Annotated in this window: 42 protein-coding genes and 1 pseudogene; 38 read left to right on the forward strand and 5 right to left on the reverse strand. The window is 72.6% G+C overall.

Annotation, left to right across the window (positions count from 1 at the left end; genetic code table 11):
- The 19 genes and pseudogenes from thrS to ACYC1Z_RS02125 all read left to right on the forward strand — a co-directional run.
- Positions 1–1,585 (forward strand): threonine--tRNA ligase (gene thrS / locus ACYC1Z_RS02035; RefSeq protein ID WP_461407891.1); only part of this gene is annotated, 1,585 nt, incomplete at its 5' end.
- Positions 1,582–2,184: an HIT family protein gene (locus ACYC1Z_RS02040; protein WP_461407892.1), complete on the forward strand. Its 603-nt coding sequence runs from the start codon at positions 1,582–1,584 to the stop codon at positions 2,182–2,184. The genes thrS and ACYC1Z_RS02040, both read left to right, overlap by 4 nt.
- Positions 2,184–2,813 carry a phosphatidylinositol phosphate synthase gene (gene pgsA / locus ACYC1Z_RS02045; protein ID WP_461407893.1) on the forward strand — a complete coding sequence of 210 codons (630 nt, stop codon included), beginning with the start codon at positions 2,184–2,186 and terminating at the stop codon, positions 2,811–2,813. Before ACYC1Z_RS02040 ends, pgsA begins: the two co-directional genes overlap by 1 nt.
- Entirely contained in the window at positions 2,810–3,814 is a 1,005-nt protein-coding gene (locus ACYC1Z_RS02050; RefSeq protein ID WP_461407894.1) for a phosphatidylinositol mannoside acyltransferase, read from the forward strand. The genes pgsA and ACYC1Z_RS02050 overlap by 4 nt, the downstream gene beginning before the upstream one ends.
- Positions 3,814–5,010, forward strand: a complete 1,197-nt coding sequence (locus tag ACYC1Z_RS02055; RefSeq protein WP_461407895.1) for a glycosyltransferase family 4 protein — start codon at positions 3,814–3,816, stop codon at positions 5,008–5,010. Before ACYC1Z_RS02050 ends, ACYC1Z_RS02055 begins: the two co-directional genes overlap by 1 nt.
- Entirely contained in the window at positions 5,010–5,609 is a 600-nt protein-coding gene (locus tag ACYC1Z_RS02060) for a hypothetical protein (RefSeq protein WP_461407896.1), read from the forward strand. Before ACYC1Z_RS02055 ends, ACYC1Z_RS02060 begins: the two co-directional genes overlap by 1 nt.
- 64 nt (positions 5,610–5,673) lie before the next feature.
- A complete protein-coding gene (locus ACYC1Z_RS02065; protein ID WP_461407897.1) occupies positions 5,674–6,762 on the forward strand; it encodes a PrsW family intramembrane metalloprotease in 1,089 nt (362 codons plus the stop codon).
- Between the two features lie 175 nt (positions 6,763–6,937).
- A complete protein-coding gene (gene pdxS / locus ACYC1Z_RS02070; RefSeq protein WP_461407898.1) occupies positions 6,938–7,843 on the forward strand; it encodes a pyridoxal 5'-phosphate synthase lyase subunit PdxS in 906 nt (301 codons plus the stop codon).
- Positions 7,844–7,887: 44 nt separating this feature from the next.
- Positions 7,888–8,313, forward strand: a pseudogene (locus ACYC1Z_RS02075) (NUDIX hydrolase); the annotation flags it as partial.
- Between the two features lie 252 nt (positions 8,314–8,565).
- Positions 8,566–9,219 carry a pyridoxal 5'-phosphate synthase glutaminase subunit PdxT gene (gene pdxT / locus ACYC1Z_RS02080; RefSeq protein WP_461407933.1) on the forward strand — a complete coding sequence of 218 codons (654 nt, stop codon included), beginning with the start codon at positions 8,566–8,568 and terminating at the stop codon, positions 9,217–9,219.
- Positions 9,220–9,229: 10 nt separating this feature from the next.
- The gene (locus ACYC1Z_RS02085; protein ID WP_461407899.1) at positions 9,230–9,991 is read left to right on the forward strand and encodes a YebC/PmpR family DNA-binding transcriptional regulator; all 762 of its coding nucleotides are present in this window, start codon (positions 9,230–9,232) and stop codon (positions 9,989–9,991) included.
- 68 nt (positions 9,992–10,059) lie between these two features.
- Positions 10,060–10,677, forward strand: a complete 618-nt coding sequence (ruvC, locus tag ACYC1Z_RS02090) for a crossover junction endodeoxyribonuclease RuvC (RefSeq protein WP_461407900.1) — start codon at positions 10,060–10,062, stop codon at positions 10,675–10,677.
- A 49-nt stretch (positions 10,678–10,726) separates the two neighbouring features.
- Positions 10,727–11,335, forward strand: coding sequence for a Holliday junction branch migration protein RuvA (ruvA, locus tag ACYC1Z_RS02095; protein WP_461407901.1), 609 nt, complete (start codon positions 10,727–10,729; stop codon positions 11,333–11,335).
- Positions 11,322–12,350: a Holliday junction branch migration DNA helicase RuvB gene (gene ruvB / locus ACYC1Z_RS02100; protein ID WP_461407902.1), complete on the forward strand. Its 1,029-nt coding sequence runs from the start codon at positions 11,322–11,324 to the stop codon at positions 12,348–12,350. The genes ruvA and ruvB overlap by 14 nt, the downstream gene beginning before the upstream one ends.
- Positions 12,351–12,527: 177 nt before the next feature.
- A complete protein-coding gene (gene yajC / locus ACYC1Z_RS02105) occupies positions 12,528–12,953 on the forward strand; it encodes a preprotein translocase subunit YajC (protein ID WP_461407903.1) in 426 nt (141 codons plus the stop codon).
- 56 nt (positions 12,954–13,009) lie between these two features.
- Positions 13,010–15,184 carry a protein translocase subunit SecD gene (secD, locus tag ACYC1Z_RS02110; RefSeq protein ID WP_461407905.1) on the forward strand — a complete coding sequence of 725 codons (2,175 nt, stop codon included), beginning with the start codon at positions 13,010–13,012 and terminating at the stop codon, positions 15,182–15,184.
- Positions 15,184–16,281, forward strand: coding sequence for a protein translocase subunit SecF (gene secF / locus ACYC1Z_RS02115; protein ID WP_461407906.1), 1,098 nt, complete (start codon positions 15,184–15,186; stop codon positions 16,279–16,281). Before secD ends, secF begins: the two co-directional genes overlap by 1 nt.
- Positions 16,278–16,829, forward strand: a complete 552-nt coding sequence (locus ACYC1Z_RS02120) for an adenine phosphoribosyltransferase (RefSeq protein ID WP_461407907.1) — start codon at positions 16,278–16,280, stop codon at positions 16,827–16,829. The genes secF and ACYC1Z_RS02120 overlap by 4 nt, the downstream gene beginning before the upstream one ends.
- Positions 16,830–16,872: 43 nt before the next feature.
- Positions 16,873–19,212 carry a RelA/SpoT family protein gene (locus ACYC1Z_RS02125; protein ID WP_461407908.1) on the forward strand — a complete coding sequence of 780 codons (2,340 nt, stop codon included), beginning with the start codon at positions 16,873–16,875 and terminating at the stop codon, positions 19,210–19,212.
- Between the two features lie 108 nt (positions 19,213–19,320).
- On the opposite strand, the gene ACYC1Z_RS02130 is transcribed toward ACYC1Z_RS02125, so the two are convergent.
- Positions 19,321–21,087: a DUF349 domain-containing protein gene (locus ACYC1Z_RS02130; protein WP_461407909.1), complete on the reverse strand. Its 1,767-nt coding sequence runs from the start codon at positions 21,085–21,087 to the stop codon at positions 19,321–19,323.
- 252 nt (positions 21,088–21,339) lie between these two features.
- Here ACYC1Z_RS02130 and ACYC1Z_RS02135 point away from each other — a divergent pair, with 252 nt between their 5' ends.
- The 7 genes from ACYC1Z_RS02135 (at position 21,340) to ACYC1Z_RS02165 (ending at position 30,368) form a co-directional block, all read left to right on the forward strand.
- A complete protein-coding gene (locus ACYC1Z_RS02135; protein ID WP_461407910.1) occupies positions 21,340–22,098 on the forward strand; it encodes an MBL fold metallo-hydrolase in 759 nt (252 codons plus the stop codon).
- A 105-nt stretch (positions 22,099–22,203) separates the two neighbouring features.
- The gene (gene hisS / locus ACYC1Z_RS02140) at positions 22,204–23,556 is read left to right on the forward strand and encodes a histidine--tRNA ligase (RefSeq protein ID WP_461407911.1); all 1,353 of its coding nucleotides are present in this window, start codon (positions 22,204–22,206) and stop codon (positions 23,554–23,556) included.
- Positions 23,556–25,313 (forward strand): dynamin family protein, encoded by a 1,758-nt coding sequence (locus tag ACYC1Z_RS02145; RefSeq protein WP_461407912.1) that lies wholly within the window; start codon positions 23,556–23,558, stop codon positions 25,311–25,313. Before hisS ends, ACYC1Z_RS02145 begins: the two co-directional genes overlap by 1 nt.
- Complete coding sequence (locus tag ACYC1Z_RS02150; RefSeq protein WP_461407913.1) at positions 25,310–27,028, forward strand: GTPase; 1,719 nt, start codon at positions 25,310–25,312, stop codon at positions 27,026–27,028. Before ACYC1Z_RS02145 ends, ACYC1Z_RS02150 begins: the two co-directional genes overlap by 4 nt.
- A gap of 146 nt (positions 27,029–27,174) precedes the next feature.
- Entirely contained in the window at positions 27,175–27,771 is a 597-nt protein-coding gene (locus ACYC1Z_RS02155; protein WP_461407914.1) for a hypothetical protein, read from the forward strand.
- Between the two features lie 246 nt (positions 27,772–28,017).
- Positions 28,018–28,770, forward strand: coding sequence for a ZIP family metal transporter (locus ACYC1Z_RS02160; protein WP_461407915.1), 753 nt, complete (start codon positions 28,018–28,020; stop codon positions 28,768–28,770).
- A 209-nt stretch (positions 28,771–28,979) separates the two neighbouring features.
- Positions 28,980–30,368: a bifunctional DedA family/phosphatase PAP2 family protein gene (locus tag ACYC1Z_RS02165; protein ID WP_461407916.1), complete on the forward strand. Its 1,389-nt coding sequence runs from the start codon at positions 28,980–28,982 to the stop codon at positions 30,366–30,368.
- Between the two features lie 165 nt (positions 30,369–30,533).
- Here ACYC1Z_RS02165 and ACYC1Z_RS02170 read toward each other — a convergent pair whose 3' ends face one another.
- On the reverse strand, positions 30,534–32,606 hold the full coding sequence (locus ACYC1Z_RS02170; protein WP_461407917.1) for a DEAD/DEAH box helicase: 2,073 nt from the start codon (positions 32,604–32,606) through the stop codon (positions 30,534–30,536).
- Between the two features lie 251 nt (positions 32,607–32,857).
- A complete protein-coding gene (locus ACYC1Z_RS02175) occupies positions 32,858–34,246 on the reverse strand; it encodes an MFS transporter (protein WP_461407918.1) in 1,389 nt (462 codons plus the stop codon).
- 166 nt (positions 34,247–34,412) lie between these two features.
- On the opposite strand from ACYC1Z_RS02175, the gene aspS reads away from it, so the two are divergent.
- Together aspS and ACYC1Z_RS02185 are read left to right on the forward strand one after the other, a co-directional pair.
- Positions 34,413–36,197: an aspartate--tRNA ligase gene (gene aspS, locus ACYC1Z_RS02180; protein WP_461407919.1), complete on the forward strand. Its 1,785-nt coding sequence runs from the start codon at positions 34,413–34,415 to the stop codon at positions 36,195–36,197.
- 368 nt (positions 36,198–36,565) lie between these two features.
- Entirely contained in the window at positions 36,566–38,605 is a 2,040-nt protein-coding gene (locus tag ACYC1Z_RS02185) for an HNH endonuclease signature motif containing protein (RefSeq protein WP_461407920.1), read from the forward strand.
- 18 nt (positions 38,606–38,623) lie between these two features.
- Here ACYC1Z_RS02185 and ACYC1Z_RS02190 read toward each other — a convergent pair whose 3' ends face one another.
- The gene (locus tag ACYC1Z_RS02190) at positions 38,624–39,244 is read right to left on the reverse strand and encodes an L-threonylcarbamoyladenylate synthase (RefSeq protein WP_461407921.1); all 621 of its coding nucleotides are present in this window, start codon (positions 39,242–39,244) and stop codon (positions 38,624–38,626) included.
- Between the two features lie 122 nt (positions 39,245–39,366).
- Entirely contained in the window at positions 39,367–41,652 is a 2,286-nt protein-coding gene (locus ACYC1Z_RS02195) for an MMPL family transporter (RefSeq protein WP_461407922.1), read from the reverse strand.
- 334 nt (positions 41,653–41,986) lie between these two features.
- On the opposite strand from ACYC1Z_RS02195, the gene ACYC1Z_RS02200 reads away from it, so the two are divergent.
- The 10 genes from ACYC1Z_RS02200 to aroC all read left to right on the forward strand — a co-directional run.
- The gene (locus ACYC1Z_RS02200) at positions 41,987–43,447 is read left to right on the forward strand and encodes a replication-associated recombination protein A (protein WP_461407923.1); all 1,461 of its coding nucleotides are present in this window, start codon (positions 41,987–41,989) and stop codon (positions 43,445–43,447) included.
- A 218-nt stretch (positions 43,448–43,665) separates the two neighbouring features.
- On the forward strand, positions 43,666–44,289 hold the full coding sequence (rpsD, locus tag ACYC1Z_RS02205) for a 30S ribosomal protein S4 (RefSeq protein ID WP_461407924.1): 624 nt from the start codon (positions 43,666–43,668) through the stop codon (positions 44,287–44,289).
- Between the two features lie 153 nt (positions 44,290–44,442).
- Complete coding sequence (locus tag ACYC1Z_RS02210) at positions 44,443–44,793, forward strand: DUF948 domain-containing protein (RefSeq protein ID WP_461407925.1); 351 nt, start codon at positions 44,443–44,445, stop codon at positions 44,791–44,793.
- A gap of 1 nt (position 44,794) precedes the next feature.
- The gene (locus tag ACYC1Z_RS02215; protein ID WP_461407926.1) at positions 44,795–45,085 is read left to right on the forward strand and encodes a hypothetical protein; all 291 of its coding nucleotides are present in this window, start codon (positions 44,795–44,797) and stop codon (positions 45,083–45,085) included.
- Between the two features lie 192 nt (positions 45,086–45,277).
- On the forward strand, positions 45,278–47,971 hold the full coding sequence (gene alaS / locus ACYC1Z_RS02220) for an alanine--tRNA ligase (RefSeq protein ID WP_461407927.1): 2,694 nt from the start codon (positions 45,278–45,280) through the stop codon (positions 47,969–47,971).
- Positions 47,968–48,468, forward strand: coding sequence for a Holliday junction resolvase RuvX (ruvX, locus tag ACYC1Z_RS02225; RefSeq protein WP_461407928.1), 501 nt, complete (start codon positions 47,968–47,970; stop codon positions 48,466–48,468). Before alaS ends, ruvX begins: the two co-directional genes overlap by 4 nt.
- The gene (gene mltG / locus ACYC1Z_RS02230; protein WP_461407929.1) at positions 48,465–49,628 is read left to right on the forward strand and encodes an endolytic transglycosylase MltG; all 1,164 of its coding nucleotides are present in this window, start codon (positions 48,465–48,467) and stop codon (positions 49,626–49,628) included. The genes ruvX and mltG overlap by 4 nt, the downstream gene beginning before the upstream one ends.
- Positions 49,625–50,701: a shikimate dehydrogenase gene (locus ACYC1Z_RS02235; RefSeq protein WP_461407930.1), complete on the forward strand. Its 1,077-nt coding sequence runs from the start codon at positions 49,625–49,627 to the stop codon at positions 50,699–50,701. Before mltG ends, ACYC1Z_RS02235 begins: the two co-directional genes overlap by 4 nt.
- Before the next feature lie 173 nt (positions 50,702–50,874).
- A complete protein-coding gene (locus ACYC1Z_RS02240; RefSeq protein ID WP_461407931.1) occupies positions 50,875–51,435 on the forward strand; it encodes a prepilin peptidase in 561 nt (186 codons plus the stop codon).
- Positions 51,436–51,712: 277 nt separating this feature from the next.
- Positions 51,713–52,537 (forward strand): chorismate synthase (gene aroC / locus ACYC1Z_RS02245; RefSeq protein WP_461407932.1); only part of this gene is annotated, 825 nt, incomplete at its 3' end.

The raw sequence follows: 52,537 nt of genomic DNA on the forward strand, positions 1-52,537 counted from the left end.
GCTGGCCGACCAGCCGTACAAGCTCGAGCTCCTGGGGCTCAAGGGCCCCGGCGGGTCGGCCGACGGTGAGGTGGCCGAGGGTGCGTCGGTCGAGGTCGGTGGCGTCGAGCTGACGATCTACGACAACGTGCGCCGCGGTGGCGAGGTGGCCTGGAAGGACCTGTGCCGCGGCCCGCACGTGCCCTCGACGAAACTTCTCGGCAACGGCTTCGCCCTCATGCGCTCCGCCGCGGCCTACTGGCGCGGCAGCGAGAAGAACCCCCAGCTCCAGCGTATCTACGGCACCGCGTGGCCCACCAAGGCCGAGCTCAAGGCCTACGCCGAGCGTCTGGCCGAGGCCGAGCGACGCGACCACCGCCGCCTCGGCGCCGAGCTGGACCTGTTCTCCTTCCCGGACGAGATCGGTTCCGGCCTGCCCGTGTTCCACCCCAAGGGCGCGATGATCCGGATGGAGATGGAGGACTACTCCCGCCGTCGCCACGTCGAGGCCGGCTACTCCTTCGTCACCACCCCGCACATCACCAAGGCCAATCTCTTCGAGACCTCCAAGCATCTGGAGTGGTACGCCGAGGGCATGTATCCCCCGATGCACCTGGACGAGGTGCGCGACGCCGCGGGCAACATCACCAAGCAGGGCCAGGACTACTACCTCAAGCCCATGAACTGCCCCATGCACAACCTCGTCTACCGCTCGCGCGGGCGCTCCTACCGCGAGCTCCCGCTGCGGCTGTTCGAGTTCGGCAACGTCTACCGGTACGAGAAGTCCGGCGTCGTCCACGGCCTCACCCGCGCCCGCGGGTTCACCCAGGACGACGCGCACATCTACACCACGCGTGAGCAGATGAAGGACGAGCTGACGAGCCTGCTCACCTTCGTCCTCGACCTCCTCAAGGATTACGGCCTGACCGACTTCTACCTCGAGCTGTCCACTCGCGACCCGGAGAAGTCCGTGGGCGACGACGCCACCTGGGAGGAGGCGACCCGGACCCTGGCGGAGGTCGCCACCGCCTCCGGCCTCGATCTCGTCCCCGACCCGGGCGGTGCCGCGTTCTACGGCCCGAAGATCTCCGTCCAGGTCAAGGACGCCATCGGCCGCACGTGGCAGCTCTCGACCATCCAGCTCGACTTCTTCGAGCCGGAGCTCTTCGAGCTCGAGTACACCGCACCGGACGCCAGCCGCCGGCGCCCCGTCATGATCCACCGCGCCCTGTTCGGCTCCATCGAGCGCTTCTTCGGCGTGCTGCTGGAGCACTACGCCGGTGCGTTCCCGGCCTGGCTCGCCCCGGTGCAGGTGGTCGGCGTGCCCGTGGCCGACGTCTTCGACGAATACCTCCGCGACGTCCTCGACCAGCTGCGCGCCAAGGGCGTCCGGGTCGAGCTCGACACCTCCGACGACCGGTTCGGCAAGAAGATCCGCAACGCCTCGAAGGCGAAGGTGCCCTTCGTCCTCATCGCCGGCGGCGAGGACGCCGAGGCCGGGGCCGTGTCCTTCCGGTACCGCGACGGGTCCCAGCGCAACGGGGTGCCCGTGGCCGACGCCGTCGCCGAGATCCTGGAGAAGATCGCGAGCAAGGAGCAGGTGTGACCGAGGCGTCCGGAAACCATCCGGTGGTGACGGAGGCCGCCGGGACCCACGCCGGGGTACCCGACGCCTTCGAACGTCTGTGGACCCCCCACCGGATGGTCTACATCGACGGCGACGAGCGGCCCGCCGACGGCGGTACCACGGACTGCCCGTTCTGCCGCACCGCCCAGGCGGAGGCGGAGGAGGGTCTGGTGGTCCGGCGCGGCACGACCTCCTACGTGGTGCTCAACCTCTACCCGTACAATCCCGGGCACCTGCTCGTCTGCCCCTACCGGCACGTCGCCGACTTCACGGACCTGACGCCCGCTGAGCGCGTGGAGATCGGTGAGCTGACCGCCACCGCCATGACCGTTCTGCGGGAGGTCTCCGCACCCCACGGGTTCAACCTCGGCATGAACCAGGGCGCGGTCGCGGGCGCCGGCATCGCGGCACACCTGCACCAGCATGTCGTCCCGAGGTGGGGAGGGGATGCGAACTTCTTCCCGATCATCGCGCAGACCAAGGCTCTGCCACAGGTGCTGGGAGACACGCGCGAGCTGCTCGCGGCCGGGTGGGAGCGCCACCTCGAGACCGCACCCGACCGGACGGAGAACCACTGATGCTGAGCAGGAGCGGCCGCGGGCTCGCGACCGTCGTCTTCGCGCCGGCCGCGCGCCTGCTCGTGCGGCTGGGGCTGAGCCCCGACGTCGTGACGGTGACCGGCACGTTCCTCGTGATGGCCGTCGCCCTGACCCTGCTGCCGCTGGGGTACCTGGCCGGTGGGGCGCTGCTGCTCGGCGCCCTCGTCATCGCCGACAGCCTCGACGGCCAGATGGCGCGGCTCCTCGACCGGGCCTCCCGCTGGGGCGCGTTCCTGGACTCCACCATGGACCGCCTCGCCGACGCCGCGATCTTCGCGGGCGTGCTGCTCTGGTCGCTGCGCCACCTCGAGGGCGACCTCCAGGTGGCGACGACGGCGGCCGCCCTCACCTGCCTCGTGCTCGGCGGCGTCGTCTCCTACGCCAAGGCGCGCGCCGAGGGCCTGGGGATGACCGCGAACGTGGGCCTGGCGGAACGGGCGGACCGCCTCGTCGTGGTGCTCGTCGCGACGCTGCTGGTCGGCCTCGGGCTCCCGCCCGTCCTGATGACCGTCGCCCTCGGCCTGCTCGCCCTCGCCAGCGCCGTCACCATCGTCCAGCGCATGCGCACCGTCTACCTCCAGGCCGCCGGCGGGGGAACGGCCCCGTGAGGCTCGACGTGGTCCGCGTGTTCCGCGCCGCCCAGTGGGGCGTCACCCACCTGCCGGAGCCCCTGGTGCGCGCGGTCTTCACCGCCGCCGCCGACGGCGCGTGGCTGGCGCACGGCGCTGGGGTCCGCCAGCTCGAGTCCAACCTCGCGCGGCTGCGGCCCGATCTCGACGGGCGTGCGCTGCGCCGGGTCTCGCGCCAGAACCTGCGCGGCTACCTGCGCTACTACCGCGAGACGTTCCAGCTCGGCACGGCCACCGTCGACCAGCTCGGCGCCCGCGTCCGGGCTGTCGGGGACACGCCGCTGCGGGCCGAGTTCGCGCAGGGGCGGGCCGTCGTCATCGCACTCGGGCACACGGGCAACTGGGACCTCGCCGGCGCCTGGGCCGAGAAGCACCTGGCCCACCTCGTCACCGTGGTCGAGCACCTCCAGCCCGAGGAGCTGTTCCAGGGCTTCCTCGACGTCCGTACCGGGCTGGGGATGACGATCATCCCGGTCGAGAAGGGCACGTCGGTGTTCCGCCAGCTCATCCGGCACACCCGCGGTGGCGCGAGCATCGTGCCCCTCCTCGCGGACCGCGACCTCTCCAGCACCGGCGTGGACGTGTCGATCACCGGCCAGCCGGCCCGCGTGGCCCGGGGGCCGGCCGCCCTCAGCCTCGTCACCGGCCGGGCCCTGCACGGCGCGATGATCCGCCACGAGCGCCTCACCGGGGCCCGGCGCCGCGCGGCCGGCACGCCGTGGGGCACCGTCATCGAGTTCTCCGAGCGTATCGACTCCGGCACCAAGGAGGAGAGCGTGGCGGAGCTCAGCACCCGCTGGGTCGACTGGGTCGCCGGGCAGCTGCGCCGCCACCCCGAGCAGTGGCACATGATGCAGAAGGTCTTCGTCGCCGACCTCGACCAGGAGCGCCTGGCCCGGGCCCGCGAGGCCGCGGGAGAGTCGGCCGCGCCGTCGGGCGGGTCCGGGGAGTCGGCCGCGCCGTCGGGCGGGGAGCGTTGATGCGCATCGGCATCGTCTGCCCGTACTCCTACGACGTGCCCGGCGGGGTGCAGTTCCACGTGCGCGACCTCGCCGAGGAGCTGATCCGCCACGGGCACACCGTCAGCGTCCTCGCCCCGGCGGAGGACTCCACCCCGGTGCCCGACTACGTCGTCACCACCGGCCGCACCGTGGCCATCCCGTACAACGGGTCGGTCGCCCGGCTGAACTTCGGTCCCGTCGTCGCGGGCCGGGTGCGGCGTTGGGTGGAGCAGGGCGACTTCGACCTGCTGCACATCCACGAGCCGATGGTCCCCTCGCTGAGCATGCTCGCCCTGTGGGTGGCGGACGGGCCCGTCGTCGCCACCTTCCATACCTCGATGGAACGCTCGCGCGGGCTGCAGGCCATCTCACCGGTCGTGATCCCCATGCTGGAGAAGATCACCGCCCGGATCGCCGTCTCCGAGGAAGCGCGCCGAACCCTCGTCCAGCACGTCGGCGGCGACGCCGTCGTCGTCCCGAACGGCGTCTTCGTGGACCGCTTCGCCGGGGTGGCGCACCGGCCGGGCTGGGCCGGCACCGACGCCCACCCCACGGTCGCGTTCCTCGGCCGCCTCGATGAGCCCCGCAAGGGCCTGCCCGTCCTCGCAGCGGCCGTCCCCGCCGTGCTCGAGCAGCTCCCGGGGGCGCGCTTCTTCATCGCCGGCCGCGGCGACGCCACCGAGGAGCGTGCCGCGCTGGCCCCCTACGGCGACGCCGTCACGTTCCTCGGCGGGATCAGCGACGAGGAGAAGGCCGCCCTGCTGGCGTCCGTGGACGCCTATGTCGCACCGCAGACGGGCGGCGAGAGCTTCGGCATCGTCCTCGTCGAGGCCATGAGTGCCGGCTCCCTCGTGGTGGCCTCGGACATCCCTGCCTTCCAGGCGGTCCTGGACGGCGGCGAGCTCGGCCGCCTGTTCCGTCAGGGCGATGCCACTGACCTCGCGCGGACACTGGTGGAGGTGCTGAGCCGCCGCGCGGCGTCGGAGCCCACCCGGGATCGGGCCCGCCGGACCGTGGTGCGCTACGACTGGTCGACCGTGACGAGCCAGATCCTCGCCGTCTACGAGTACGCGCTGGCCACCTCGGGCAGGCGGGTCACGGAGGATCCTCGCTCGCGCACGATGTTCGGTCGGCTGCGTGCAGCGACGAAGAGCGTCACCGGGGGCGGGGCGTAGTGGGCGTCACGGAGTGGGTGCTGGTCGCCGTCGCCGTCGCCGCGGTGGCGCTCGTGGTGCTCTGGCGGCTGGCCACGCGCGTGGACCGGCTCCACCGCACGGTGCTGCGCTCACGTGCGACGCTCGAGACCCAGCTCCTCCGACGGGCCGCCGCCGCCGCCGAGCTCGCCGCCTCGGGAGTGCTCGACCCGGCGGAGGCGCTCGTGGTCAGCGACGTCGCGTTGCGTGCCATGGACGCGGCCCGCGACGAGCTGGTGGTCCACGACGGGCTGGAGGGCACCCCTGTGGCGCCGGGCGCGGACGCCGACGCCTCCGCCACCGCCGTCGACCGCGGCCTGCTGGAGAGCGAGCTCAGCCGCACCCTGCGCACCGTCCTCGGCTGGCCCGAGGACCGCCGCGAGCTCACCGAGGACCCGGGGGCCACCGCCGTGCTCGACCAGGCCTGGTACCGGCTCCAGCTCGCGCGGCGGTTCCACAACGCCCGCGTGGTCCAGGTGCGCCACCTGCGTGCCAACCCCGTGGTCCGAATCTTCCACCTCGCCGGCCGCGCCCCGCTGCCCGACCCCTTCGACATGGACGACGCGCGACCGGAGGACTGACATGGGTCTCGGACCAGCAATGCCACCGGGGCCCGGCCGGCGAAGTGCGCCGCGGTGGCGGCCGGTGCGGCCCCGGCGGCTCGCGACGCTCGTGGTCGAGATCATCGCCGTCGGGCTCGGGCTCACCGGGCTCCTGTGGGTGCTCACGCTGATCCTCAGCCTCGGCGGCGCCCGGACGACGGTCCTCGCCGGTGGGCTCGCCGTCCTGCCGCTGCTCGGCGTGCTGGTGACGGTGGCGTGGGTGGACCGGTGGGAGCCCGAGCCGCGGTGGCTGCTGCTCGTCGCCCTGGTCTGGGGGGCCGGGCTCGCGACCGCCGTCTCGCTGTTCGTCAACGACCTGTTCGCGCTCTCGGTCCTGGCGATCGCCGGCAGCGCCGACCGGGCCGAGGCGCTCACCGCGGTGCTGTCCGCGCCGCTCGTCGAGGAGAGCGCGAAGGGCCTGGGCGTGCTGGTGATCTTCCTGCTCCGACGGCGCTCGTTCGACGGCCCCGTCGACGGCATCGTCTATGCCGCGGTCGTGGCCGCCGGCTTCGCCTTCACCGAGAACGTTCTCTACTTCGTCCGGTACACCGACATCCTCGGCGACATCTTCCTCGCCCGGGCGGTGCAGGGCCCGTTCGCGCACGTGACCTTCACGGTCTGCACCGGGATCGTGCTCGGCCTCGCCTCGCGCTCCCGCAACGGACGCGCCTGGCTGTGGGCCTTCCCGCTGGGGCTCGGCGCAGCGATCGTGCTGCATGGGGCCTGGAACCTCGCCACCGTCTTCTCGGTGGGCGGTGCCCTCTCCTGGCTCGTCCAGATGCCGGTGTTCACCGCGGGGATCGTCGTCGTGGTGTGGTTGCGCAACCAGGAACGCATGACGATCCGGCTGCGGCTGGGGGAGTACGCGGCGGCGGGCTGGTTCGAGCCGTACGAGGTCCGGATGCTCTCCTCGCTCGGCGAGCGGCGCGCCGCCCGACGCTGGGCGGCAGCCGCCGGCCCGCGTGCCCGGCGGGCGATGAAGGAGTTCCAGGCGGCCGCGACGTCGCTGGCGTTCGCGCGGCAGCGGGCACTCACCGGGCGTGGCGACCTGCGCTCGCGCGAGGACGAGCGGGATCTCCTGGACCGCGCGGTCCGCAACCGCGCGGCGCTGGCCACGCTCGGCACTCGCTGAGCACGCAGCGGCCCCGGGCGGTCCGGGCTCGACTCCGCAGCGGCCACGAGACGGCCCGGGCGCACCGGCGGAGGATGCTGGACGGCGTCTTCGATGGAGCCGCCCGGAAGACTAGACTCACAAGGTCAGTCCACCCGTCGTCGCAGAGGTCACCGTGTCAGAGAACGAGTTCGCCATGTCCCCGGATTCCGCCCCCATCGCCCTGCACGGCACGGCACGGGTCAAGCGCGGGATGGCCGAGATGCTCAAGGGCGGCGTGATCATGGACGTCGTCACCGCCGAGCAGGCGAAGATCGCCGAGGACGCCGGTGCGGTCGCCGTCATGGCGCTCGAGCGGGTCCCGGCCGACATCCGCGCCCAGGGCGGGGTCTCGCGCATGAGCGACCCCGACATGATCGACTCCATCATCTCCGCCGTGTCGATCCCGGTGATGGCCAAGGCCCGCATCGGGCACTTCGTGGAGGCACAGGTGTTGCAGTCCCTCGGCGTCGACTACGTCGACGAGTCCGAGGTGCTCACCCCGGCGGACTACGCCCACCACATCGACAAGTGGAAGTTCACCGTGCCGTTCGTGTGCGGCGCGACGAACCTCGGCGAGGCCTTGCGCCGCATCTCCGAGGGCGCCGCGATGATCCGCTCCAAGGGCGAGGCCGGCACCGGTGACGTCTCCAACGCCACGACGCACATGCGCCAGATCCGCGACGAGATCCGCCGCCTGCAGAACCTCCCGGAGGACGAGCTCTACCTCGCCGCCAAGGACCTCCAGGCGCCGTACGACCTCGTCAAGGAGATCGCCGAGCACGGCAAGCTGCCCGTGGTGCTGTTCACCGCCGGCGGTATCGCCACCCCGGCCGACGCCGCGATGATGATGCAGCTCGGGGCCGAGGGCGTCTTCGTCGGCTCCGGCATCTTCAAGTCGGGCAACCCTGCCGAGCGGGCCGCCGCCATCGTCAAGGCCACCACCTTCTTCGACGACGCCGACGTCATCGCGCAGGTCTCTCGCGGGCTGGGCGAGGCGATGGTCGGTATCAATGTCGACGACATCCCGGCGCCGCACCGCCTCGCCGAGCGAGGCTGGTGACCTCGGCAACGGCAGCACGCGATGGGCTCGACGGCGGATCGTCCGTGACCGCACCGGAACCGTACGGGCTCGGCCCGGAGTGGCAGCCCGGCCCCGACGGGCTGCCCTACCGGCGGGCCACCCGGGTCATCCTCCTCGACGAGGAGGACCGCGTGCTGCTCGTGCGCGGCCACGACTCCGGCGAGCCCACCCGCTCGTGGTGGTTCACCGTCGGCGGCGGGCTCGAGCCGGGGGAGGCCCTGCACGACGGCGCCGCGCGGGAGGTCTTCGAGGAGACCGGGCTCGTGGTCGGTGCGGATGCGCTTCTCGGCCCGGTCCTGACCCGCAGCGCGGTCTTCGACTTCGCCCGGATCACCTGCCGGCAGGACGAGTCCTTCTTCGTGACCAGGGTCTCGGCCGCGAACCACTTCACCGACACCGGCTGGACCGACCTCGAGCGCGAGGTCCTCGACGAGCTGCGCTGGTGGGCCGTCGACGATCTCGACGCCGCCGTGGCCGGGGGCGTCGTCGTGTACCCCACGACCCTGCCGTCGCTGGTGCGCGGCCTCCTCACGGGCTGGGACGGCACCACGCGGCACCTCGACGAGTCGTCCGTCCCGGGTGTCGCGGCAGCGGCCCGCACGCCCACCCCGGTGACCCGCACGCCCACCCCGGCGACCCCCCGGGTGCCCCAGGCCGCACCGACCCCCGCCCCGGGGCACGCCGCCCTGGCGACCGCGGTGGTGGTCGAGCCCGGGCCCGCCGTCGGCGTCCTCGCCCTCCAGGGCGACGTGCGCGAGCACCTCGCCGCACTCACGGCGACCGGCGCGCGCGCCGTACCGGTACGCCGGCCGGGGGAGCTCACCGCCGTCGACGGTCTCGTGCTGCCCGGCGGTGAGTCCACCACCATCGAGAAGCTGCTGCGTGCCTTCGACCTCTTCGACCCCCTGCGCGAACGCATCCGGGGCGGCCTGCCCGTCTACGGCTCGTGCGCCGGGATGATCCTCCTGGCCGACCGGGTCGAGGGCGCCACCGCGGACCAGCGCACCCTCGGCGGCATCGACATGACCGTGCGGCGTAACGCGTTCGGGCGTCAGGTCGACTCCTTCGAGGTCGCGCTGACCGCCCCGGCCCTGACCGTGGTCGGCGGGGGCCCGCTGCGCGCCGTCTTCATCCGCGCGCCCTGGGTCGAGCGCGTCGGCCCGGGCGTCGAGGTGCTGGCCCGCACCCCCGCCGACGGGAACGGCGGCGACGACGGTAAGATCGTCGCAGTTCGCCACGGCCGGCTGCTCGCCACCGCCTTCCATCCCGAGATCGGCGGTGAGTCGCGGGTGCATCGACTCTTCGTCGAGATGGTGCGCGATGCCACCGTGCGAGGTTCGCAACCGACCAGCTGAGGAGCCACACATGTCCGGTCACTCCAAGTGGGCGACGACGAAGCACAAGAAGGCCGCGATCGACGCCAAGCGCGGCAAGCTGTTCGCCCGCATGATCAAGAACATCGAGGTCGCCGCGCGGACCGGCGGCGGCGATCTGGCCGGCAACCCGACGCTGTTCGACGCCGTCCAGAAGGCGAAGAAGTCCTCCGTACCGGCCGACAACATCGACCGCGCCGTCAAGCGCGGCTCCGGCCTCGAGACCGGCGGCGCCGACTACGAGACCATCATGTACGAGGGCTACGCCCCCGGCGGCGTCGCCGTCCTCGTGGAGTGCCTCACCGACAACCGCAACCGCGCCGCCTCCGACGTCCGCGTCGCCTTCACGCGCAACGGCGGCAACCTCGCGGACCCGGGATCGGTCTCCTACCTGTTCACCCGCCGCGGCGTCGTCATCGTGCCCAAGGCCGACGGCCTGACCGAGGACGACGTGCTGGGTGCCGTGCTCGACGCCGGCGCCGAGGAGGTCAACGACCTCGGCGAGTCCTTCGAGATCCTCAGCGAGGCGGGCGACGTCGTCGCCGTCCGCACCGCCGTGCAGGAGGCCGGGCTGGACTACGACTCCGCGGAGGCGCAGTTCGTCCCGTCGATGGAGGTCGAGGTCGACGTCGAGGGGGCCCGCAAGGTCCTGCGCCTGATCGACGCCCTCGAGGAGAGCGACGACGTCCAGAACGTCTTCGCCAACTTCGACGCCTCCGACGACGTCCTGGCCGCCCTCGACGCCGAGGACTGACGGCGTGAGCCGGTCCGTCCCGCGCGTGGTGCTCCGGGATCGGCCCGGCCCGGTGCGAGAGTAGGTCCGTGCGCATCCTCGGAGTCGACCCAGGCATGACCCGGTGCGGTCTCGGCGTGGTCGACGCCGGTGCCGGCCGGTCCGTCACGCTCGTGGACGTGGGCGTGATCCGCACCCCCGCGGACCAGTCGCCTCACCTGCGCCTGCTCACCATCGCCGACGCCATCGACGAGTGGATCGACCGGCTGCGGCCCGGCGCGGTCGCCGTCGAGCGCGTGTTCGCGCAGTCGAACGTCCGCAGCGTCACCGGGACCTCGCAGGTGGCCGGGGTGGCGATGCTCGGCGCCGCCCGAGCAGACGTGCCGCTGGCGCTGCACACGCCCAGCGAGGTCAAGGCAGCGGTCACCGGCAACGGCCGCGCGGCGAAGGCGCAGGTCCAGGAGATGGTCCGGCGCATCCTGCACCTGGACGCGGCCCCGACGCCGGCCGACGCCGCCGACGCACTGGCCCTCGCGATCTGTCACGCGTGGCGCGGCGGCGGCGTCGGCAGTGCGGTCCGTGCCCAGTACGGCGGTGCGGACACGTTGCCGCGGGCCACCGGGGCCGGGCTCACGGCCGCCCAGCGCCGGTGGGCAGAGGCCGAGCGCTCGGCGCGCCGAGCCGGGGCTGTCGCACCCAAGAGGTAGGTTGGATCCCGGTCGTACACCTGTTCGCGTATGAGTCGGAGGTTCGTTCGTGATCGCGTCAATCGCGGGCCCGGTGGAGGCACTCGGCCTCGACCGGGTCGTGGTCACCGTCGGCGGCATGGGCATGCGTGCCTTCACCACCCCGACGACGCTGACGGGTCTCGCCGTCGGGCGGCAGGCCCGCCTGGCGACCTCGCTGGTGGTGCGAGAGGACTCGCTGACGTTGTACGGCTTCGCCGACGACGACGAGCGGGACCTGTTCGAGACCCTGCAGACCGTCTCCGGCGTGGGTCCGCGGCTCGCGCTCGCGATGCTTGCCGTGCACACCCCGGACGGCCTGCGCCGCGCCGTGGCCGAGGAGGACCTCGCCGCGCTCCAGCGTGTGCCGGGAGTCGGCCGCAAGGGGGCCCAGCGCATCGTGCTCGAGATCGGCGAGAAGCTCGGGCCGCCGGGCGGCGGCACCGACGCGCCCGCACCGGCCCGGGCGTCGGACGGGCCCGCGCCGACCGTGGTCGAGGCGCTCGTCCAGCTCGGCTGGTCGGAGAAGGTCGCCGAGGCTGCCGTGACGGCGGTCCTGACCGCGCCGGACGCGCCCACCGATGTGCCGGTGATCCTGCGCGCTGCCCTCCAGCACCTGGGCGGACATGGCCGTGGCTGAGGACCGGGAGGTCGTCGACCCCGCGGCCGACGACCTCGAGCGTGCGGCCGAGGCCGCCCTGCGCCCGCGCCGCCTCGCGGACTTCGTCGGTCAGGAGGTGGTCCGGGACCAGCTCTCCCTCGTCCTCGACGCCGCCAATGCCCGTCAGACCACGCCGGACCACGTCCTCCTCTCCGGGCCGCCCGGGCTCGGCAAGACCACGCTCGCCATGATCATCGCCAACGAGGTGGACGGGGCGCTGCGCCTGACATCGGGCCCGGCGATCCAGCATGCGGGCGACCTCGCCGCCATCCTCTCCTCGCTGCAGGAGAAGGACGTGCTCTTCATCGACGAGATCCATCGCCTGGCCCGGCCGGCGGAGGAGCTGCTCTACCTCGCGATGGAGGACTACCGGATCGACGTCATCGTCGGCAAGGGGCCGGGTGCGACGTCCATCCCGCTGAGCCTGCCACCGTTCACCGTGGTCGGCGCCACCACCCGCGCCGGGTTGCTGCCCGCCCCGCTGCGCGACCGGTTCGGCTTCACGGGCCACCTGGAGTTCTACAGCCCGGAGGAGCTCGAGCGGGTGCTGCGGCGCAGCGCCGGTCTCCTCGGCGCCAAGCTGCCCGACGACGCCGCCCGCGAGCTCGCGTCACGCTCGCGCGGCACCCCCCGGATCGCCAACCGCCTGCTCCGGCGCGTCCAGGACTTCGCCCAGGTGCGCGGCACGGGTGCGCTCGACCTCGCGGCCACGCACGGCGCGCTCGACGTCTTCGAGGTGGACGAGCTCGGCCTCGACCGCCTGGACCGAGCCGTCCTCCAGGCTCTCTGCCACCGTTTCGGCGGTGGCCCGGTGGGCCTGACCACGCTCGCCGTCACGGTCGGGGAAGAGCCCGAGACCGTCGAGACGGTCGCCGAGCCGTTCCTCGTCCGTGAGGGGCTCATCGTGCGGACCCCGCGCGGCCGCATGGCGACACCGCAGGCCTACGCGCACCTGGGGCTCACGCCGCCCCCGGACGGGATGCTGTTCACCTGACCCCAGCCGCCGCACGGACCCGGGTTCTCGTCCGTGCCGCGCAGGTGCTCGGACGCGCGGCGGCGGTCCTGCCCGGCACCACGTCTCGACGTACCGGGCCGCGAATGTTGGGACCACCCCGCGCTCTCGCCTAGACTCGTGTGGCCATTGCCCTCTCGCGGACCGGAGCCTGCCCTCATGGGACCTGAAATCATCATCTTCCTCGCCCTGATGCTCGGGATGATGTGGTTCGTCACGAACCGCGGGAAGAAGCAGCAGGCCGCGGCGCGTGACCGTCTCGAGCACACGCTGATCCCGGGTGTCTGGGTGGTGACCATCGGGGGGTTCCTCGGCAAGGTCGTCGAGATCGACGGCGACGTGGTCACGCTCGAGACGCCCGCCGGTGACGAGACGATCTGGCTGAAGACCGCGATCCGTGAGGCCAAGGAGCCGCCGTTCGCCGTGCCCGACGAGGACGGCGAGGCGGACGCCGTCGTCGTTCCCGACGACGCCTCCGCGCTCCTGTCCGACGGCGCCGCCGAGCCCGGGCAGCCCGGCCCGGCGGGCGCGGACGAGAAGCGTGGTGACAGCGAGGAGCCCGGCCCGGCGACCCCGCGAGCCTGAGCAGCCCGATCACCGGTCGCCCCGGCGACCCAGCACCGCACGAGAGAAGACAATCCGTGGCGCAACGCCCGAAGCATGCACGCCCTGGACGGGTCCTGGGCTTCCTGGCCGTCCTCATCGTCGCCCTTGCCGGCACGCTGATTGCCGGTGTCCAGGCGACCGGTGACCAGGAGAACGGCGCGAGCTACGCGCCCAGGCTGGCACTGGACCTCGAGGGAGGCACCCAGCTCATCCTCACGCCGAAGGCGACCGACGACTCCCAGGTGACTCAGGCCGACGTCGACCAGGCGATCGACATCATCCGCAAGCGGGTGGACGCCTCCGGCGTCGCCGAGGCGGAGATCACCAGCCAGGGCGGTTCCAACATCGTCGTCGCGCTCCCCGGAAACCCCTCCGACGAGACGTTGAACCTGGTCCGCCAGTCCGCGCTGCTGCGGTTCCGGCCGGTGCTGACGTTGGGCGGGCCGGGCACCATCGACCCAGCCGCCCTCGAGCAGCCGACCGACGCCCCCACGGACGGGGCGACGCCGGCGCCGACCGCGGCCGCGACGCCCCCGACGCAGCAGGAGATCGACGCTGCCGCCATGGCGGTCTCCGACCAGGACGGCGACGGCGTGCTCTCCGACCAGCCCGCCACCGAGCCGGCCAACAGCTCGGACCTGGCCTGGATCACCGAGCAGGTCAGCTACGACTACTACACCTTCGACTGCACGGACCCGGCGAACCTGGCCGGCGGCGTGGTGGACGACCCGGCGGCGCCGCTCGTGGCGTGCACGCCGGACGGCTCGGCGAAGTTCATCCTCGGACCGACCGCCCTGGAGGGTACGCACGTCGACTCCGCCAGCTCGGGAGTGGGCACGAACTCGCAGGGCGTCTCCACCGGCGAGTGGATCGTCAACCTGGAGATGGACGGCGAGGGCACCGATGTCTTCGCCGAGTTCAGCCAGCGCCTGCTCACGCTGCCCGCCCCGCAGAACCAGTTCGCGGTGGTGCTCGACGGGCTCGTGATCTCCAACGCGACGATGAACGATTACATCCCGAACGGGAAGGCGCAGATCAGCGGCAGCTTCACCCAGGAGACCGCGGCCGCACTGGCGAACCAGCTCAACTTCGGCTCGCTGCCGCTGAACTTCGAGGTCCAGTCGCAGGACGAGATCTCCGCGACGCTGGGCAGTGAGCAACTCGCACGCGGCGTGCTCGCCGGCATCGTCGGCGCCGCCCTCGTGGTGCTGTACATGATCTGGCAGTACCGCGGCCTCGGTCTCGTCTCCGTGGCGAGCCTCATGGTCGCCGCGGCCCTCAACTACCTCGTCATCGCCCTGCTGTCCTGGGGCATCGGCTACCGGCTATCCCTGCCGGGCGTCGTCGGCCTCATCATCGCCGTCGGCATCACGGCGGACTCGTTCATCGTCTACTTCGAGCGCATCCGCGACGAGGTCCGCGAGGGCCGCATCCTCGTGGCCGCCGTCGAGCACGGCTGGGCCCGCGCCCGCCGGACCATCCTTGCCTCCGACGCGGTGAACTTCCTCGCTGCCGGCGTGCTCTACTTCCTGGCCGTGGGCGGTGTGCAGGGCTTCGCCTTCACCCTGGGCCTCACGACGGTCATCGACCTCGTCGTGGTGATCCTGTTCACCCACCCACTCATGCGGCTGCTCGTCCGCACGGAATTCTTCGGCCAGGGCCACCGGCTCTCCGGGCTCGCGGCCGCGAGCCTGGGCGCCACCAGTGCCACCTACCGGGGCCGCGGCACGTTCCGCCCGCGCGCCGGGGCCCAGGAACCCGTCGACGAGGAGGACGAGAACGCCCTCGTGCCGGTGGGCGCCGGGGCCAGGGCCGGCAGTCGGCCCGACGGCGGGGCGCAGGCCTCGACGTCACGCGCCGGTGTCGGCGCGGCAGGTGGCGCCCCGCCCGCAGACGAGGGGACGGGCGACGCGTCGTCGCGGTCGCCCGCCGCCGAGGACACTGCGCGGCGGCGCGCGCCGTCGGTTCTCGCCGTGGACGAGAACGGTCGCCGCCTGACGATCGCGGAGCGCCGCGCGGCCGAGCGTGCCGCACAGCGTGCGGCCCAGGCGCAGGCCGAACCCGCCCCGGACCGGCCCGATCCCGAGAAGCCGGACCCGGACCGGCCCGGCAGCGACGAGGCCGACGGCGATCAGCCGGCCCCCGCTGAGACCGATACCGACCAGCCGGCCGGGAACGATGACCACGACGCGACCGGAGGTGAGCGGTGATGGCGGGGCTCTCCACGCTCGGCAACGAGCTCTACACCGGCCGCCGTTCCTTCGACTTCGTCGGGAACCGCCGCCGCTGGTTCATGGTCGCGGGCGCGCTCATGCTCGCCTCGGTGCTGCTGCTCCTCTTCAAGCCGATCAACGCCGGCATCGAGTTCCGCGGCGGTTCGCAGTTCACCGTCTCCGGGGCCGCGACGCTCGACCAGGGCCTCGCCTCCGACGTGATCGCCAAGCTCGGCGACGGTGAGCCGCCGCGTGTGTCCTCCGTCGGCGCCGACTCCCTGCGGGTCCAGACGGCGGAGCTGACCGACGAGCAGACCCAGGAGGTCCAGGCCGCCCTCGCCGACGCGTACGGCGTACCGGTGGCGGACGTCGCCGCGACCTTCGTCGGACCATCGTGGGGGGCCAGCGTCACCCAGCAGGCCGTGCGGGGCCTGGTGATCTTCCTGGCCCTCGTCTCGGTGGTCATGGCGGCGTACTTCCGCACCTGGACGATGTCGCTCGCAGCGATCACGGCGCTCATCCACGACCTCGTCGTCAGCGTCGGTATCTACGTGCTCGTCGGCTTCGAGGTGACGCCCGCTACCGTCATCGGCTTCCTGACGATCCTCGGCTACTCCCTGTACGACACCGTGGTGGTCTTCGACAAGGTCCGCGAGAACACCGCCAACCTGGTCAACCAGAAGAAGCGGACGTACGCGGAGAAGACCAACCTCGCGATCAACCAGACCCTGGTGCGGTCGATCAACACCTCCATCACCGGTCTGCTGCCGGTGGCGGCGATCCTGTTCGTCGGGGCGTTCCTGCTCGGGGCCGGCACCCTGCGCGACATCTCGCTCGCCCTGTTCGTCGGCATGCTGCTCTCCACCTGGTCCTCGGTGTTCATCGCGGCACCGCTGGAGGTCTCGTTCCGCGAGCGGCAGGACGTCGTGGCCAAGCACACCAAGCAGGTGCTCGCCCACCGGGAGAAGCTCCGCGCCGAACGCGGCGCGGACGGCGGTGAGGGGGACCTCGCCGGGACCGGCCTGGGCATTGTCGCGGGCCACCACCTGGGCCCGGCGGCGCAGCCGAGGCGACGCACGAGAGGGCGACGATGACCGCTGAACCGACCACGGGGTTTCCCTCGGAACTGACCGACCTCGTCCGTTCCTACGTCCGGGAGATCCCGGACTTCCCGGCGCCCGGTGTCCTGTTCCGGGACATCACCCCGTTGCTCGCCGACGGCGACGCGTTCGGTGCGCTGGTACGCGGACTGGCCGCGAAGTACCGGGGCACGGTGGACGCCGTCGCCGGTCTCGAGTCCCGAGGGTTCATCCTGGCGGCCCCGCTGGCCGTCGAGCTCGGCGTCGGCATGATCACGGTGCGCAAGGCGGGCCGGCTCCCCGGCCCGGTGATCGGCGTGGACTACGCGCTCGAGTACGGCACCGCACGCATGGAGGTGCGCCCGGAGACCGTTGTCGAGGGCCAGCGCGTCCTGATCCTCGACGACGTGCTCGCTACCGGCGGGACCGGCGCGGCCGCCGTCGACCTGGTCGAGCGCAGCGGCGGCGAGGTCGTCGCCCTGGCCATGCTGCTCGAGCTCGCGGCCCTGGGCGGGCGGGCCAAGCTGGACGGACACCGGGTGGACTCCGTGCTGGTCTACTGAGCCGCGTTCGCTGGGGGGATTCGTCGCGCCGTAGACTTTACGGATGACCGGCGAGCGCGTCCCGACAGCGGGGGAGAGCAGCGGTACCGACACCGTGGTGCCGGGCTCGCGCGTGCGTTCGCGCCTGGTGTGGCTCGGCTCGCGCGGGCACACCAGCCCGCCGGCCATCGAGCCGTTGTTGCGCGCGGTGCGCGCGAGTCATCCCAAGGCAGACACCCACCTCATCGTGCGTGCCTACGAGGTGGCCGAGGAGGCGCACCGGGGGCAGCAGCGCAAGAGTGGCGACCCGTACATCACGCACCCCGTCGCCGTCGCCACCATCCTCGCCGAGCTCGGCATGACGTCGACGACGCTCGTGGCCGCGCTGCTGCACGACACGGTCGAGGACACCGGCTACCCGCTCGAGAAGATCCGGTCCGAGTTCGGCGACGAGGTGGCACTGCTGGTCGACGGCGTCACCAAGCTCGACAAGGTCACCTACGGCGACGCGGCACAGGCCGAGACGGTGCGCAAGATGGTCGTCGCGATGGCGAAGGACATCCGCGTCCTCGTCATCAAGCTCGCCGACCGGCTGCACAACGCCCGCACATGGAAGTACGTCCCGGCCGAGAAGGCAGCGAAGAAGGCGCGCGAGACCCTCGAGATCTACGCCCCGCTCGCGCACCGCCTGGGGATGAACACGATCAAGTGGGAGCTGGAGGACCTCGCCTTCGCAACGCTGTACCAGAAGGTCTACGAGGAGATCGAGCACCTCGTCGCGGAGCGTGCCCCCGCACGGGACGAGTACCTGGCTCTGGTGGTCGAGACGATCGAGGACGACCTGCGCACGGCGAAGCTGCGTGGGGTGGTGACGGGCCGGCCCAAGCACTACTACTCCATCTACCAGAAGATGATCGTGCGCGGTCGCGACTTCGACGACATCTACGATCTCGTCGGCGTGCGGGTGCTCGTCGACAGCGTCCGGGACTGCTATGCCGCGCTGGGTGCGATGCACGCGCGGTGGACGCCCCTGCCGGGGCGCTTCAAGGACTACATCGCGATGCCGAAGTTCAACCTCTACCAGTCGCTGCACACCACGGTGGTGGGCCCGGGCGGCAAACCGGTGGAGATCCAGATCCGCACGTTCGACATGCACCGCCGCGCGGAGTACGGCGTCGCCGCACACTGGAAGTACAAGGAGAACCCGAACGTCAAGGGCGGCAAGCCGGGCGCCGGCGGCGACGCACCGCAGGAGATGGGCTGGCTGCGCCAGCTCATGGACTGGCAGCGCGAGACGGCGGACCCGGGTGAGTTCCTCGACTCGCTGCGTTACGAGATGTCCGGGTCGCAGGTCTACGTGTTCACCCCGAAGGGCGACGTGATGGCCCTGCCGGGTGGATCGACCCCGGTGGACTTCGCCTACGCCGTGCACACCGAGGTGGGGCACCGCACCGTCGGGGCACGGGTCAACGGCCGGCTCGTGCCGCTGGACTCGGTGCTCGAGAACGGCGACAACGTCGAGGTCTTCACCTCCAAGGCCGAAGGTGCGGGGCCGAGCCAGGACTGGCTCTCGTTCGTCAAGAGCCAGCGTGCGCGGAACAAGATCAAGTCCTGGTTCACCAAGGAGCGCCGCGAGGAGGCGATCGAGGCCGGCAAGACGCTCCTGACCAAGGCCATGCGCAAGCAGAACCTGCCGATCCAGCGCCTCATGAACCACGAGTCGCTCAGTGCGCTGGCCACCGAACTGCGCTATGCCGACGTCTCCGCCCTCTATGCCGCCGTGGGGGAGAACCACGTCTCGGCGAGCAACGTCGTGCAGAAGCTCGTGCAGTCCATGGGTGGCGAGCCGGGTGCCGAGGAGACGCTCTCCGAGGCCGTCATGCCCGGGGAGCACCGGCCCCGGCCCCGCTCGGGCGACTCCGGGGTGATCGTCGAGGGGATGGACGACACCGACATCTGGGTCAAGCTCGCCCGCTGCTGCACCCCCGTGCCCGGGGACCCGATCGTCGGCTTCGTCACGCGCGGCTCGGGGGTCTCGGTGCACCGCGCGGATTGCGGCAACGTCGACGGTCTGCGTGCCCAGCCGGAGCGCATGGTCGGCGTCACGTGGGCCGAACGGGCGCAGAGCAGCTTCCTCGTCCAGATCCAGGTGGAGGCCCTCGACCGCGCCGCCCTGCTCTCCGACGTCACGCGGGTCCTGTCGGACAACCACGTGAACATCCTCTCGGCGTCCGTCACGACTTCGCGCGACCGCGTGGCGATCAGCAAGTTCGTGTTCGAGACGGCCGAGCCCTCGCACCTCGGGCACGTGCTGAGCGCGGTCCGCCGCATCGACGGCGTCTTCGACGCCTACCGGGTCACCGGGACGAAGAACGCCCGGACAGCGGCTCCTGAGCCGTCGTAACGGCACCAGCGACCGAGGCGCGCCACCGGCGCACCGGGGCCGAAGTCGTGGCACCGGTACACCGGGGCCGAAGTCGTGCGCCGCCGCAGGCGGCGACGCACGACCTGCTCAGCCGTTGGCGGTGCGCTCGACCTGCTCCAGCCACGACCGGCGCGCCTCGAGCGCGGCCTCGGCGTCGGCGATCTGCTGGACGTCGCCGGTCGCCCGGGCCGTCGCGAGGTCCTCCTCGAGCGACGTGATCGCGGCCGCCAGCTGGGCGGCCGCACCCTCGGCCCGGGCCTTGTGTTCGGGGTTGGTGCGGTTCCAGGCGGCGTCCTCCGCCGCTCGCACCGCCTGCTCGACGTCGCGCATGCGCCCATCGACCCGCTGGACGTCCGCCCGCGGGACCTTGCCGGCCTCGTCCCACCGATCCTGGATGGGGCGCAGCGCGGCCCGCGCGGCGCGCGGATCGGTCACGGGCAGCAGTGCCTCGGCCTGCTCGAGGAGCGCCAGCTTGACCTTGAGGTTCTCGCCGTACTCGACGTCGATCTCGGCGTTCTGCGCGCTGCGGGCGTCGAAGAAGGACTGCTGGGCGGCGCGGAAGCGGGCCCAGAGGGCGTCGTCCTCCTTGCGGGACGCCCGGCCGGCGGCCTTCCATTCCTCCATCAGCTCGCGGTACGCGGCGGCGGTGCGGCCCCAGTCGGTCGAGGTGGACAGCTCGGTCGCGCGGCCGATGAGCTTCTCCTTGGCGGCCTTGACCTGGGACTGGGCAGCGTCGAGCTCCGAGAAGTACTGTCGACGGTGCCGGTCGAACGCGGTGCGCGCATGAGAGAAGCGCTTCCACAGGGAGTCCTCGCTCGTCCGGTCCAGGCGCGGGCCGGACCGTTGCGCGGTCTTCCACTCGTCGAGCAGCTCACGCAGACGTTCCCCGGACTGTTTCCACTGGGTGCGCTCCGGGTCCTGCGCAGCGATCTTCTCGGCCTTCTCGACGATGACGGTGCGCTCGGCGGTGGCCTGGGCACGGGCGGCCTCACGCTCGGCCGTGACCTCCTTGCGCCGCTCCTCGGCGACGCCGCGGAGAACCTCGACCCGGCGGCGCAGGCCGTCGATGTCGCCGACGGCGGTGGGTTCCTTGAGCGACTCGTCCAGGCTCGTGAGCGTCTGGTCGATCTCCTTCGGGGTGATGTTCGCGAGGCGCATCTCGAAGAGCGCAACCTGCGCCTGGATGTCGAGGAACCGTCGGACGTAGAACGCGAGGGCCTCCTCGCGGTCGGCGCCGGGATACTGACCGACGCTGCGTTCACCCGCTTCCTCGCGCACCCACACGGTGCCGTCGTCCTCGTCGACGCGGCCCCACGCGGCAGCCTCGGCGGCGTCGTGGGCGTCGACGGGGGGAGCGACCGGGACGACTGCGGCCGGGGTCGTCCCGGTCGCGGGGACGCGGGCGGCGGGGCGGGGCACCGGACGGGGCCGGACGGCGGACGGGACGGGGACGGGCTTCTTCTGCTCGGTGGGCGCTGCCGGATCGGGCTGCGGCGTGGCCTCGGGGGTCGGCTTCGGCTCCTCGGGGGCCGGTGCGACCTCAGGCCCCGGAGCGGGTGCGCGCTCGGTCACCGGGCTGGGCTCGGAACCGACCTCCACGGTGGCCACCGGGCTGGGCTCGGAACCGACCTCCACGGTGGCCACCGGGCTGGGCTCGGACCCGACCTCCGGCTCGGGCCGAGGTTCAGCGGGCGGTGTGGGCTCGCGCTGCGGCTCGGCGGAGGCCGGCTCCGCGTCGACGGCGCCGGGCGCGGCGACCTCGTCCGCAGTGGTGCCTGACGTGGGAATCGACTCCGGCTCGACCGTGGCACCGGTCACGTCGTGGGCTTCGGTCGATGTCGGCTGCTCGGTCACTTCGAGGTCACTCCTTGTTCGATGACGGGGTAGGCAGGCGCCACACCGTTCTCGGTCGTCCCCCCGGCGAACCGGGTCTCGATCCGCGCACGCGGTGCCGCTTCGCTGGCACCAGGCGTGACGAGGCCCTCAGTCTACGGACTGCGACGCCCCGGATGACACCTTGATGCCCCCCGAGGACGCGATCGGACCGGGTGCCGCACCGGATCGGGGCGACCCGGGGTGGTCGCCACAGCCGGATACCCTTGCCACATGCTGCTCCTCCGCACGTCGGCGACCGCGCTCGACACCCACTGCTACGTCGTCGCCGCCCAGGCGGGAGCCGAGGCGCTGGTGATCGACCCCGGTGCCGGTGCCGGGGCCGCGCTCGGGGAACTCCTCGCACGTCACCGGCTCTCGGTCGGCGCCGTGTTCCTCACGCACGGCCACGCCGACCACGTATGGGACGCCGCCGTCGTCGCGGGCGATGCTCCCGTCTACCTCGGGGCCCCGGACGCCTACCGCCTGGAAGACCCCGCCGAGGTGCTCAGCGCACCGCTCGCCACCGGGTTCCGCGCCATCGCCGGCTCCCCGTGGCAACGCCCGGCGCAGGTGGCCGGGCTTCCCCGGGCCACCCTCGAAGGTGGCGGCGCCCTCCTGGTCGAGGGCGTCGTCGGCCGCGTGGTGCCGGCGCCCGGGCACACGGAGGGCTCCGCGGTGCTCCTGGTCCGTGGCGAGGTCCAGGCTCCGGCAGACGGTGACGACGAGGTGCTGCCCCAGGGCGAGGACGTCGTCATGGACGACGACGGCACGTACCTCCTCGCGTTCTGCGGCGACGTGCTCTTCGCCGGGTCGAGGGGCCGCACGGACCTGGCGGGCGGCGACGAGCAGGAGATGATGTCCACCCTGCGCACGCTCGGGCAGGTGCTGCCGCCGTCGACGGTGCTGCTGCCGGGCCACGGGGCGGCGACCGTGCTCGCACGCGAGCTCGCCACGAACCCCTACCTCCGGCAGGTGCGCAGATCTCGCTGAGGGGGCGTGCGCCCCTCGCTGAGGGGCAGGTCCGGCGGCTACGCCGGCAGCGGTGCGAGCGTGCCGAATCGCCCGGGTGCCTGCGCGTCTGCGAAGATCAGCGCTATGGCACGTGTCTCCTCCCTCTCCGGGTTTCCCGAATGGCTGCCGGACGGCCGCGCGGTCGAGCAGCATGTCCTCGACTCGCTGCGTCGCAGCTTCGAGCTCCATGGCTTCGCCGGCATCGAGACCCGGGCGGTCGAGCCGCTCCCGCAGCTGCTGCGCAAGGGTGAGACCTCCAAGGAGGTGTACCTGCTGCGCCGTCTGCAGGAGGACGCCGAGGGGCTGGAGGAGACCGGGTCGGACAGGCAGCTCGGCCTGCATTTCGATCTGACCGTCCCGTTCGCCCGGTACGTGCTCGAGCACGCCGGCCAGCTCACGTTCCCGTTCAAGCGCTACCAGATCCAGAAGGTCTGGCGTGGTGAGCGTCCCCAGGACGGGCGGTTCCGCGAGTTCACCCAGGCGGACATCGACGTCGTCGGCGCGGACACGCTGCCCTTCCACTACGAGGTCGAGCTGCCGCTGGTGATGGCGGAGGCCCTCGCCGCGCTGCCGATCCCGCCGGTGCGCATCAGCGTCAACAACCGCAAGGTCGCGCAGGGTTTCTACGAGGCGATCGGCATCGAGGACGTCGAGGGCACCCTCCGGGTGATCGACAAGCTCGACAAGATCGGACCCGAAGGCGTCGCTGCGGCATTGATGAACGAGGTCGGGGCGACGCCGGCGCAGGCGGCCGGCGCGCTCGAGCTCGCCTCCATCAGCGGCACCGATGCCTCGGTCGCGGACCGGGTGCTCGCCCTGGGCTTCCGGTCGGACCTCCTCGACGAGGGGCTGGGCGAGCTCGTCGCGCTGCTGGAGGCCGCGCAGGAGCGGTCTCCCGGCACCGTCGTCGGCGACCTGAAGATCGCCCGCGGACTCGACTACTACACCGGCAGCGTGTACGAGACCACCCTGGTGGGGCACGAGAACCTCGGCTCGATCTGCTCGGGCGGCCGCTACGACTCCCTGGCCTCCGACGGCCGGTCCACCTACCCGGGCGTCGGCCTGTCCATCGGGGTCTCCCGCCTGCTGGCCCGCCTCCTCGGGGACGACCTGCTCCGCGCCACCCGTCCGGTGCCGACCGCGGTGCTGGTCGCCGTGACCGACGAGGAGCACCGTGCCGCGAGCAACCGGGTCGCCGCCGAGCTGCGGGCCCGGGGCATCCCGACCGACGTCGCACCCACCGCGGCCAAGTTCGGCAAGCAGATCCGGTTCGCCGATCGGCGGGGCATCCCGTTCGTGTGGTTCCCGGCCGAGGACGGTGCGGACGAGGTCAAGGACATCCGCTCGGGCGAGCAGGCCCCGGCCGACGCCGCCGCCTGGCAGCCCCCGGAGCAGGACCTGTGGCCGCAGGTCGTGCGGCAAGTGCCCGAGGCGTGATGAGCTCCCTCTGGCCCGGCACGGACGGTGCACGCGCCGTGCTCGGGGCCCTCCACGACCTGCGGGACCTGCTCGCCGGCGTCGACCTGCCGCTGGACGTCGAGGGTGCCGCGGCCGCCCGCACGCACCGCCGCGACGTCGTCGCCCAGCTCGACGACTACGTCATCCCGCGGTACGAGCAGCTCGACGCGCCGCTCCTGGCCGTCGTCGGCGGCTCGACCGGGGCGGGCAAGTCCACCCTGGTCAACGGTCTGCTGCGCGAGAAGGTCGCGGCGGCGTCGGCGATCCGCCCCACCACGCGCCGCCCCCTGCTGGTGCACCACCGCGACGACGCGGAGTGGTTCACCGGCGACCGCATCCTCCCCGGCCTCGCCCGGGTGAGCGCCGCCCCCGGTGCCGCGGCGACACCCTCGGTGGGCACCGGCGTCCAGGGCGAGCTGGAGCTGCGGGAGAGCGACCGGCTGCCGGCCGGGCTCGCGCTGCTGGACGCGCCGGACATCGACTCGGTCGTCGCGGAGAACCGGCAGCTCGCCGGGCAGCTCCTCGCGGCCGCCGACCTGTGGATCTTCGTCACCACCGCGGCCAGGTACGGTGACGCCGTCCCGTGGCAGCTGCTGCACGAGGCCGCCGAACGGCGCGTCGTCGTCGCCGTGATCCTGGACCGCGTACCCGCCGGCGAGAGCGCCGAGGTGCGCCAGGACCTCGCCGCGCGCCTCGCCGCCGAGGGGCTCGAGCGGGCGCCGCTTTTCGTCATCGGTGAGACCGTGCTCGACGCCGACGGCCTGCTCCCCGAGGCCGACGTCGCCGCGCTGTCCGCCTGGCTGCGCGGACTCGCCGAGGACGCCGGGACACGGGCCTCCGTGGCACGGCAGACCCTCGGCGGCGCCCTGGACGCGCTGCTCGTGCGCGCGGGTGCCGTCGGCGACGGGGCCCGCGCGCAGGCGGCCGCGGTCGCCGCGCTCGCCGCCCGGGTGGACGACGCCTACGCACAGGCTCACGACCGCATCATGGAGGCCACCGCCGACGGTGCGATGCTGCGCGGGGAGGTCCTGGCCCGCTGGCAGGAGTTCGTCGGCACGGGCGAGTTCTTCCGCTCGGTCGAGGCCAAGGTCGGGCGGGTGCGGGACCGTATCGGCGCGTTCTTCCGCGGACGGCCCGCCCCCGCCGAACGGGTGGAGGTGGCGATCGAGGCCGGCCTGCAGACGTTGCTCGTGGCTGAGGCCGAACGGGCGGCCGCCGCGGTCGACCGGTCCTGGCGCCTCGAGCCGGGATCCCACGGCCCCCTGGTCGCGGCGACGGCGGCCCTCGCCCCGCCGGAGCGGCTCGTGGCCGACGCCGCCGAGCAGGTGCGCGGGTGGCAGGGCGACCTGCTCGGCATGGTCCGCGCGGAGGGCGCGGACAAGCGGCTCACCGCGCGGGTGCTCTCCTTCGGCGTCAACGGGTTGGCCATCGCCCTGATGGTGGTGATCTTCGCGTCCACCGCCGGGCTCACCGGTGCGGAGGTCGCGATCGCCGGCGGTACCGCCGTCATCGCGCAGAAGCTGCTCGAAGCCGTGTTCGGCGACGACGCCGTGCGCAAGATGGCCAAGGCGGCCCGCGCCGACCTGCACACCCGGGCGGGGGAGTACCTCGCGGCCCAGGCCGCCGCCTTCCGCGGCGCCCTCGCGCAGTATCCGGCGGACCCGGTGACCGGGGAACTCATCTCGGGGGCGGTCACCGCTGTGCAGGCCGCCAGGCGGGCGGAGGCAGGACGATGAGGCTCCGCACCCACACCACCGACCCCGTCACCGCGCTGCCGGCCGACCTCGAACGGCTGCGCGAAGCCGTCGACCTTGCCGGCGGGCACGTCCCCGAGTCCGCCCTCGACCCGGCACGGGAGCTGCTGCTGCGGGCCGCGCAGCGGCAGAACCTCGCCACCGGCCGGACGGTGGTCGCCCTGCTCGGCGCCACCGGGTCGGGGAAGTCGTCGCTGTTCAACGCCCTGGTGGGGCGCGCCGCCGCCCGCGTCGCCGCCCGCCGCCCGACCACCAGCCGGCCGCTCGCCGCGGTGTGGGGCGACGACGACGCCGCCGACCTGCTCGACTGGCTGGGCGTGCCGGAACGGACGAACGCCGGAGGCGGCTCGGGCACCGGCGCTACGACCGGTGGGCCGGCCGGCGGCGGGCGCGAACCGGCCGACGGGCTCGTGCTGCTGGACCTGCCCGACATCGACTCCACCGCCCATGCGCACCGGGAGATCGCGGCGCGCATGGCCGGCGTCGTCGACGTGCTCGTGTGGGTCCTCGACCCGCAGAAGTACGCCGACGCCGTCGTCCACCGCGACTACCTCGCCCCGATGGCCGCGCACGCGGACGCCACGTTCGTGGTCCTCAACCAGGTCGACACGCTGGCGGCGGCGGACCGTGCCGGTGTGCGATCCGACCTCGTCCGGCTCCTCGCCCGGGACGGTCTCGTGGACGTCCCCGTGCTGATGACGTCCGCGCGCGACGGCACCGGCGTCGCCGAGCTGCGGGACCGTATCGCCGAGGTCGTGGACTCCAAGCGGGCGGTGCAGCGACGGCTCGCCGCCGACGTGCGGACCTGTGCGACGCGCCTCGCGGGGGCGACCGCCCGCGACGGCGCCTCCGACGACGTGCGCGCCGGTGCCGCCGGCCGCGCTGCGGGCGCGGGCGGGTCGGGCACCGCTCCCGCGACGACGACCGGCGGGCCGGGACGAACCCTCGTGCAGGCTGCGGCCCAGGCGGCCGGTGTCGACGCCGTCACCGAGGCGACCCGGGGCTCGTACGTCCGTGCGGCGCGGCGCTCGGTGGGGTGGCCACCCCTGCGCTGGGTCGCCCGCCTGCGCCCGGACCCGCTCAAGCGGTTGCACCTGGGCGAGCGGGCCAAGGACGCCCGGCTGGTGCGAACCTCCCTGCCCGGGCCGACCCCCGTCCAGGAGGCCGCGGTGCGGGCGTCGGCGCACGCGCTCGTCGGCCGCCAGACGGCGCACCTGCCCGGTCAGTGGCGCGGTGACGTCCTCGAGCACATCACCTCCCGTATCCCGGCGCTGGTGGCTTCCCTCGACCAACAGATCGCCGGCACGGAGCTGGCGCAGGCGCGCCGGCCGGTGTGGTGGCGGGTGCTGGGCCTGCTGCAATGGCTCCTCCTCCTCGCCGCGATCGCCGGTGCGGGGTGGCTCGGCGCGCTCGTCGGGCTCGACTACCTCCAGCTGCCCGAGCCGAAGACCCCGCTCGCCGGACCGCTGCCGCTGCCGACGGTGCTCCTGGTCGGCGGGGCGGCCGGCGGGATCCTTCTTGCCTTCGTGGCTGGGATCGCGGCGCGCGTGGGCGGGCGACGCCGGGCCCGCCGGGTCGAGCGGCTCCTGCGCCAGGCGGTGGCCGACTCGGTGCAGGAACAGCTCATCGACCCGCTGGACGTCGAGCTCGACCGGTACACCCGGTTCCGGGAGGCCGTAGCAGCGCTCGCGGGGTAGGCGACCGGCCTAGAACGGCCCAACGTCGGCGGACGGGAGGACCGTCCCGTTGTGCCTGGGGGCACGGTCCGGTGGGTCCGCACGCAGCACGGTTTCCGACGCACCGGCACGGGCCGCGCCCAGCGGCGCCGGTAAAGTGGTCGGTGATGGAAGAACGTGAGAGCCGGTGGGAGGAGCGCCTCGCCCTGCCGGTGCTCGTCGCCGCTCTCGCGTCCGTGCCCGCCGTCTTCCTCACGTTGCTGGACGACCCGTGGGCGATGCTCGGCACGGGAGCGAACTGGCTGAGCGGGGGAGTCCTGGTCGCCGAGACGGTCGTGCTCTTCGCCGTCTCGGGTGACAAGGCCGCGTGGCTGCGGACGCACCGCTGGCTGATGCTGATCACCGTGGCCGTCGCCGTCGCCGCCGTGCTCGCGATGGGACCGGTCCAGCTCCTGCGCCTGCTCAGGGTCGTGGGCGCCCTGAGGATCGTCCGGGCGGGGCGCATCGTCAGGGCCGCGCAGACCCTGCGCCGGAAGATGGGCCTGGACGGGGTGTCGTCGAAGTGGGTGTCCGTCCTGGCCGGTGTGCTGGTGGCCGCGTTCGTGGGGGTGGTGCTCGCCGACCCGACCTCGCAGTCGCGGCAGATGCTCGAGTCCGTGGTGTCCGGCCCGACCGGCACGATCGTCGTCGTCATCGCCGGACTGCTGCTCGGCGGCGCGACGTATGTGGTCATGCGCCAAAGGCAGCGTGACCGGGGTCGGTGACGCGTCGGCCGGCGACCAGGTGCGCGCTCCTGCTCGCCGTGGCTCCCGTCGGGCCTGCTGCCGGCAGCCGCTCGCCGTCGTCACGCTGGAGGCAGGTCGCCGGACGCGCCGCGGACGACGACGGCAGCCTCCCTCGGCCTACCGGGCGGTCCGGCCCGGGCAGGCCCGGCTTGCGGTGGGCGGCGGCCGGGTCTACCAACAGGACATGGAGCGTTCCCGCCTCGCGCGCAGTGCTGGACGGAGGTCGTGAGCGGCGTCGTCGTCGCCGGCGCCTGGGGGCTCGTGGGCGGTTCCGCGCTCGTGCTCGGCGCGGCGGCGGCCTGGCTGCTGCAGATCCGACCGTGGGTCGTCGCCGGCATCATGGCCTTCGGTGCCGGGGTACTCATCTCCGCGCTCGCCTTCGATCTCATGCAGGAGGCGGCCGACGGCGGCGGACTCGTCTCGGCGATCGTCGGCTTCCTCGCCGGTGCCGTAGCGTACATGCTCGCCGACGCCGTGCTCGCCCGCCACGGTGCCCGGCACCGGAAGCGCTACACGGGGCGGCAGCCCGCGGTGCAGGTGCACGCCGGCAGCGGGATGGCGATCGCCCTCGGCGCGCTGCTCGACGGCATCCCCGAGTCCGTGGTGCTCGGGGCAAGCCTGCTCGGTGGACGGGGCGTGAGCACCGCCGTCGTCGCGGCCGTGTTCATCTCCAACGTCCCCGAGGGCCTCTCGAGCGCGGCCGGGATGAAGCAGGCCGGGCGCAGCGCCCGGTACGTCTTCGGGGTGTGGGGCGGCATCGCCGTCGCCGCGGGGGCGGCCGCCGCTCTCGGGTACCAGTTCCTCGGCTCGGCCACGCCCGAGGTGGTTGCGGTGATCACCGCGGTGGCGGCCGGCGCCATCCTCACGATGATCGCGGACACGATGATCCCCGAAGCCTTCGAAAGCACCCACGCGCTGACGGGTCTCGTCGTCTCGGTCGGATTCCTCGTCGCCTTCGCGATCAGCCGCCTCGGATGAGCACGGGCGGGCTCCGATCGAGGTCAACGGCCGTTCCCCGCGATCACCCAGGATCGGCGTGCCGTAGCATCACCGTGGATCCACACGGCAAGGAGCAGACCCATGTTCGACCTCAGCAACGGCTTCCTGCTCCCCCCGATCGTCGTCCGCGGGGGCCCGGTGGCGGTGCGGACCGACGTGAGTGCCGTCCCGGTCGTGGCACCGCGCCGATGAGCGGCGTCGTCGACCAGCTGCTGGGGCTGGCGAGCCCATGGGCGTACCTGTTCGTCGGGCTGCTGGCGGCGGCCGAGGCGGCCGCATTCGTCGGGCTGGTCATCCCGGGAGAGACGGCGATGCTCCTCGGCGGGGTACTGGTGGCGGGCGGTCACGCCGGCCTGGGCTGGATGCTCGCGGCTGCGATGGTCGGGGCGGTCGGCGGCGACTCCCTCGGGTACGAGCTCGGGCGCCGGTTCGCCGACCCGATGCGCGCCAGCCGGCTGGGCAGGCGGATCGGCGCGGACCGGTGGCAGCGCGCCGAGGACTACCTCCGCACGCACGGGGGCAAGGCCGTGTTCCTGGGCCGCTGGGTCGGGGTGCTGCGTGCCCTGGTCCCCTTCGTCGCGGGGGCCAGCCGGATGCCTTACCGGGTCTTCCTGCCGTACAACCTCGCCGGTGGGGTGCCGTGGGCGGCGACGTTCGTCGTCGCCGGCTACCTGGCGGGACACTCCTACGGGCGCGTGGCGCACCTCGCCGGGCGGGCGAGCCTCGTGCTGGCCGGTCTGCTGGCGCTCGTCGTGGCCGTGGTGCTGACGGCCCGCTGGGTCTCGCGCCACCCCGACCGCGCCCTGGCACCGGTGCGCAGGCTGACCGGGTCCCGCCTCGCCCGGCGCATCGCCCCGCGCTACGATCGCCAGATCGCCTTCCTGGCCGACCGGTTCCGCCCCGGCGGGGCCTTCGGCCTCGTGCTCACCGTGGAGCTGGCGGCGCTGGTCGCCGCGGGGGCGGCGTTCGGTGGCGTCACCGAGGACGTGCTGCGCCGCAACGAGCTCATCGGCCTGGACGCCCCGGTCGGGCAGTTCTTCGCCCAGCATCGCGAGCCGTGGCTGACGACCACGATGGAGACCCTCACCCTGCTGGGCAGCGCCTGGGTCCTGGCCCCGCTGACGCTGGCGCTCGGGCTGGTGCTGTGGCGCCAGTTCCGCTCACGGCGGCCGCTCCTCTTCCTGGCCCTCTCCCTGGGCGGCGCCACCGTCCTCGCACAGCTGATCAAGTTGTTCGTGGCCCGACCGCGTCCCGACGCCGGACTCGTGCCTGCCCTGGGGTACTCCTTCCCCTCCGGACATTCCACGGCAGCGGCTGCCGGTTGGCTCGCCATCGCCCTCGTGCTCTTCCGGTTCGCGCCGCGCTGGGAGGCGCGGGTGGCGCTCGTGACCGGCGCCGTCGTCATCGCGCTGCTCGTCGGGGTGTCCCGGGTCTACCTCGGGGTGCACGAACCCACCGATGTCCTGGGCGGATGGGCCCTGGGTGTCATGTGGGTCGCCGCCGCCACCGCCGCCATGCACGTCTACGACGAACGTGGCCCGACCCGGCGAAGCGCGCGGACGGGGCTGCGTCCGTAGGGCTCGTTCGTCCCACCGTGCCTGGGGCCGAGCGCGCAGCTGCGTCGTCGCAGCGCCTGCACGCCCACCTGCTCCACCTGGATCGACCAGGTCGAGCGCCGGTTCGGTCACCTCACCGGACAGCGGCCGTCCGACGTCGAGTCGGACGGCCGCTGTCCGTCCCCGTCAGTGCCCGAAGGAGCGTTTCGGCGCGCGGGTGCCACCGGCGGGACGGGACGGGCGCAGAGCCCGGTCACGCCCGGGGCGCTCGCCCTGGCCGCTGCGGGGACCGCTGTCGTAGCTCTTCTTGTGGGGCGTGCGGTCGCCGTCGGAGGAGTGGCTGCCCCGGGGGCCGTCGTCGAGGCGGATCCGCAGGGGACGCCCGGCGACCCGGGCTGCGGCGATGCGTCGCGTCGTCTCCGGCGTCATGTCGCCGCTGATCTCCACGAGCGAGAAGCTCGGGAAGATGTCGATCTTGCCGAGGTCGGAACCACGCAGGCCACCCTCGCCGGTGATCGCCCCGACGATGGCGCCCGGCTGCACGCCGTCCTTGTGGCCCACCTCGACGCGGTAGCGCGTACCCGCCACCCGGGGGTGCCGGCCGCCGCGCTCGGCGGGCCCGCGGGAGCTGTGGTCGCGCGAACCGGACTTGGCGGCGACGTGCTCGTCGAACCGGGCACCGACGAATGCCCCTTCGTCGTCCACCTGCTCCTCGTGACGCACCCGCGCGGCGTCCTCGTCACGTGGGCGAGGGCCCTCGTCGCCGACGGCGAGCGCGACCAGGGTGGCGGCGAGCTCCTCGAGGTCGGCGCCGGACTTCTCGACGTACTCGTGGACGGCCTCGCGGTACATGTCGAGGCGACCCTTCTCGGTCCGGGTGGCGACCTGGCCGAAGAGTTTCTCGGCCTTGTGGCGCGACACGTCGGCGGGTGTCGGCAGGTTGATCTCCTCCAGCCTCGTGCCGGTGAGCTTCTCGATCTGCCTGAGCTGGCCCCGCTCACGCGGGGTGAGGAACGTCAGGGCCGTACCGGTGCGGCCCGCGCGGGCGGTGCGGCCGATGCGGTGCACGTAGGAGTCGGCCTCCCGCGGCACGTCGAAGTTCACGACGAGGCCGATGCGCTCGACATCGAGGCCACGGGCCGCGACGTCGGTGGCCACGAGGACGTCGAGCGTGCCGTTGCGCAGCCGTTCGACGAGCTTCTCGCGCTCCTTCTGCGGCACGTCGCCGGAGAGGCCGGCAGCGGAGATACCGCGCCCGGAGAGCTCGATCGAGACGTCCTCGACCGTACCCTTGGTGCGCACGAAGACGATCGCGGCGTCGGCGTCGGAGCTTGCCAGCACCCGGGACAGGGCACCGATCTTGTGGCGGAACGGGACGATGGCGTAGGTCTGGTGCACCGTGGCGGTGGTCGATGCGGACCGGCTGGTGGCCACCCGGACCGGGTCGGTCAGGTGCGTGGCGGCGACCTTCTTGATGCCGCCGGGCATCGTCGCGGAGAAGAGCGCGGTACGACGCTCCTTGGGGACGTTCGAGGCGATCTGCTCGACGTCCTCGGCGAAGCCCATGCGCAGCATCTCGTCTGCCTCGTCGAGGACGAAGAAACGCACCCCGCCGAGCTGGAGGCTGCCGCGCTCGATGAGGTCCATGATGCGGCCGGGGGTGCCGACGACGACCTGGGCGCCGTCCTTCAGCGCCCGCAGCTGCGGGATGTAGCTCGAACCGCCGTACACGGGGAGCACGCGCAGGTCGCGGGTGCGGTGCGCGAACGAGGCGATCGCGTCGGCGACCTGCATGGCCAGCTCGCGGGTGGGCGTCAGGACCAGGGCCTGCACCGACCGTCGGGCGGGGTCGACGGCGGCGAGCAGCGGGAGGCCGAACGCGGCCGTCTTGCCGGTGCCGGTCTGGGCGATGCCGACGACGTCGCGCCCGGAGAGCAGCACCGGGATGGCTTCGGCCTGGATGTCGGTGGGGACCGTGAAGCCGAGGTCCTCGACGGCGGCGAGGAGGTCTGCGGGAAGTCCGAGCGAGGCGAAGGTGCGGGCGTCGGTCGCGTCGGCATCGCTGCTGTCGGCGTCGTCGCTCGTGTCGGTGCTGTCGGTGATCGACGCACCGTCCGACGGGGCCGCGTCGGTGCGGGAGGCGTCATCGGGCCCGATGTCGTCGGGCGCGATCACGGTCCGCACGTCGTCGGCGGGGAAGAGGGCGTCGTCCTGCGCGGCGTCAGGGCGCGCGAAGTCAGGGAGTGTTGCGGTGGTCACAGAAAGGAACCCATCGTCGTGTACGGAGTGTGGGTGACGATGCCAGGTCGGCGCCGCACCATCCGCACAAAGGGCCCAACGACGCGAGAACTCCGCAGGGGCCTGGGCAGGAAATATGCACTCCAGGAACCCCAAGAGTATCCGGCCGGGGCACATCGGCGACACCGGGGGGCTCGGTGACCTTGCGCACACGGTCTACGACCGTGCACCGCGGTCAGCGGCACGCACCGGAATCAGCGCTGCCACACGGGTCAGCGGCGGGGCCGCGCACGTGCCCCTGCCACCGCGGCGAGCAGCCCGAACGAGGCGGCGAGTGCCAGGCCCGCGAGGTAGGCGGTCGTGCCACCTGTCCCCACGAGAGCGGTGAACAGTGCACCGCCCGCCGCAAGGCCCAGGGCGGCCCCCAGCGCGTCCGCCACCTGCAGGGAAGAGCTGATCTGGCCGTGGTGCGCCGGCGGGGTCTCCTGGAGCACGAGCACCGACATCGCCGGGAAGACCAGGCCGATGCCGAGGCCGGCGATCGTCCAGCCCCCGAGCGCGAACCAGGGCAACGCCGGAAGGGTCGCGACGGCGGCCACCATGGTGCCGAACGCGAGGACGAGCGGCCCGAGCCAGTTCAGGCGGGCCCGCCCGCCCGCGGAGCGCACCCGCCCCTGGATCGCGGCGCCGAGCGCCCACGTGATCGCGGCGGCGGTGAGGACCAGCCCGGCCTGCACCTCCAGCCAGCCGTGCTCGCGGACGAGAAGCAGGGGCAGGAAGGTCTGCGCGGTCATGAACGTCGCGTTCAGCAGCGCCCGGCAGGCCACCGCGGCCGGGACACCGGCGCGTAGGACGGCCGTACCGGCGGGCAGCACCACGGGCAGGCTCAGAATGAGCGCGACGACGGCGGCGAGTGCCATGGGGAGCACCCAGGCACCCGACGCCGCCCCGGACACCTGGAGCGCGGCGACGGCGACACCCGTGCCGGCCGCGGCCACAAGAATGCGGCGGGCCTGAGGGGGCACCGTGGCTGACGGGACCGGGACCTGGCGGAGCAGCGGCAGGAGCAGTGTCGTGGCACCGAGCATGAGGACGGGGACGCCCAGGAAGATCCAGCGCCAGGACGCCACTTCCACGACGAGACCCGCGACGCCCGGGCCGACGAGGGCGGGGACGACCCACGCGGCTGAGAACGCCGCGAAGAAGCTGGGCCGGCGCGCTGCCGGGACCAGCGCGCCGACAAGCACGTAGAGCGGCACGATGAGGAGGCCGCCACCAAAGCCCTGGACGGCGCGCCCGACCACCAGGAGCTCCATCGTCGGGGAGAGCCCGGCGATGACGAGACCGCCGCAGAACAGCGCGATACCGGTCAGCAGCGAGCCACGCGCTCCGCGGGCGTCCGTCCAGGCACCGGAGACGGCGGTTGCGACGAGCTGGGCCGCGAGCGGCGCGCCGGATGCGAGTGCGTAGAGGCGAAGCCCGCCGAGGTCCTCGGTCACCGCCGGCATCGCGGTGCTGACCGCGAGGTTCTCGAAGGCGACGAGCGTGATGAGCGCCACCGAGGCGACCAGGAGCAGCCGGACGAGGTCGGGCGCTGCGGCCGCGCGCGCCGCGGGGGCGGCGTCGCGATCCTGGGCGTCGCGCGCCGGCTGGGAGCTCACTCGGAGATCATCACCCGTCGGGGCGCCCATGGGCCAACGCGTATGCGGGGCCGCGTGCGGCGTCGGCTACGGCCGCCCTCGCGCGGCGCATCCGGAACGCCGAACTAGGATCGTCCGTGCGCCCGCCCGTCTAGCGGTGCGTTCGAACACACTCGGAAGGATCCCCGTGCTCCGCACCCACAACGCCGGCTCCCTGCGCGCCGCCGACATCTCCACCGCCGTCACGCTTACCGGCTGGGTCGACCGCCGTCGTGACCACGGCGGCGTCGCCTTCATCGACCTGCGCGACGCCTCCGGCATCGCCCAGGTCGTCATCCGTGACGAGGACGTCGCGCATGAGCTGCGCGCCGAGTTCGTCCTCCAGGTCACCGGCGAGGTCTCGCGTCGGCCCGAGGGGAACGCCAACCCCAACCTGCCTACCGGCGAGATCGAGGTCATCGCGAGCGACGTCGTCGTGCTCAATGCGGCGGCGCCACTGCCCTTCCAGGTGTCCGAGCACGCCGACGACGCCGGCCAGGTGGGTGAGGAGGTGCGCCTGAAGTACCGCTACCTCGACCTGCGCCGCAAGGCTCCCGCGCACGCGCTCCGCCTGCGTGCCAAGGTCAACCAGGCAGCGCGCCGCATCCTCGACGCCCAGGACTTCGTCGAGATCGAGACGCCCACACTGACCCGGTCGACGCCGGAGGGTGCGCGCGACTTCCTGGTGCCGGCCCGGCTCTCGCCGGGGAGCTGGTACGCACTGCCCCAGTCGCCGCAACTCTTCAAGCAGCTGCTCATGGTGGGCGGCATGGAGCGCTACTACCAGATCGCCCGCTGCTACCGCGACGAGGACTTCCGCGCCGACCGTCAGCCAGAGTTCACCCAGCTCGACGTCGAGATGAGCTTCGTCGAGCAGGACGACGTCATCGCCGTCGGGGAGGAGATCCTCGCCGAGCTGTGGAAGCTGATCGACTACGAGATCCCGCGCCCCATCGCCCGCATGACCTTCAAGGACGCGATGGAGAAGTACGGGACCGACAAGCCCGACCTGCGTTTCGACCTCGAGCTCACCGACCTGACCGAGTACTTCACGGACACTCCGTTCCGTGTGTTCCAGAACCCGTACGTGGGGGCCGTCGTCATGCCCGGCGGTGCCGCGCAGCCGCGCCGCACCTTCGACGCCTGGCAGGACTGGGCGAGGTCGCGCGGGGCGAAGGGTCTCGCCTACGTGACCATCGCGGAAGACGGCACTCTCGGCGGTCCGGTGGCGAAGAACATCTCCGAGGCCGAGCGGGAGGGTCTCGCCGCGGCGGTGGGCGCCCAGCCCGGCGACTGCATCTTCTTCGCGGCCGGCCAGGCCGCCGAGGCGCGTGCGCTGCTGGGCGCCGCCCGCCTGGAGGTCGGCAAGCGCGTGGGTCTCATCGACGAGAACGCCTGGTCCTTCGTGTGGGTCGTCGACGCGCCGCTGTTCAAGCCGACCGGCGAGGACGACGACATCGCCGTCGGGCACGGGAACTGGACCGCCGTGCACCACGCCTTCACGTCCCCTACGCCGGCGTGGATCGAACGTTTCGAGGAGAGCCCGGCCGAGGCGCTCGCGTACGCGTACGACATCGTGTGCAACGGCAACGAGATCGGCGGTGGCTCGATCCGTATCCACCGGCGGGACGTGCAGGAGCGGGTGTTCGCCGTGATGGGGCTCGGTGAGGAGGAGGCCCGGGAGAAGTTCGGCTTCCTGCTCGATGCGTTCAAGTTCGGCGCGCCGCCGCATGGCGGCATCGCGTTCGGCTGGGACCGGATCGTCTCGCTGCTGACCCGGTCCGAGTCGATCCGCGATGTCATCGCGTTCCCGAAGTCCGGCGGTGGGTACGACCCGCTGACCCAGGCACCGGCGCCGATCACGCCGCAGCAGCGCAAGGAGGCGGGGGTGGACGCCCAGCCGAAGGTGGCGGCCGTGAACGCCCAGCCGTAAGTGGCGGCCGTGGACGCCCAGCCGTAGGTGGCGGGGGTGGACGCCCAGCCGTAGGTGGCGGGGGAGCCTGTCGACCCCAGGTTGCGGGGGAGCCTGTCGATGCGGTCGCTGAGCCTGCCTGACGGCGCGGCACGCGCGACCGGACTCGGCGGCCCGGGCGGAGTTTGCGCTCTTCCCGGGCCGCCGTGCCTCTTCACCGACGCTGCGCACCTGCTCCGCTTCGTGCCTTGTCGTTGCGCGCCGTTCCCCGCACGGGCCTGTGACCAGCCACGGCACCGTCGTTGTCCACAGGGTTCCCATGCAGGGTGCCGATGTCAGCGGGATCTCCTAGGCTTCATACATCAGTTCGAAGCCGAGGGGGTGGGGTCGTGGAGGAACAGGCGGGCAAGCCCGAAGGTGCCCGGGACGACCTCGCCGCGGGCGCCGGATCTCCGGACCGTGCCACGACCCTGGGGCAGAGTGGATCGGCTGCGGCCGCGACGGTGCGGACACACCTCGGCGAGGCGCTGGGGGTGGTCGGACGCATCCGTGCGGCGTGCGGTGAGGGTGGTGGGGCATCGAGTTGGGCACACGAGGACCGTGAAGCCGTCATCAACGGGATCGACACACTGATCCGTGATCTGACGCTGGCGCGGGGCCGTGTGCTGCTGGCGCACCGGGAGGACGGGCGGTGGGGCACGTCCCGGGACCGGGACTACGCGGACTGGCGGGCGCGCGTGACCGGGACCGGGCGGGGGAGCGCGTTGGGGGAGATCCGTGTGGCCGAGGGGCTGGCGGCGATGCCCGAGGTCGCGGCGGCGGTGGAGACGGGTGAGTTGAACCTCGAGCACGCGCGGGCGCTGGCCCGACTGCGGGCGGACGCCTCCCCGGAGGTGAAAGCCGTCCTGGAGTCGGGCGGGGCCGCCGAGCTGGTGGCGAGAGGGAAGAAGCTCACCGCGCCAGAGCTGGCCAGGGAGGCGAAGAAGGTTGCTGCGGAGATCGACGCGGCCGCCGCGCAGGAGAGTTTCGAGGCGGTGTGGCGGCGTCGTTCGGTCCGGACGAGTGCGCGAGCCGGGGGCCGGACGGGTGAGTGGTTCCTGGACGCAGTGGGTGGTGCGATCGTGGACCACGCCCTCGATGCGATCGTGGGCAAGCCGGCGGTAGATGACGCCCGCTCGCGTGAGCAGCGGCGGGCGGATGCGCTGGTGACGATGGCGTCGCGGGTGCTGCAGGTCGGGGCGGACCTGACCGGGGCGCAGATCAGGCCACATCTGTCGGTGCTGGTCGAGGAGGAGACCTGGGCGGCGGTGCGGCGCCACCGGCTCGAGGCGGAGGGTGCGCTCGGGGCGGCCGTGGACGCGAGGGCCTGGCCCGGTGCGGGACTCGGACTGGGGCCGGACGGCGCACCTCAGGCGGTGGGCGACCTCGAGGCCACCGGCAAGACCACCGCAAGGTCCATGTCGGCAATGGGCTGCACGCTCGGGCGGGCGCCGGACGGCGGGAAGCCGGCGTGGCCGGCCGTGGCACCGGCCGAGCTCGAGGACGGCACGGTGGTGCCGTTGGGTGAGCTCGAGCGGCTGATGTGCGACTGTGAGATGACTCGTGTCGTCATGGACGCCGACTCGCAGGTCCTGGACGTCGGGATGACGCAGCGCACCTACGAGCGGGAGCTGCGGCGGGCGGTGGTGAGCCGGGACCGACGGTGCATGTGGCCCGGGTGTGGCATCCGTGCCACCTGGTGCGAGGTGCACCACCTCGTCTGGGTCTCCCGCGGCGGAGTGACGTCCATGGAGAACGGGATGTGCGCGTGCTCGTACCACCACCACGTGATCCACCGGGACAACATCACCGTGGTCACCCTGACGGACGGGTTCGGGTTCTACGGTGCCGACGGAGCCCTGCTCGGTACCACCCACCGTCCCGAGCGCAGATCCCGGCGCAAGCGGCGCTCGGTCACAGCCAGCGGGACCGCCACGAACACGACAACGGACGCGGCCGTGGCCGTGGAAGTGGATGTGAACGCGGACGCCGGTGACGGGCGCGCGCCCACCGGTGATGCGGAACTCGCCGCACTCGTCGCCTCATGGCCACCTACCGGACGCGACACCACCCCTCCCGACCGGGCAAGACGTCCTTGGGCCGATCCGGGGGGTGCTCAACGGCAGGCCGATCCGGGGGGTGCTCAACGGCGGGCCGATCCGGAGGGTGCTCAACGGCGGGCCGATCCGGAGGGTGCTCAACGGCGGGCCGATCCGGAGGGTGCTCAACGGCGGGCCGATCCGGGCGGTGCGCCACCGGGGGCAGGCGTGACCGACACTCGACGCGGTGGAGCGGGGAGGCCTTCCACCGAGCCGCCTCGCTGGTCCGAACCGGTGCTACCGCTCGCCGGCGTCATCCCGGCAGAGCAAGCACCCGCCCCGCCCTTCTGAGGCTGGGGCGGACCCGGGTCATTCGAACCGGGAGAGGTCGCCTGCGCCTGCGCGTAGCACCTCCGGGGCACCCGAGGTCAGGTCGACGACGGTGGTCGGCTCGGCGGAGTCGACATCGGAACCGACGACGACGTCGAGCTGGTGGTCGAGCTCTTCCTCGATCGCCCAGCCGTCGGTCATCGGCGCCTCCTGGCCAGGCAGGATCAGCGTGCTCGACAGGATCGGCTCGCCGAGCTCCGCCACGAGAGCCAGTGCCGTGCGGTGATCAGGGATGCGCACGCCGACCGTGTGCTTCTTCGGGTGCAGCATCCGCCGTGGGACCTCCTGCGTGCCGCGGAGGATGAAGGTGTACGGCCCGGGCGTGGTCGACTTGATGAGCCGGAACACGGCGTTGTCCACCACCACGAACTGGCCGAGCTGGGCGAAGTTCTGGCACACCAACGTGAAATGGTGGCGTGCGTCGAGCTGACGCAGCACGCGGATCCGGTCAAGACCCGCCTTGTTGCCCAGCGTGCACCCGATCGCATAGCCCGAGTCCGTGGGATACGCCATCAGACCGCCGTCGCGGACGATGTCGATCGCCTGGGCGATGAGTCGGGGCTGGGGGTCCTGGGGGTGGACGTCGAGGTAGCGTGCCATCCACGCAGTCTTCACCAGGCGAGGACACCTCCGCCACCGGTGGTGGCGCGGGGGTGTGGTTGGGCCGGCGGTGGTGACGAGTCGGCGGGAGCTGGTTGCCGACGGTAAGGACCGCGCGAGGTTCAGTGGACGATCTTGAAGCGGTCGTAGAACCGGCGCAGCGGCGCGGGAGCCCACCAGTTCCAACGCCCGAGCAGCGTCATCGTCGCCGGTACGAGCAGCATGCGTACGAGCGTCGCGTCGATCAGCACCGTCACGGCGAGCGCCACCCCAACCTGCTTGATGACGATCAGGTCGCCCGCCACGAAGCCGCCGAACACGGACACGATGATCAGCGCTGCGGACGTGATGATCCGGCCGGACTGCTGCAACCCGCGCACGACCGACTCGTCATTGCTGAACCCGGCGTCCCAGAACTCCTTGATGCGTGAGAGCAGGAACACCTCGTAGTCCATCGCGAGGCCGAACCCGAAGGCGAGCGCGACGGCCACCACGTAGGACTCGAGCCCGGCCACCGGGGTGAAGCCGAGCAGCCCCGCCCCGTGCCCCGCCTGGAACACCCACACGGTGACCCCGAGCGACGCCGAGAGCGAGATCGCGTTGATGAGGATCGCCTTGAAGGGCACGAGCAACGAACCGGTCATGAGGAACAGCAGCACGAACACGGCCAGCACGATGATCGTCGCCGCGATCGGCAGCCCGTCCAGCAGCGCGGCGGTGAAGTCGGCCTGGTTCGCCGCCTGACCCACCACCCAGGTCTGGAACCCCGGATCAAGGGCGCGGACGTCGTCGACGACGGCGGTGGCCTCCTCGCCACCCGGGTCGTTCGTGTCCACGAACACGTTGAGCACGGTGTACTCGCCCGTCACCACCGGGGGGGCGAGGTCGCGCACGTGCTCAATGGCGCTGACCTCGGCCGACCAGGAGGTCACCTCCGCGAGCGTGCCGTCCGCCACGATGGTGACGTCGGGCGCGGACGAACCTGGGTAGTCCGCAGCGAGGACGGCAATGTAGTCACGCTGATCGGAGTCGGACGGCAGCAGCTCCACCGTCGAGTTGCGCAATGCCAGGCCCTGCACCGGGGAGGCGAGCAACCCCAGCAGGGCCAGGACGCCGACGAGGACCAGCCACGGGTGCGCCTGCACCCGCTGGGCGAGCCGGGAGAAGAAGCCCTCCTCCGGCGCGGCGTCCCCGAGCCGGGCGACGACGGACCGGAGTCCCGGCACCCGGGACAGCAGCGAGGGGCGCAGCATCCGCTCACCGACCAGTGTCATCAGCGCAGGGATCAGCGTCACGGCCGACAACACGGCCAGGATGACGACGGCGACGCCGGAGGCGGCGATGGACCGCAGCACGTCGGGGCGGAGCACGAGCAGTCCAGCTACTGCGAAGGCGACGGTCAACGCCGAGAAGACGACGGTCCGGCCGGCGGTGGTGACTGTCGTCACCACCGCTTCCTCGACGAGCGGGGAGGGACCGTGGCGGCGCCGTCGCCGGCGGGACCGTGCGGCGGAGGGACCGCCGGCTGGGTCTTCCTGCTGCTGCGCGCCGGCGAGCTTGTGGATCTCCTCGCGGTAGCGCGAGACGATCAACAGGCCGTAGTCGATCGAGAGGCCGAGGCCGAGCACCGTCACCACGTTGATGACGAACGAGTCGATGTCCATCACGTAAGTCAGGCCCAGCAGTGCCCCCAGGCCCGAGGTGATCGACGCCAGCGCACCGATGAGTGGCAGACCGGCAGCGAGGAACCCACCGAAGACGAGCACCATGAGCAGCAGCGCGACGGGCAGGGCCACCATCTCGCCGGTCACCAGGTCCGCCCGGACCTGGTCGATGATGACGTCCGCCATGATCGTGGGTGAGCTGACAATCCCGCTCGCCGTCGGCGCGACCGCTGCGAGCTCGCCGGGGACCTCATCGAGCCGGGCCACCACCGCGTCGTGGGCGGCCTCGCGCGTGTCGGCGGAGAGCTCGTCCTCGAGCATCACGACCAGCAGGAATCCGTCCCGGGCTGTGGAGACGAGCCCGGCCGCGGCGGGGTTGGCGAGCATGTCGGGGAGCAGGAACGGGTCGACGACCTGGTCGACACCCTCGACGGCGGCCAGGTCGGAGTGGGCGGGGGCGAGCGCGTCGGCGACCCCCTGGGCGCCCTCCGGAGTGGCCAGATCGAGTCCTTGGACCACGAGGGAGATCTGCTCCCCGGTCGTAGCCGCTTCCACGAGGATCTTCCCGCCCTGTTGGCTCTCCGACCCCGGCACGGAGGGCTCGCCCGTCCGGAGCCGGTCGAAGAGGCCATCGCCTCCCACACCGGTGAGCGCTGCCAGCACCGCGAGCAGCACGCCGGCGAGCCAGACCGTCACCACGATGCGGGGACGGCGTGTTGTCAGTCGTCCAAGGTACGCAAACACGGGGTCAGTCTGGCACTGGTCGACCGCAGCGCCGGGCAGTGCGCTGCGCACGGTGGCCTCCCGGGCACGCGACGACCGGCGTCACCGGCGTGCGCGACGGTCAGGCCGGTCGTGCTGGGACGGCCGGGTCTACGTGTGCAACCTCAGGCCGGTCGTGCTGGGACGGCCGTCTCGGCCGTGTGCGCAACGGTCGGGTCGGTGGTGCTGGGCCGGCCGCGTCTGCGTGTGCAACCTCAGGCCGGTCGTGCTGGGACGGCCGTCTCGGCCGTGTGCGCAACGGTCGGGTCGGTGGTGCTGGGCCGGTCACGTCGGCACCTCGACGTAGGCTCGCGACGTGGATCTCTTCGATGCAGCCGGTGCGGACAGCGCGGGCGTGCCGGCCGTGCGTGCGGGCGCACCGCTCGCGGTCCGGATGCGTCCCGCCAGTCTCGAGGAGGTCCTCGGCCAGGAGCACCTCCTCGAACCCGGTTCGCCGCTGCGCCGCCTGGTCGAGCCGCAGGACGCCGGGCAACGTCGCATCGCGCCGTCGTCGGTGGTGCTGTGGGGCCCGCCGGGGACGGGGAAGACCACCCTGGCGTACCTCGTCGCCCACGTCTCGGGCCGCCGGTTCACCGAGCTGTCTGCAGTGACTGCCGGGGTCAAGGACGTGCGCGCGGTGGTCGAGGCGGCGCGGCGCCGCCTCGTCACCTCAGGGGAGGAGACCGTCCTCTTCATCGACGAGGTACACCGGTTCTCGAAGTCGCAGCAGGATGCGCTGCTGCCCAGCGTGGAGAACCGCTGGGTGACGCTCGTCGCGGCCACGACCGAGAACCCGAGCTTCTCGGTGATCTCACCGTTGCTGTCGCGATCGCTGCTGCTCACGCTACGGCCACTGGAGGAGCAGCACGTGCGCGCCCTCGTCGCCCGTGCGCTGACCAACGAGCGCGGCTTCGCCGGGACGGTCACGCTCGACGACGGCGCCGCCGATCACCTCGTCCGTCTGGCCGGTGCGGACGCCCGCAAGGCGCTGACGATCCTGGAGGCCGCTGCCGGCGCCGCCGAGGCCACCACCGCCGCGATCGACACCGGCCCCGCCGAGGTCACCACGGCCACAGCGGCACCCGGCCCCGCCGAGGTCACCACCGCCGTCGAGGCCTCGAGGGCGGACGGGCACACCGCGACGCGTATCACCGTCGAGGCCGTCGAACGGGCGGTCGACGTCGCCGCGGTGCGGTACGACAAGGGCGGCGACCAGCACTACGACGTCACCAGCGCGTTCATCAAGTCCATGCGCGGCTCCGATGTCGACGCCGCGCTGCACTACCTCGCCCGCATGGTCGTGGCGGGGGAGGATCCCCGGTTCATCGCCCGGCGGATCGTCATCGCCGCGGCGGAGGACGTCGGGATGGCCGACCCGTCCGCACTGCAGACCGCCGTCGCCGCAGCCCAGGCGGTCGCGATGATCGGCATGCCGGAGGCACGCCTCATCCTTGCCGAGGCCGTGGTGCATGTGGCGACCGCCCCGAAGTCCAACGCCTCGTACAACGGCATCAACGCCGCCATCGCCGACGTCGAGGCGGGCCGGGCCGGCCCCGTCCCCCTCCACCTGCGCGACTCCCACTACGCCGGTGCGAAGAATCTCGGGCACGGCGTGGACTACCTGTACGCGCACGACCACCCGCACGGCATCGCGGCCCAGCAGTACCCACCCGACGAGCTCGTGGGCCGCCGCTACTACCAGCCGACGACGTATGGTCACGAGCGCGACATCACCGTGCGACTGGAGCGGATCCGCCAGATCCTCGACGGTCGGTGAGCCTGCGGACCACCACGCCATGGTGATCGGCGCGCAGCCGCGCCATGGCGCCCCGGTCAGGATGCCCGGGAAGGGGAGATGGTAGTCTCACCCGGTTGCCCGCCACGCCTCGCGTCGGCACGGTAACCACCTGGGGTCATGGCCACAACGGTCGATCCCACGCCGACGGGCGATTCCGCCCGCCCGGTGTGACGTCAACACGACAGGAAGAACACAACATGGCAGTGTCTCGTACCCGCCGCCAGGTGCGCCTCTCGCGCGCCCTCGGCATCGCGCTCACCCCGAAGGCCGTCAAGTACTTCGAGAAGCGCCCCTACGGCCCCGGTGAGCACGGTCGCGCCCGTCGCCGTACCGAGTCCGACTATGCCGTTCGGCTCAAGGAGAAGCAGCGCCTCCGCGCGCAGTACGGCATCCGCGAGGCTCAGCTCCAGCGGGTCTTCGAGGAGGCCCGCCGCGAGCAGTTCCTCACCGGCGAGTCGCTCGTCGAGCTGCTCGAGATGCGCCTGGACGCCCTCGTCCTGCGCTCCGGCTTCGCCCGCACCATCGCCCAGGCCCGTCAGGCCGTCGTGCACCGCCACATCCTCGTGGACGGCAAGCTCGTGGACCGCCCGTCCTTCCGCGTGAAGCCCGGCCAGGTCATCCAGGTCAAGCCGAAGAGCCAGGCCATGGTGCCGTTCCAGGTCGCCGCCGCCGGCGCACACCGCGACGTGCTGCCGAACCTGCCCGAGTACCTCGAGGTCGACATCACCAAGCTCCAGGCCGAGCTCAAGCGCCGCCCGCGCCGCGTGGAGGTCCCCGTGACCTGTGACGAGCAGCTCGTCGTGGAGTACTACTCCCGTTGATCCGGATCTGATCCGAACCGCTGCGCCCCGGGCAGCCGGCCTGTGCCGGTACCCGGGGTGTCGCTGTCTACGGGTAATCTCGTAGCAGGTCAGGGCGCCGCACGGATGGACGCCCGGATCGCGACTCATCCACTCGTCCCAAGGAGCACCACCATGTCGGTCGGAGACATCGCCGGACTGATCGCGGCGCTGGCCTTCGTCGCCCTCGTCGTCGTGCTGGCCGTGCCGCTGCTCAAGCTCGGCCAGGTGCTCGACGAGGCCCGAGGCACCGTCAAGCAGGTCACCGACCACACGCTGCCGGCGATCGACGAGGCCGTGGCCACCATCAAGGCGGCCAACGGTCAGCTCGAGAAGGTCGACACGATCACGACGTCCGCGAGCCAGGTCACCGAGGACGTCGCCGCGCTGACCACCCTCGTCTCCGCGAGCGTCGGCGGACCGCTCATCAAGCTCTCCGCCTTCTCCTATGCCGTGCGGTCGGTGTTCACCCGGAAGGGCCGCTGACATGCGCGCGCGCACGATCGTCGGCGTCGCCCTCCTGGGCATCGGGCTGGTCACGGTCGCCGGGGTGGCTCTCGCCGTCGGCCGCGTCCCGTCCCTGCTGGCGCGGCTGCGGAGCCTGCCGGAGGACTTCTCGGCGGCGTACCACCAGCGCGAGGCGGAGCTGCGCGCGGCGCTCCTGCCGGGCGAGGAGGACGTCGCCGCTGCCCGCGCCACGCGCAGCCGCGAGCGTGGCGGCCGCCCCGCCGCGCCCGGCGCCTTCGACGAGGACGACGACCTCTCGTACGGGGTCTGAGCGCGTCGGGTGCGGTGCCCGTGGTCCGGGCTGAGCCCGTCGGCAAGGCACCCGCCGGGCGTCCGCACCGCAGCACCCATGCCCGACAGCCCGCGTACCGCTCAGTCGCTCCCGCCGCACCGCCCAGATCCCACTGCCGCCCAGCTCGCCCGTCGAACCAGAACCGCCCGATGGCCTGAACCCCGAGGAACCATGCGTACCGCAGAGATTCGCACCCGTTGGCTGGACTACTTCGCCAAGCACGACCACAAGATCGTGCCGAGCGTCCCCCTCGTCTCGCCCGACCCGTCGATCCTCTTCACGATCGCCGGCATGGTGCCGTTCATCCCGTACATCGTCGGTACGCAGAAGGCGCCCTGGCCGCGGACGGCCTCTGTGCAGAAGTGCATCCGCACGAACGACATCGAAGAGGTCGGCAAGACCACCCGGCACGGCACGTTCTTCCAGATGGCCGGCAACTTCTCCTTCGGCGACTACTTCAAGGAGGGGGCGATCACGTACGCGTGGGAACTGCTCACCTCCTCACTTGAGGACGGCGGCTACGGCCTCGACCCCGAGAAACTGTGGATCACCTGCTGGTCGGAGGACGAGGAGGCGAAGGACGTCTGGCTGAACAAGATCGGTCTGCCGCCCGAGCGGCTGCAGTTCCAGACGCGCGAGGAGAACTTCTGGGACACCGGGCAGCCCGGCCCCGCCGGGCCGACGTCGGAGATCCACTACGACCGCGGGCCCGTGTACGGCCCCGACGGCGGCCCCCAGGTCGACACCGGTGGCGACCGCTTCGTCGAGATCTGGAATCTCGTCTTCGACCAGTACCTGCGCGGCCCGGGCCGCGGCAAGGACTACCCGCTCATCCGTGAGCTCGACGCCAAGGCGATCGACACCGGCCTGGGCGTGGAACGTCTGGCCTTCTTGCTCCAGGGCAAAGAGAACATGTACGAGACGGACGAGGTCTACCCCGTCATCGCGGCCGCGGAGCAGCTCTCCGGCCGCGCCTACGCTTTCGGCCAGAACTCCAAGAACGACGACGACGTCCGCATGCGGGTTGTCGCCGACCACGTCCGCTCCGCGATGATGCTCATCGCCGACGGTGTTCGCCCCGGTAACGACGGCCGCGGCTACGTGCTGCGCCGCCTCATCCGGCGCGCCGTCCGCGCGATGCGGCTCCTCGGCGTCGACGAGCCGTCCCTGCCGGTGCTGCTGCCGGCCGCCAAGGACGCGATGAAGGACTCCTACCCCGAACTGGAGCGCGACTTCGACCGCATCTCGCAGGTCGCGTACGGCGAGGAAGAGGCGTTCGGGCGCACCTTGACGGCCGGGACGACCATCCTGAACACGGCGGTCGCCCGTGCGAAGGGCACGACCGGGTCACTCAGCGGTCAGGACGCCTTCGCGCTGCACGACACCTACGGCTTCCCGATCGACCTCACGCTCGAGATGGCCGCCGAGCAGGGCGTCTCCGTGGACGAGGCCGGTTTCCGCACCCTCATGGACGAGCAGCGCCAGCGCGCCCGCGCCGACGCCCTCGCGAAGAAGACGGGCCACGTCGACACGTCGCTGTACCGCGAGATGCAGGCCAAGGTCGGCGGCGCGGTGGAGTTCATCGGCTACACCGACACCACCGCCGAGGCGCGCGTGCTCGGGCTCATCGTCGACGGCGTGCCCGTCACCGCGGCCACCGCCCCCGCCGATGTCGAGGTCGTCCTCGACCGCACGCCGTTCTACGCCGAAGCCGGCGGGCAGCTCGCCGACCAGGGCACCCTCTCCTTCGAGGGTGGGGCGATCATCGACGTCGCCGACGTCCAGGCCCCTATCAAGGGCCTGTCCGTGCACCGCGGCCGGCTGACCGAGGGCACGCTCACGCTCGACGAGCGCGGCATGGCGGCGATCGACATTGCGCGCCGCAAGGCGATCGCCCGCGCCCACACCGCCACGCACATGGTGCACAAGGCGCTGCACGAGTTCCTCGGCGACCAGGCCACCCAGGCCGGCTCCGAGAACGCCCCGTCCCGCCTGCGCTTCGACTTCCGCCACGGCTCGTCCGTGCCGACATCGGTGCTCGGCGACATCGAGGAGCGCGTCAACACCCAGCTCGCGGAGAACCTCGACGTCACCGACGAGATCATGGACATCGATGACGCCCGCGCGGCCGGCGCGATGGCCCTGTTCGGCGAGAAGTACGGCCGCAACGTCCGTGTCGTCTCCATCGGTGGCGACTGGTCGAAGGAGCTGTGCGGCGGCACCCACGTGGTGCAGACCGGCCAGCTCGGTCTGGTCACCGTGCTCGGTGAGGCCTCGATCGGTTCCGGGGTGCGGCGCGTCGACGCCCTCGTCGGCGCGGGTGCGTACGGCTACCAGGCCAAGGAGCACGCCCTTGTCGGCCAGGTCTCCCAGCTCGTGGGGAGCCGACCGGACGAGCTGCCCGAACGCATCGAGTCGATCATGACCAAGCTCAAGGCCGCCGAGAAGGAGCTCGCTGCGCTCCAGCAGGCCCGCCTGCTCGCTGGTGCCGGAGCCATCGCCGACGGCGCCGCGCAGGTGGGTGCCGCCCGCGTGGTCGCGCACGACGCCGGTGACGTGTCCGCCGCGGACGACCTGCGCACCCTGGCGCTCGACGTGCGGGCCCGGCTCGGCGACGCGGCCCCGGCGGTCGTCGTCGTCGGCGGGGTCGCCAAGGAGCGCCCGGTGGTGGTCGTCGCGACCAACACCGCCGCCCGAGCCGCCGGTGCCCGCGCCGGCGCCCTCGTCCGGACCGCCGCCCAGATCCTCGGCGGCGGCGGCGGCGGCAAGGACGACGTCGCGCAGGGCGGGGGTACCGACGTCGACCAGATGCCCCAGGCCCTGGAGCGTGTGCGTGCCGCGCTCGACGGACTGCTGGTCGAGTGACGGCCGTGCGCCGCGGGGTGCGGCTCGCCCTCGATGTCGGCTCGGTGCGCATCGGCGTCGCCCGGACGGATGCCGGCGGCATCCTCGCGCTGCCGGTGTGTACGGTGGCGCGCGCGAAGGACGGTACGGACCTCGCGGAGATCGTCGCGCTCGCGCACGAGCACGAGGCGGTGGAGGTCCTCGTCGGGCTGCCCCGCAGCCTCTCCGGCAAGGAGGGTGCATCGGCCAAAGCGGCACGCGCGTACGCTGTCCGGGTCGCATCCGCGCTGTTCCCCCTCCCGGTGCGACTCGTCGACGAACGACTGACCACGGTCAGCGCCCATCAGGCGCTGTACGCGTCCGGGCGGCCGGGACGGCGACACCGGGAGGTGGTCGACCAGGTGGCCGCGGTGATGATCGCAGAGCACGCCCTAGAGAGTGAACGGCACACCGGCGAACCCGCCGGGGAGCTCGTCGGGAACGCCGAGCCGCGTGCGGACAAGGAGACCAGCGAGTGAACGACCTCTTCGCCGTCGACGACGCGGGGGACCAGGTCCTCACGCCCGAGCGCCCGCGCGAGCGTCGCGGCCACCGCCGGGACCGCGCAATCCGCCGCCAGCGCCGCCGTCGCCGCACCACGGTGGTGATGACGATCGTCTTCGTGCTGATCGTCACCCTCGTCGCGCTCGCCTTCCCGGTGATCCGTGACGCCGTGTCCGGGTGGCGCGACGCCGGACCCGAGGACTACCCGGGCCCGGGCAGCGGCGCCGTCGAGGTCGTCATCCCGACGGGTGCCACCGGTGCCGACATGGGCGAGGTGCTGACCGAGCTCGACGTCGTGGCCTCGGTCCCCGCGTTCACCCAGGCGTTCAACGCCAACGTCAACGCGGCCCGGATCCAGCCCGGCACGTACTCGCTCCTCAAGCAGATGGCCGCGGACGACGCTGTGGCGGCCCTCCTCGACCCGGCCAACAAGGCCGAGGTCACCATCACCGTGCCGGAGGGCTTCCAGGCCAAGCAGGTCTACGAGCGAATCGCCTCGGTGGCGGGGATCCCGCTCGAGGACGTCCAGGCCGCGGCGCAGGACGCCGCTGCCATCGGGCTGCCCGCCGAATCGGGCGGGAACCCCGAGGGCTGGCTCGCCGCGGCGACGTACTCCTTCCAGCCGGGCGATGACGCCACCACGATGCTGCGCACGATGGTGGAACTCACCATGGCCCGCCTGGACGAGGCGGGAGTGCCGGTCGATCAGCGCCAGACCGTGCTGATCAAGGCCTCGATCATCGAGCGCGAGGTCAACCTGCCCGAGTACTACGGGCCCGTCGCGAGAGTCATCGAGAACCGCCTGGTCGACCAGCGTGAGGTGAACGGGCTGCTGCAGATGGACTCCACGGTTCAGTACGGGCTCGGCAGGGTCGGGGGCAGCCCCACCTCGGCGGAGCTCCAGGACGCGAGCAACCCCTACAACACCTACGTCCACCCCGGCCTGCCCCCCACCCCCATCGGGGCGCCGGGCGCCGGGGCTCTCGACGCGACGGCCGATCCGCCGCCGGGGACCTGGCTCTACTTCGTGACCGTGAACCTTGACACCGGCGAGACCAAGTTCGCCTCGACGCTCAGCGAGCACCAGGCCTATGTCGCCGAGCTGCGGGAGTGGCAGGCGGCGAACCCGGCGTGAGCAGTGGTGCGGTCGGGCAGGACGTGCATGCGCCGGGAGTCGCCCACCGGGCCGCGGTGCTCGGTCATCCCGTGGCGCACTCGCTCTCGCCGACGTTGCACCGGGCCGCCTACGGCCAGCTCGGGCTGGCCGACGCATGGGCGTACGGACTGCAGGACGTCACCGCGGGGGAGCTGCCGGCCATCGTGGCCCAGCTCGACGGCGGGTGGGCGGGAGTGTCGCTGACGATGCCGCTCAAGCAGGCCGTCCTCGACCTGCTCGACGTCGTCGACCCGCTGGCGGCGGCGGTCGGGGCGGTCAACACGCTCGTCGTACAGCCTGGTCGGGTGGGCGGTACGGGGCCGCTGGTGGGCTTCAACACCGATGTGCACGGCATCGTGCAGACGCTGCGTGAGGCGGCACCGGCGCGATGGCGGCCGCAGGGTGCGGTGATCCTGGGCGCGCGGGCGACGGCGTCCTCCGCCCTCGCCGCCCTGGGCGAGCTCGGCGTCACCGCACCGGTGCTCATCGGCCGGAACTTCGCCGGACCGGGCAGCGCGACGACGGCCGCCTCCCGGATGGGCCTGAACGCTCTCCCGATGCCGTGGGCCTCGCCCGAGGTCGTCGCACGCTTGTTGGCGGATGCGGACGTCGCGGTCTCGACCGTGCCTGCGGGGGTCGCCGACGACGTCGCGGCCGCCCTCGCGGCGTTGCTCGGTCTCGACCCGACCGTAGGGCCGGCGGCCGGCCTGCTCGCGACCCCGACCACTGGCGGCCCGCTCACAACCCCGACCACTGGCGGCCCGCTCACAACCCCGACCACTGGCGGCCCCCTCGCCGGACGGGTGCTGCTCGACGTCGTCTACGACCCCTGGCCGAGCCCGCTCGTGCGGATCTGGTCCGCGGCCGGCGGCCTCGTCGCTCCCGGCTGGGGGATGCTGCTTCACCAGGCCGATGCTCAGGTGCGGCTCATGACGGGCCACAGCCCCGACGTCGAGGTGATGCGGTCGGCGCTCACGGCCGAGATCGACCGGCGCCGGCGGGGTGGTGCGGTGGGGGAGTCGCCAGTGATCTTCCCTCCGCCGGTCCGATGACCGCCGACCGTAGCCGCGAGGCTGCGGAGGCGGACGGCCCCGAGCTGACGACCCCTGACGACCCGAGGGCGGATACGTCTGCACCCGAACCCGGGACGGCGACCGACCGGGGTGCGACCACCCGGCCTGGGGGGACCGTGGCGAGGCCCGACGACGTCCCGACCCGAACGCTGGTGCGTCAGCAGCTGACGTCGGTGCGCACCTGGGTCGTCGCCGTCCTGGTGGCCGCCGCGGCCGGGGGGCTGCTTGCCGAGGGACCGGTCCCAGTACTGCTTGCGGGCGTTGCGCTGGCCGTCGTCGCGACCTTCCTCGCGGCCGTCGACCTCCGCGCCCACCGCCTCCCGGATGTTCTCCTCGCCGGCGGGACCGCCGCAGTGACGGTGCTGCTCCTGGTCGCGGCGATCGACGGCGGTGCCTGGGGTGCGCTCGGTCGCGCCGCGGCGACGGCCGTCGTGAGCCTTGCGGTCTATCTCGTTCTCGCTCTGCTGCGCGCCGGTGGGCTCGGCCTGGGCGACGTGAAGCTCGCCGGGCTCCTCGGGCTCTGGCTCGGCTGGTTCGGCTGGCAGCACGCGGTGGCCGGCGCACTCGGTGGCTTCATCCTGGGCGGGGTGTGGGCCATCGGGCTACTGATCGCCCGCCGTGCGAGCCGCACCACCTCGATCGCCTTCGGTCCCTGGATGATCCTGGGTGCCGCGGTAGCCACCGTGCTGGCCGTGACCGACGTGCGGTACTGACCTCGCCCGCCGCGCGAGCCGCACCACCTCGATCGCCTTCGGTCCGTGGATGATCCTGGGTGCTGCGGTAGCCACCGTGCTGGCCGTGACCGACGTGCGGTACTGACCTCGCCCGCCGGGTACGGGGTGGAGCCCATCCATCGGGGTGCGGGGTGGACCTCGCCCGCTGGGGTGCGCTGGCGGTCGCGCGCCACCGCCAGGATCTCGTGACGGCAACGAGCCCCGTCGGTTTGGACGGCCCCGCAGGCGTGTCGGTGGCCCGTGCAAAGATGTCGACATGCTCAGATGGTTGACTGCAGGCGAGTCCCACGGCGAGGCCCTCGTCGGCATCCTCGAGGGCGCTCCCGCAGGGGTCGAGGTGACGACCGCCGACATCGGCGCCGCGCTGGCCCGCCGACGTCTGGGCCACGGCCGCGGCTCGCGGATGAAGTTCGAGCAGGACGAGGTGCGCCTCCTCGGCGGCGTCCGCCACGGGCGCACCATGGGTGGCCCGGTCGCCATCGAGATCGCCAACAGCGAGTGGCCCAAGTGGGAGACCGTGATGTCGCCCGACCCGGTCCCGCGTGAGGCGCTGCTGGTGGACGCCGGCACCGGCGACGCGCGGGAGATCGCCCGCAACCGCCCGCTCACCCGGCCCCGCCCGGGCCACGCCGACCTGGTCGGCATGCAGAAGTACCACCTCGACGACGCCCGGCCGATCCTCGAGCGGGCCAGTGCCCGCGAGACCGCCACCCGGGTCGCGCTCGGCACCGTTGCCGCGGCGCTCCTGGAGCAGGTGGCCGGCGTCCGTCTCGTCTCGCATGTCGTGGCGATCGGCCCCGTCGCCGTCCCCGAGGGTGCCGCCCTGCCCACGCCCGACGACGTCGCCGCGCTCGACGCCGATCCGGTCCGCTGCTTCGACGCCGCGTCCTCCGCGGCGATGGTCGCCGAGATCGATGAGTGCCAGCGCGACGGCGACACCGTGGGCGGCGTCGTCGAGGTGCTCGCCTACGGCCTTCCGCCGGGCCTCGGCTCGCACGTTTCCGGCGACCGACGACTCGACGCCCGCCTCGCCGGGGCGGTGATGGGCATCCAGGCCGTCAAGGGCGTGGAGATCGGGGAC

The sequence above is a fragment of the Georgenia sp. genome (assembly GCF_054605595.1).

Bases quoted from the DNA above. Each gene is read 5' to 3' on its own strand.
- pgsA (WP_461407893.1), top strand. From the start codon at position 2,184: ATGCTGAGCAGGAGCGGCCGCGGGCTCGCGACCGTCGTCTTCGCGCCG.
- ACYC1Z_RS02055 (WP_461407895.1), top strand. From the start codon at position 3,814: ATGCGCATCGGCATCGTCTGCCCGTACTCCTACGACGTGCCCGGCGGG.
- pdxS (WP_461407898.1), top strand. From the start codon at position 6,938: ATGTCCCCGGATTCCGCCCCCATCGCCCTGCACGGCACGGCACGGGTC.
- ACYC1Z_RS02085 (WP_461407899.1), top strand. From the start codon at position 9,230: ATGTCCGGTCACTCCAAGTGGGCGACGACGAAGCACAAGAAGGCCGCG.
- ruvB (WP_461407902.1), top strand. From the start codon at position 11,322: ATGGCCGTGGCTGAGGACCGGGAGGTCGTCGACCCCGCGGCCGACGAC.
- yajC (WP_461407903.1), top strand. From the start codon at position 12,528: ATGGGACCTGAAATCATCATCTTCCTCGCCCTGATGCTCGGGATGATG.
- secF (WP_461407906.1), top strand. From the start codon at position 15,184: ATGGCGGGGCTCTCCACGCTCGGCAACGAGCTCTACACCGGCCGCCGT.
- ACYC1Z_RS02120 (WP_461407907.1), top strand. From the start codon at position 16,278: ATGACCGCTGAACCGACCACGGGGTTTCCCTCGGAACTGACCGACCTC.
- ACYC1Z_RS02125 (WP_461407908.1), top strand. From the start codon at position 16,873: ATGACCGGCGAGCGCGTCCCGACAGCGGGGGAGAGCAGCGGTACCGAC.
- ACYC1Z_RS02135 (WP_461407910.1), top strand. From the start codon at position 21,340: ATGCTGCTCCTCCGCACGTCGGCGACCGCGCTCGACACCCACTGCTAC.
- hisS (WP_461407911.1), top strand. From the start codon at position 22,204: ATGGCACGTGTCTCCTCCCTCTCCGGGTTTCCCGAATGGCTGCCGGAC.
- ACYC1Z_RS02145 (WP_461407912.1), top strand. From the start codon at position 23,556: ATGAGCTCCCTCTGGCCCGGCACGGACGGTGCACGCGCCGTGCTCGGG.
- ACYC1Z_RS02150 (WP_461407913.1), top strand. From the start codon at position 25,310: ATGAGGCTCCGCACCCACACCACCGACCCCGTCACCGCGCTGCCGGCC.
- ACYC1Z_RS02155 (WP_461407914.1), top strand. From the start codon at position 27,175: ATGGAAGAACGTGAGAGCCGGTGGGAGGAGCGCCTCGCCCTGCCGGTG.
- ACYC1Z_RS02165 (WP_461407916.1), top strand. From the start codon at position 28,980: ATGAGCGGCGTCGTCGACCAGCTGCTGGGGCTGGCGAGCCCATGGGCG.
- ACYC1Z_RS02190 (WP_461407921.1), bottom strand. From the start codon at position 39,244: ATGGCACGCTACCTCGACGTCCACCCCCAGGACCCCCAGCCCCGACTC.
- rpsD (WP_461407924.1), top strand. From the start codon at position 43,666: ATGGCAGTGTCTCGTACCCGCCGCCAGGTGCGCCTCTCGCGCGCCCTC.
- ACYC1Z_RS02210 (WP_461407925.1), top strand. From the start codon at position 44,443: ATGTCGGTCGGAGACATCGCCGGACTGATCGCGGCGCTGGCCTTCGTC.
- ACYC1Z_RS02215 (WP_461407926.1), top strand. From the start codon at position 44,795: ATGCGCGCGCGCACGATCGTCGGCGTCGCCCTCCTGGGCATCGGGCTG.
- alaS (WP_461407927.1), top strand. From the start codon at position 45,278: ATGCGTACCGCAGAGATTCGCACCCGTTGGCTGGACTACTTCGCCAAG.